At 30.6% G+C, this 57,671-nt stretch carries 65 protein-coding genes and 1 pseudogene (1 of these 66 running past the window's edge); 3 read left to right on the plus strand and 63 right to left on the minus strand.

Annotation, left to right across the window (positions count from 1 at the left end):
• Positions 1-1,188, plus strand: a pseudogene (locus GBO31_RS04485) (TonB-dependent receptor); the annotation flags it as partial.
• Positions 1,189-1,303: 115 nt separating this feature from the next.
• On the plus strand, positions 1,304-1,756 hold the full coding sequence (locus tag GBO31_RS04490; RefSeq protein WP_219007126.1) for a DUF1569 domain-containing protein: 453 nt from the start codon (positions 1,304-1,306) through the stop codon (positions 1,754-1,756).
• Between the two features lie 37 nt (positions 1,757-1,793).
• Here the strand turns inward: GBO31_RS04490 and GBO31_RS04495 are convergent, their stop codons facing one another.
• The 4 genes from GBO31_RS04495 to GBO31_RS04510 form a co-directional block, all read right to left on the minus strand.
• Positions 1,794-2,387: a hypothetical protein gene (locus GBO31_RS04495; protein ID WP_219007127.1), complete on the minus strand. Its 594-nt coding sequence runs from the start codon at positions 2,385-2,387 to the stop codon at positions 1,794-1,796.
• 44 nt (positions 2,388-2,431) lie between these two features.
• Positions 2,432-3,727 (minus strand): serine hydrolase domain-containing protein, encoded by a 1,296-nt coding sequence (locus tag GBO31_RS04500; protein WP_219007128.1) that lies wholly within the window; start codon positions 3,725-3,727, stop codon positions 2,432-2,434.
• 116 nt (positions 3,728-3,843) lie between these two features.
• Entirely contained in the window at positions 3,844-4,209 is a 366-nt protein-coding gene (locus tag GBO31_RS04505) for a hypothetical protein (RefSeq protein ID WP_219007129.1), read from the minus strand.
• A gap of 52 nt (positions 4,210-4,261) precedes the next feature.
• Complete coding sequence (locus GBO31_RS04510; RefSeq protein WP_219007130.1) at positions 4,262-5,059, minus strand: SH3 domain-containing protein; 798 nt, start codon at positions 5,057-5,059, stop codon at positions 4,262-4,264.
• Between the two features lie 276 nt (positions 5,060-5,335).
• Here GBO31_RS04510 and GBO31_RS04515 point away from each other — a divergent pair, with 276 nt between their 5' ends.
• The gene (locus GBO31_RS04515; protein WP_219007131.1) at positions 5,336-7,303 is read left to right on the plus strand and encodes a hypothetical protein; all 1,968 of its coding nucleotides are present in this window, start codon (positions 5,336-5,338) and stop codon (positions 7,301-7,303) included.
• Positions 7,304-7,371: 68 nt separating this feature from the next.
• On the opposite strand, the gene GBO31_RS04520 is transcribed toward GBO31_RS04515, so the two are convergent.
• The 59 genes from GBO31_RS04520 to GBO31_RS04810 all read right to left on the minus strand — a co-directional run.
• Positions 7,372-8,697, minus strand: coding sequence for a S41 family peptidase (locus tag GBO31_RS04520; protein ID WP_219007132.1), 1,326 nt, complete (start codon positions 8,695-8,697; stop codon positions 7,372-7,374).
• Between the two features lie 84 nt (positions 8,698-8,781).
• A complete protein-coding gene (locus GBO31_RS04525) occupies positions 8,782-9,618 on the minus strand; it encodes a GNAT family N-acetyltransferase (RefSeq protein WP_219007133.1) in 837 nt (278 codons plus the stop codon).
• Between the two features lie 2 nt (positions 9,619-9,620).
• Positions 9,621-10,598, minus strand: a complete 978-nt coding sequence (locus GBO31_RS04530) for a hypothetical protein (RefSeq protein WP_219007134.1) — start codon at positions 10,596-10,598, stop codon at positions 9,621-9,623.
• 52 nt (positions 10,599-10,650) lie between these two features.
• On the minus strand, positions 10,651-11,148 hold the full coding sequence (locus tag GBO31_RS04535) for a carboxypeptidase-like regulatory domain-containing protein (RefSeq protein ID WP_219007135.1): 498 nt from the start codon (positions 11,146-11,148) through the stop codon (positions 10,651-10,653).
• Positions 11,149-11,174: 26 nt separating this feature from the next.
• Entirely contained in the window at positions 11,175-11,636 is a 462-nt protein-coding gene (locus tag GBO31_RS04540; protein ID WP_219007136.1) for a DUF6265 family protein, read from the minus strand.
• Between the two features lie 26 nt (positions 11,637-11,662).
• Positions 11,663-12,052: an iron chaperone gene (locus tag GBO31_RS04545; protein WP_219007137.1), complete on the minus strand. Its 390-nt coding sequence runs from the start codon at positions 12,050-12,052 to the stop codon at positions 11,663-11,665.
• A 128-nt stretch (positions 12,053-12,180) separates the two neighbouring features.
• Positions 12,181-13,164, minus strand: a complete 984-nt coding sequence (locus GBO31_RS04550) for an aldo/keto reductase (protein ID WP_219007138.1) — start codon at positions 13,162-13,164, stop codon at positions 12,181-12,183.
• 25 nt (positions 13,165-13,189) lie between these two features.
• Positions 13,190-13,471 carry a hypothetical protein gene (locus tag GBO31_RS04555; RefSeq protein WP_219007139.1) on the minus strand — a complete coding sequence of 94 codons (282 nt, stop codon included), beginning with the start codon at positions 13,469-13,471 and terminating at the stop codon, positions 13,190-13,192.
• A gap of 58 nt (positions 13,472-13,529) precedes the next feature.
• Positions 13,530-13,895 (minus strand): DUF2200 domain-containing protein, encoded by a 366-nt coding sequence (locus GBO31_RS04560; RefSeq protein WP_219007140.1) that lies wholly within the window; start codon positions 13,893-13,895, stop codon positions 13,530-13,532.
• A 55-nt stretch (positions 13,896-13,950) separates the two neighbouring features.
• A complete protein-coding gene (locus GBO31_RS04565; protein ID WP_219007141.1) occupies positions 13,951-14,844 on the minus strand; it encodes an MBL fold metallo-hydrolase in 894 nt (297 codons plus the stop codon).
• An 88-nt stretch (positions 14,845-14,932) separates the two neighbouring features.
• Entirely contained in the window at positions 14,933-15,313 is a 381-nt protein-coding gene (locus GBO31_RS04570) for a VOC family protein (protein ID WP_219007142.1), read from the minus strand.
• A 51-nt stretch (positions 15,314-15,364) separates the two neighbouring features.
• Positions 15,365-15,760, minus strand: coding sequence for a VOC family protein (locus tag GBO31_RS04575; RefSeq protein WP_219007143.1), 396 nt, complete (start codon positions 15,758-15,760; stop codon positions 15,365-15,367).
• A gap of 31 nt (positions 15,761-15,791) precedes the next feature.
• Positions 15,792-16,196 carry a helix-turn-helix domain-containing protein gene (locus GBO31_RS04580; protein ID WP_219007144.1) on the minus strand — a complete coding sequence of 135 codons (405 nt, stop codon included), beginning with the start codon at positions 16,194-16,196 and terminating at the stop codon, positions 15,792-15,794.
• Between the two features lie 320 nt (positions 16,197-16,516).
• Positions 16,517-16,987, minus strand: coding sequence for a carboxymuconolactone decarboxylase family protein (locus GBO31_RS04585; protein WP_219007145.1), 471 nt, complete (start codon positions 16,985-16,987; stop codon positions 16,517-16,519).
• Positions 16,988-17,070: 83 nt separating this feature from the next.
• On the minus strand, positions 17,071-17,637 hold the full coding sequence (locus GBO31_RS04590; RefSeq protein WP_219007146.1) for a Crp/Fnr family transcriptional regulator: 567 nt from the start codon (positions 17,635-17,637) through the stop codon (positions 17,071-17,073).
• Between the two features lie 52 nt (positions 17,638-17,689).
• The gene (locus GBO31_RS04595) at positions 17,690-18,070 is read right to left on the minus strand and encodes a hypothetical protein (RefSeq protein ID WP_219007147.1); all 381 of its coding nucleotides are present in this window, start codon (positions 18,068-18,070) and stop codon (positions 17,690-17,692) included.
• A 66-nt stretch (positions 18,071-18,136) separates the two neighbouring features.
• Positions 18,137-18,700, minus strand: coding sequence for a Crp/Fnr family transcriptional regulator (locus tag GBO31_RS04600; protein WP_219007148.1), 564 nt, complete (start codon positions 18,698-18,700; stop codon positions 18,137-18,139).
• A 76-nt stretch (positions 18,701-18,776) separates the two neighbouring features.
• Positions 18,777-19,670 carry a TolB family protein gene (locus GBO31_RS04605; RefSeq protein ID WP_219007149.1) on the minus strand — a complete coding sequence of 298 codons (894 nt, stop codon included), beginning with the start codon at positions 19,668-19,670 and terminating at the stop codon, positions 18,777-18,779.
• A gap of 126 nt (positions 19,671-19,796) precedes the next feature.
• Positions 19,797-20,297, minus strand: a complete 501-nt coding sequence (locus tag GBO31_RS04610) for a GNAT family N-acetyltransferase (RefSeq protein WP_219007150.1) — start codon at positions 20,295-20,297, stop codon at positions 19,797-19,799.
• Positions 20,298-20,443: 146 nt separating this feature from the next.
• Positions 20,444-20,689: a hypothetical protein gene (locus GBO31_RS04615; RefSeq protein WP_219007151.1), complete on the minus strand. Its 246-nt coding sequence runs from the start codon at positions 20,687-20,689 to the stop codon at positions 20,444-20,446.
• A 32-nt stretch (positions 20,690-20,721) separates the two neighbouring features.
• Entirely contained in the window at positions 20,722-21,309 is a 588-nt protein-coding gene (locus GBO31_RS04620) for an O-methyltransferase (RefSeq protein WP_219007152.1), read from the minus strand.
• 66 nt (positions 21,310-21,375) lie between these two features.
• Positions 21,376-21,756, minus strand: a complete 381-nt coding sequence (locus tag GBO31_RS04625) for a VOC family protein (protein WP_219007279.1) — start codon at positions 21,754-21,756, stop codon at positions 21,376-21,378.
• 136 nt (positions 21,757-21,892) lie between these two features.
• Positions 21,893-22,705 carry an AraC family transcriptional regulator gene (locus GBO31_RS04630; RefSeq protein WP_219007153.1) on the minus strand — a complete coding sequence of 271 codons (813 nt, stop codon included), beginning with the start codon at positions 22,703-22,705 and terminating at the stop codon, positions 21,893-21,895.
• Positions 22,706-22,926: 221 nt separating this feature from the next.
• Positions 22,927-24,009, minus strand: coding sequence for a serine hydrolase domain-containing protein (locus tag GBO31_RS04635; protein WP_219007154.1), 1,083 nt, complete (start codon positions 24,007-24,009; stop codon positions 22,927-22,929).
• Positions 24,010-24,066: 57 nt separating this feature from the next.
• Positions 24,067-24,858: a LytTR family DNA-binding domain-containing protein gene (locus GBO31_RS04640; protein ID WP_219007155.1), complete on the minus strand. Its 792-nt coding sequence runs from the start codon at positions 24,856-24,858 to the stop codon at positions 24,067-24,069.
• A gap of 166 nt (positions 24,859-25,024) precedes the next feature.
• On the minus strand, positions 25,025-25,543 hold the full coding sequence (locus tag GBO31_RS04645) for a sigma-70 family RNA polymerase sigma factor (RefSeq protein ID WP_219007156.1): 519 nt from the start codon (positions 25,541-25,543) through the stop codon (positions 25,025-25,027).
• A gap of 307 nt (positions 25,544-25,850) precedes the next feature.
• Positions 25,851-26,246, minus strand: a complete 396-nt coding sequence (locus GBO31_RS04650; protein WP_219007157.1) for a DUF4345 domain-containing protein — start codon at positions 26,244-26,246, stop codon at positions 25,851-25,853.
• 1 nt (position 26,247) lies between these two features.
• Positions 26,248-26,589, minus strand: coding sequence for a hypothetical protein (locus tag GBO31_RS04655; RefSeq protein WP_246615766.1), 342 nt, complete (start codon positions 26,587-26,589; stop codon positions 26,248-26,250).
• A gap of 9 nt (positions 26,590-26,598) precedes the next feature.
• Positions 26,599-27,399: a class I SAM-dependent methyltransferase gene (locus tag GBO31_RS04660; protein WP_219007158.1), complete on the minus strand. Its 801-nt coding sequence runs from the start codon at positions 27,397-27,399 to the stop codon at positions 26,599-26,601.
• A gap of 172 nt (positions 27,400-27,571) precedes the next feature.
• On the minus strand, positions 27,572-28,747 hold the full coding sequence (locus tag GBO31_RS04665) for a serine hydrolase domain-containing protein (protein WP_219007159.1): 1,176 nt from the start codon (positions 28,745-28,747) through the stop codon (positions 27,572-27,574).
• A gap of 109 nt (positions 28,748-28,856) precedes the next feature.
• Complete coding sequence (locus tag GBO31_RS04670) at positions 28,857-29,180, minus strand: helix-turn-helix domain-containing protein (protein WP_219007160.1); 324 nt, start codon at positions 29,178-29,180, stop codon at positions 28,857-28,859.
• An 883-nt stretch (positions 29,181-30,063) separates the two neighbouring features.
• Positions 30,064-31,176 carry an ABC transporter substrate-binding protein gene (locus tag GBO31_RS04675; RefSeq protein WP_219007161.1) on the minus strand — a complete coding sequence of 371 codons (1,113 nt, stop codon included), beginning with the start codon at positions 31,174-31,176 and terminating at the stop codon, positions 30,064-30,066.
• 20 nt (positions 31,177-31,196) lie between these two features.
• Positions 31,197-31,685, minus strand: coding sequence for a luciferase family protein (locus GBO31_RS04680; protein ID WP_219007162.1), 489 nt, complete (start codon positions 31,683-31,685; stop codon positions 31,197-31,199).
• A 177-nt stretch (positions 31,686-31,862) separates the two neighbouring features.
• On the minus strand, positions 31,863-32,435 hold the full coding sequence (locus tag GBO31_RS04685) for a Crp/Fnr family transcriptional regulator (protein ID WP_219007163.1): 573 nt from the start codon (positions 32,433-32,435) through the stop codon (positions 31,863-31,865).
• Between the two features lie 50 nt (positions 32,436-32,485).
• Positions 32,486-33,976, minus strand: a complete 1,491-nt coding sequence (locus GBO31_RS04690; RefSeq protein ID WP_219007164.1) for a serine hydrolase domain-containing protein — start codon at positions 33,974-33,976, stop codon at positions 32,486-32,488.
• 46 nt (positions 33,977-34,022) lie between these two features.
• Entirely contained in the window at positions 34,023-34,724 is a 702-nt protein-coding gene (locus tag GBO31_RS04695; protein WP_219007165.1) for a DUF6090 family protein, read from the minus strand.
• 209 nt (positions 34,725-34,933) lie between these two features.
• Positions 34,934-35,593 (minus strand): hypothetical protein, encoded by a 660-nt coding sequence (locus GBO31_RS04700; RefSeq protein WP_219007166.1) that lies wholly within the window; start codon positions 35,591-35,593, stop codon positions 34,934-34,936.
• Between the two features lie 98 nt (positions 35,594-35,691).
• Complete coding sequence (bla, locus tag GBO31_RS04705; RefSeq protein WP_219007167.1) at positions 35,692-36,594, minus strand: class A beta-lactamase, subclass A2; 903 nt, start codon at positions 36,592-36,594, stop codon at positions 35,692-35,694.
• 14 nt (positions 36,595-36,608) lie between these two features.
• Complete coding sequence (locus GBO31_RS04710; RefSeq protein ID WP_219007168.1) at positions 36,609-37,502, minus strand: sugar phosphate isomerase/epimerase family protein; 894 nt, start codon at positions 37,500-37,502, stop codon at positions 36,609-36,611.
• 184 nt (positions 37,503-37,686) lie between these two features.
• Positions 37,687-38,367, minus strand: coding sequence for a HupE/UreJ family protein (locus tag GBO31_RS04715; protein ID WP_219007169.1), 681 nt, complete (start codon positions 38,365-38,367; stop codon positions 37,687-37,689).
• Positions 38,367-39,713: a DUF4198 domain-containing protein gene (locus tag GBO31_RS04720; protein WP_219007170.1), complete on the minus strand. Its 1,347-nt coding sequence runs from the start codon at positions 39,711-39,713 to the stop codon at positions 38,367-38,369. Before GBO31_RS04720 ends, GBO31_RS04715 begins: the two co-directional genes overlap by 1 nt.
• A 297-nt stretch (positions 39,714-40,010) precedes the next feature.
• Positions 40,011-40,628 carry a hypothetical protein gene (locus tag GBO31_RS04725; RefSeq protein WP_246615767.1) on the minus strand — a complete coding sequence of 206 codons (618 nt, stop codon included), beginning with the start codon at positions 40,626-40,628 and terminating at the stop codon, positions 40,011-40,013.
• An 85-nt stretch (positions 40,629-40,713) separates the two neighbouring features.
• Positions 40,714-42,273, minus strand: coding sequence for a PQQ-binding-like beta-propeller repeat protein (locus tag GBO31_RS04730; RefSeq protein ID WP_219007171.1), 1,560 nt, complete (start codon positions 42,271-42,273; stop codon positions 40,714-40,716).
• A 1,017-nt stretch (positions 42,274-43,290) separates the two neighbouring features.
• Positions 43,291-43,920, minus strand: coding sequence for a hypothetical protein (locus tag GBO31_RS04735; protein ID WP_219007172.1), 630 nt, complete (start codon positions 43,918-43,920; stop codon positions 43,291-43,293).
• 44 nt (positions 43,921-43,964) lie between these two features.
• On the minus strand, positions 43,965-44,495 hold the full coding sequence (locus GBO31_RS04740; protein WP_219007173.1) for a hypothetical protein: 531 nt from the start codon (positions 44,493-44,495) through the stop codon (positions 43,965-43,967).
• Positions 44,496-44,662: 167 nt separating this feature from the next.
• Entirely contained in the window at positions 44,663-45,802 is a 1,140-nt protein-coding gene (locus GBO31_RS04745; RefSeq protein WP_219007174.1) for an OmpA family protein, read from the minus strand.
• A gap of 52 nt (positions 45,803-45,854) precedes the next feature.
• Positions 45,855-46,907, minus strand: a complete 1,053-nt coding sequence (locus tag GBO31_RS04750) for a hypothetical protein (RefSeq protein WP_219007175.1) — start codon at positions 46,905-46,907, stop codon at positions 45,855-45,857.
• 165 nt (positions 46,908-47,072) lie between these two features.
• Positions 47,073-47,525: a DoxX family protein gene (locus tag GBO31_RS04755; protein WP_219007176.1), complete on the minus strand. Its 453-nt coding sequence runs from the start codon at positions 47,523-47,525 to the stop codon at positions 47,073-47,075.
• Between the two features lie 64 nt (positions 47,526-47,589).
• The gene (locus tag GBO31_RS04760) at positions 47,590-48,156 is read right to left on the minus strand and encodes a Crp/Fnr family transcriptional regulator (protein WP_219007177.1); all 567 of its coding nucleotides are present in this window, start codon (positions 48,154-48,156) and stop codon (positions 47,590-47,592) included.
• Positions 48,157-48,335: 179 nt separating this feature from the next.
• The gene (locus GBO31_RS04765) at positions 48,336-49,055 is read right to left on the minus strand and encodes a VOC family protein (RefSeq protein ID WP_219007178.1); all 720 of its coding nucleotides are present in this window, start codon (positions 49,053-49,055) and stop codon (positions 48,336-48,338) included.
• Positions 49,056-49,059: 4 nt separating this feature from the next.
• Positions 49,060-49,968 (minus strand): sterol desaturase family protein, encoded by a 909-nt coding sequence (locus GBO31_RS04770; RefSeq protein ID WP_219007179.1) that lies wholly within the window; start codon positions 49,966-49,968, stop codon positions 49,060-49,062.
• A 2-nt stretch (positions 49,969-49,970) separates the two neighbouring features.
• Complete coding sequence (locus GBO31_RS04775) at positions 49,971-50,528, minus strand: hypothetical protein (RefSeq protein WP_219007180.1); 558 nt, start codon at positions 50,526-50,528, stop codon at positions 49,971-49,973.
• Between the two features lie 294 nt (positions 50,529-50,822).
• Positions 50,823-51,380, minus strand: coding sequence for a Crp/Fnr family transcriptional regulator (locus GBO31_RS04780; protein WP_219007181.1), 558 nt, complete (start codon positions 51,378-51,380; stop codon positions 50,823-50,825).
• A gap of 18 nt (positions 51,381-51,398) precedes the next feature.
• Complete coding sequence (locus tag GBO31_RS04785) at positions 51,399-52,190, minus strand: nuclear transport factor 2 family protein (protein WP_219007182.1); 792 nt, start codon at positions 52,188-52,190, stop codon at positions 51,399-51,401.
• A 62-nt stretch (positions 52,191-52,252) separates the two neighbouring features.
• Complete coding sequence (locus tag GBO31_RS04790; protein WP_219007183.1) at positions 52,253-53,476, minus strand: serine hydrolase domain-containing protein; 1,224 nt, start codon at positions 53,474-53,476, stop codon at positions 52,253-52,255.
• A gap of 173 nt (positions 53,477-53,649) precedes the next feature.
• Positions 53,650-54,093, minus strand: coding sequence for a DinB family protein (locus tag GBO31_RS04795; protein ID WP_219007184.1), 444 nt, complete (start codon positions 54,091-54,093; stop codon positions 53,650-53,652).
• A 60-nt stretch (positions 54,094-54,153) separates the two neighbouring features.
• Positions 54,154-55,233 carry a glycoside hydrolase family 53 protein gene (locus GBO31_RS04800; RefSeq protein ID WP_219007185.1) on the minus strand — a complete coding sequence of 360 codons (1,080 nt, stop codon included), beginning with the start codon at positions 55,231-55,233 and terminating at the stop codon, positions 54,154-54,156.
• Positions 55,234-55,385: 152 nt separating this feature from the next.
• Positions 55,386-56,906, minus strand: coding sequence for a serine hydrolase domain-containing protein (locus tag GBO31_RS04805; protein ID WP_219007186.1), 1,521 nt, complete (start codon positions 56,904-56,906; stop codon positions 55,386-55,388).
• A 66-nt stretch (positions 56,907-56,972) separates the two neighbouring features.
• On the minus strand, positions 56,973-57,671 hold the 3' portion of the coding sequence (locus GBO31_RS04810) for a helix-turn-helix domain-containing protein (RefSeq protein WP_219007187.1). It continues 423 nt past the right edge of the window; the window shows 699 of its 1,122 coding nt (coding positions 424-1,122); its start codon lies beyond the right edge, outside the window; it ends in the stop codon at positions 56,973-56,975.

The following is a 57,671-nucleotide window of genomic DNA, read 5'->3' on the forward strand; positions in this document are numbered from 1 at the left end:
TATACAGAAGCAGATAATGCTGAAAATAGATTTACTTTTTCTACACTTTTCAATTCAAAACTTAGTAGTAGAAGTACCATTAGAACAGGAGTTTTAGTAGAAAATATAAGAGTAGAATCCTTATTACGTGATAGAACAGAACAACCGGATCTAGATAATGATGGTGATCCGGATATTTTTACATTTAGAGATATTGATGAAAACCTTACCATTTTCCAACCATTTATTCAAGGGCAGTTTAGGCTTACTGAAAAGCTCACATTAAATACAGGAGTGCATGGTCAGTATAGTTCATTAAATGAACAGTTTGTGTTAGAACCAAGAGCAGGACTTAATTATAAAATCTCACAAAGTCATCGTCTAAGTTTTGGATATGGTTTACATCACCAACCAGTATCATTACCACTTTTGTTTCTTAACGAAGAAGTAAACGGAGCTTTAGAACAAACGAATAGAGATTTAGATTTTGTTAGAAGTAACCATTATGTCTTGGGATATGACGTAAAGCTAGGAAGTAGTTGGAGAGCCAAATTAGAAGTATACTATCAAGATATTGATAATGCAGCGGTAGAGCCTTTTACATCTAGTTATTCTTCTTTGACGGAAGGAGCTGATTTTGGTTTTGATAATGATAGAGTTTCTCTTGTGAACGAAGGAACAGGATTTAATCAAGGAATTGAACTTACTGTTGAGCGATTTTTTAAGAATGGATATTATGGTCTGTTAACGACCTCATTATTTGAGAGCAAGTATGAAGGAAGCGATGGTATAGAAAGAAATACACCATTTAATAATGGATATGTAGTGAATTTATTAGCTGGAAAAGAATTCGCAATGGGAAAAACTAAAAAAGATGTATTGTTTTTTGACACAAGAGTTACTTTTTCTGGAGGAAGATATTTTACACCTGTTGATTTAGCAGCCTCGCAAGCAGCCGGTTTTGAGGTTTTACAAGAAGATTTAGCATTTAGCGAACAGAATGATGGTTATTTTCGTTGGGATGTTAAGTTTGGGTATAAAATCAACAGTAAGAAAAAGAAAACTTCTCATCAATTTTATGTGGATCTTCAGAACGTGACTGCTAATGAAAATCTTTTTGCTAGGCGGTATAATCGATTAACAAATAATGTTGATGAGGTGAATCAGATAGGTTTTTTCCCCGATTTTGGATATCGATTTGAATTTTAACATAAATAAACGAGATGAAACACAATGAGATGCATGAAATTTGCGTTTTGGGATATCTGTAACTTGGTTTTTATGGGAGATGACGAGGTAGCAGTTTGGACGTAAAAAAGGTTGCATGGAGAACCAATTACAAGATATAGCTTATTTGATTCAGTTTAGAGACCACTTTAATAGTAGCGTCTCTAAAGCACCTATTGCCTGGCATTTAGATCATATGCTCAAGGTAATTAATAAGATTAATACTATTCTGGGAAATTCTGATCCAACAGTATACGAGAATCGTTTTAATTTCTGGCGAACCATCTCTTTCACCTTTAGATATATACCTAGAGGAAAAGGAAAATCTCCTGCCTCTGTATTACCACCAAACGAAATAAAAACAGAAAGTATATTATCTCAACTTGAAGAAGCGAGAACAAACCTTTCCAATTTTGAAAGTTTGGATCAAAATGCAAATTTTATGCATCCCGTTTTTGGGCAACTCAATAAGAGTCAATCAAAATGTTTTTTGAAGATTCATACAAAACATCACTTGAAAATAATTCGTGATATTTTAGGGAAGGAGTAAATGTGGTTTTGCTCTTTTAAAATATGCTCAAAAATCTTTAGATATTTCTCCTTTCTATCTCAAGAGCTCGGCGATAAAAATCTCTAAATTTTTCTTTGGTATATAAAGCTTTCATTGTAGACAAAACATCAGGTAAGGATAAGCTACACCATTCCCATAGCATGGTGCTGAAGTTATAATGGAACATTTGTTTTCCAACTTCTTTTCTAATGGTTTCAATTTCAGTTTTACTAAAACCATTTTCCAGAAGTCTAGATTCAATTTGCTGCTTATTTTCTTCGGTTAGTTCTGTATCTAAATAAGGTTCCAAAATCCAATCCCAGTTCCAACTGTAAGGTGATAATGGAATGTTGTTGCGGTTTGCGAATGATGTTAGCGCTTCCTTTTTCTCTGCTGAAATAAAAACAATATCATCTTTTAGAATGATTCTGGCCATACCAAATTCTATACAAATCGATATAATTTCTTTGGCATCAATTTGTCTTTCAGGATATACTGAAGAGGGCTCAAAAGGATATTTAGAAATCCATATACCATGTTCGTTAATTTTAGACTCACCGATTCCAGAAAATAGGTGAGTAGGTATTATTTTTTTAGTACGCTTTTGAAATATGTTTTTTAAAAATTTCAATATACATTCGTTTTACTATATCTATAAAAATAAAAATTGCCCTCTCATTTTTTTAATAAATACTTCGCTACTGCATGATAGGCAGGTAATGAGGTTGGATCTATTTTAGCATTTTTTGCTTCTGGATGCGAAGCAAATCTAACTAATACCATTTCTGCTTTGGGATCTATATAGATTGTCTGACCATGTACTCCTCGTGCTGCAAAGGCATTATGTTCATTATGAGTAATCCACCACATATCTCGATAACTCCAATTGTTCAAAGTACTATAAGCAGATTTTTTAAAAGCTTCTTGGCTTCCTCCATTCATAATATTTTCAATAGTTTGAGAAGGAATGATTTGTTTATTATTAAAATACCCTTTGTTTCGTATCATTTCTCCGAACATCGCCATATCTCGTAAATTGGCACTAAAACCTCCACCAGCAAACGCAATTCCAGCTCCATCAACCTGAAAATAACCATCAACATGAGTACCAAGAGGTTTCCAAATTTTTTCTGATAATAACTGAGGAATACTTTGTTTAGTTACTCTAGAAATAATCCATCCCATAGCATCGGTATTAATCGTTTTATAACCAAATTCATTTCCATGATCACCACTTTTTTGTACGGTTTGTAGATATTCATAATAATTGGTTGGACCGTTGTAAGATTTTGGTTTTGGCAACGGATTACCAGCAGCCGAAAAAGACCAAACTTCAGCCTTAGGATCTGAATAATCTTCACTGTATTTCAAATTGGTGGTCATATCTAATATTTGCCGTATGGTAGCATCCCCAAATGCCGAATTTTTTAGTTCTGGAATATATTGACTTGCTTTTGTTTCTTCCTTTAATAACCCTTCAGTAACTAAGATTGCTCCTAGGGTACCAGTAAATGTTTTACTCACAGACATCGCTGCATGAACACCATCTTGTGCTAACTCTCCAAAATACTTTTCATATACAATAATACCTTTATGCAAGATGATAATTCCGTCAGTATAATTTTTATCAAGAGAAGCTTTCCAGCTTATCTTTTCATTACTACCTAATGGAGTAAATTCAACCGCATCTATAGAAGAATCTAATCGTATTTCGAACTCATACCGATCTGAAGTTGCAGAACGCACTTCAGTAGTGGGTAAAAATTCGCGCATATGACATACACTATATCGTAAGGCTGGGAATGTAAAAAAACTACCATCTGATGCAGAAACTACTTTTTCTTTGGTAGGAGGATATCCTTGCATCCATTTTAGTTTTTTAGGATCTGAATCTTCAGCGTTTAAATATTGCTGAGCATGTATTTGGTAACTTATAAGTATAAATAGCGTTAAAGAGAAAGCCTTTTTCATAAGATAATAGTTGGTTAATCTTGAAAATAAATTCCAAGGTGTGAGTGTAAACTTTTTTCTCTTAAAGATACTTAATTTACAGGGTTTTATGAAAAGGATTTTTGATCAGATAAATATCATTTAAATCTAAAATTGACGAAAGAATGTGCATTATCTTGGTTTAATTTTGTAAACCTTATTTCTATAAAATCTAACTCCCGATATTCTGGATATCTATTCAGGAAAAACTGCTTTACTTCAATTGCTTCTATTTCCAATTGGGAGTACAACTTATTTGAAAGATCATAATTATAAAAGCTAATTAAAAAGTAATTGCTTTCATCATCGTCATCAATTCCAAAATTAAAGCCGCATAAGATGTCTTCATGTTTAAATTCTTTTTGTAGCTCATCATTTATAGTTCCTATTTTTTGAATTCGCTCTTTAAAATTACAAGAGGTAAATACAATTAATAGGGATAGAAAAATATAAGTCTTTTTCATTTCAATAATTATGATATAAAATATTTAAAAGTATTAGTACTTATGCACGAATTTATTCATCTGTGTCTCTTATGTTTGGAAATATTTCTTTGCCATTCCATTCTAGGACTCTTCGAATCATTTTAGTTTCAGTCCATTCCGTTTCATACTCCTTTGTTTCGCCACTCTCTCGTTTATAAACAATTTTTCCTTTGATACCATTTTTTTCTTCTGGGAAAATATATTCTTCATCAAACCAATATAAATCGGCATCAGCGATTCGAGAGTAATCCATTGCTTTTACTAGCTTTATGCCATCATAGAATAAATAAATTCCACCACCATTTATACCACAAGCTTCTGCTAGATACTTGATTTCTAAAATACTTTTTACATTATCAAGACCTTTATTTCCTGATGCTTTTATAGAGAATTCCTCTGTCATAAGTTGTGATTCATTTTCCACATAATCACTACCATTTTTTATAATTCTGGTTTTTAGAAATACTCGTGAATCATCTTTTTTAAGTGCAATTAAGTAGGTGAGATTGTTAACTGTTTTTTTATCAAGAGAAATGAAGCTACCCAAAACATAACCAACTTTATTATTTGCTTTTACCTTATACCAAGGAGCATCCATACCATCAAACTCCATCGTTGTATTGGATTTTTCCAAGATTTCTACTTGCTCACCGATTTTCAGAAGTGATAGTACGTTAGAGTTTGTTGTAGGTTGATCTCTGAGCTTTACATCATTACCAAACATATATGCAATTTCTCCATTTTTGAATTCATAGTTTGTAGCGATGTATTTTGTCTCTTGACTAAATACAACTTGTAAAATAAAAAAAGCAAATAGTACTATTCTCATAATTTTAAGGTTTATGTGCACTTAATATTAGGTGTCAAAAAAGTATAAAATGTTACCCCGATATTTGTTTCTATAAAATTAAAAGTTAAAATGATAAGATCGACCCCTATATTCAGTGCTTTTTCTTTCCTTAATTATCCTAGTTTTCTAGAATCTCACAATATATCATGGGATTTATATATGTGTAGAAAGTTTAATCGCGGGAAAAATGCAACACTTGATTAAAATGATAGTTCATATATTTGATTCATAAATTCATCACATCAATCAAAAAACATGAAAAAACTCATTGCATTATGTACGCTACTTCTTATTTGTTTATTTGCTAATGGTCAAGAAATAAAGGAGGTTTCTCAAAATTGGAGCTCATTTAGTCAATCCGTTAAAGTTGAAACGGATTCTGTACGAAAATTTAAAGTCATTGCACATGTAAAGGTCGAAACAGAAGATCCTAAAGCTCAGGCTGGTGTTTGGGCTAGAGTTGATAATAAACCAGATCAAGGAAGAGGATTCTTTGATAATATGAGGAATCGTCCCATTAAATCAAATACTTGGAATTCGTATACAATTCAGGGAATACTTAATGATAAATCTGAAAAACTTGTTTTCGGCGGAATATTCTATAACAACGGAACATTTTTCTATGATAAATTCGAACTTTACATAGAAGATGATGAAGGAGTATTTCAACCTGTAGAGATCAAGAATCCTGGATTTGAAACTGAAATAACGGATCGCACAATTCCGGAATGGACACCTGGTATTGGAAGAAATGAAATAACTTTGGTACAAGAGTTCACTTTTACGTCTAGTAAGGATAGTGTAGATGGTACATATTCCTTGGCTATCGACGGGAAAGGAATTTCTAAAAATACTGGAAGTATAGAAGGTTTTTTTCCAAATATCGGAATTGTTATAACTATCGTTCTTATCATGCTTCTGATCATACCTTTGCTAACCTATGCATCTTCTACAGATGATGAGAAATGGTCGCTATGGTCCCGTATTGGATTTAGATTTTCATTTATCTATTTCCTACTCCTTATTTTTTTCCAAAATAACGGGGCGTACCCTTTCTTCTATTATTTAGCGCAAAAACCAGTGGAACTTATGGAGAAGTTTGTGCCTTGGTTGGGAGAACACATCCTGGGAATTCCATTTAAAATCAAAACCGGTCCTAATGGAAGTGGTGATACTAGCTTCGATTATTTAGTGGTGTTTTTCATTTTTCTTATTGCCATAGTAGGTACCTTAATCTGGTCTGCTATTGACAGAAAACGTACTAATTACAAGACTTTATATTATTGGTTAACAACAGCACTACGTTATTACGTAGGGCTTATGCTAATTAGTTATGGATTGGTGAAAGTTATTCAATTACAATTTTCTGCACCAAGTTTTTACAGACTTTTAGAGACATATGGAGAATCCTCACCAATGGGTCTTGCATGGACTTTTTTAGGTTTTTCTAAAGGGTATAACTTGTTTATGGGAATTGCTGAGGTACTAGCAGGACTATTACTCTTTAGACGTACTACAACTTTTGGCGCTATTATCACATTAATGACTGCTATGAATGTGATGGCAGTAAATTACTTCTTTGATGTGCCAGTTAAAATATTGTCTACGCATTTAGTGATTATGACTTTGTTTATACTATCTAGGGATTTAAGAAAAGTGATGGAATTTTTGGTTACCAATAAGCAAGTTGAAAAACTAACCATTATCCAACAACCAACATTACACAAAGGAGTTCGTATCGGCCTCAATGTTACAAAAGGGTTGATAGTAGCATATGCTCTTGGTTATGGATTTTATAGTACATTGGCTCAAAAAGAATCATATGGTTTAAATAAACCTAAACCACCGTTATATGGAGTCTATGAAGTAACGAACTATGTAGTTAATGGAGATACCCTAACAAATTATAAGAGTGACAAGCGCTGGAAAAATATACGATTTGAAAGAGAGGGTAGTGTTCAGATAGAAAAAATGAATAAACAAAGGGCTAATTTTTCAATTGAAATCGATTCTACAGCTAATGGAAAGATTAAATTTATTCCTTCTTCAGGAGGTTCGGATTCTTTTGATTTTCGTTATACAAAAACAGAAACCACTTTAGATTTTAATTTTATCCATAAAAACGATACCATTTCAGGGCAAACTACAAAAATGGGAGAAGATAAGTTTTTACTGGTCAATAGAGGTTTTCACTGGATAAGTGAGCGACCTTATAATCGATAGGTATTTTTATCTAATAAAATTATATTGATATTTCGAAATTCATAAGATCATGCTGTTATATGGAAAAGCTATTTCTTACTGTTTAAGTATTGAATAGCTTTTTCTAAAACAGGATCTTTGTTTTCTATATAATCAGAAAGCATTTTTTCTACTTTAATATCCGGTTGAATTCCAAATCCTACAAATTCTCTTCCATCAGGATAGGTATCTTTCTTGGTACATACTCTTGCTATTCCACCATTGGGTAAATCAAAGAATAAAGGCTGCCCCGTACTTCCATTGGTAGGTGCTCCAATTTTAATCATATGTTTTTGCTTGTCAGCATAGATTAAAAAATCTTCAGCAGCAGAAGCAGTTCGATGACCGATTAATATGGCTGTAGGTACCACGATTCTGCTAGTTTTAAGTAGATTTCTATCACCTATTCCTAGTGTATCTGGTTTATAAGGGAAATCATGATAATAGGTATCTTGCTTCCAGGCTTTCAGCGTAGGAATGTGTAAGCGACTTTGTGTTTTTGATCCATAAAAAATAGTGTCATTGGTTAAGTGGTGTAAGATGACTTTTCCTATTCTGGAGTGTCCACCACCATTTTTTCTTAAATCAATGATCAACTTTTTTGCTTTTTTAAGCTCTGGTATTTTTTCAACAAAACTTGAAGAAATCTCCCATTTCATAAAGGAGTTCAACGAAACATGAGCAATATCGTTCTCTAGCCATTTTATGCTTAATAATTCTTTCTTTTCAACAGGAGGATATACTTCCTTTTCTTTTGTTTTTGAAGTATATACAGTGAGTGATTTTTGAGAACCATCAGGAAGTTTTAATTTCAAATCATACTTAGTACCTGCGTAGCCTTCAAGCATTTTAAATACTCCCAGATCTTGTCTTACATAGTCTGTAGAAGAAGAAATATAAGGAATCACACAATCCTTAATGTACTCTTGAGTATTGATTCCATTTACTGAAATGATTTCTGTTCCAATAGGAATTTCATCTTTCTTACTTAGATTGACTCTTGTGATGATAGCCTTGTCTTCAATGTTTTTAAGAAATAATCGATAAGAACCAAAACTTCCATTAAAAACGCTATCCTGAATTTTTTCAGGGAACCAAACATTGGTATGTCCATCTTTTAAATACGCACAAAACTTTTGCAAAAGACGATAATATTCATAATCATTTTTTGTCTCCTGAACTTGTATGATGTATTCTTTATATAATGTATCCCACTCAGCTTGATTAATTTTATTAAAGTAGATATAATTGTAATTTATTTCTTGCCAAAATTTAGAAAGCCCAAAAATTTTCTCCTCTTTAGATAACTCATTCGGAATTTGTCCAAAAGTTATATTTGGAAGAATCATAAATAAAGAAATTATTACTGTTTTCATTTGCAAGAGTTTATCAGTTTTATATAAAACGCTTTCAAAGTAAAGATCTTACTCACTAATGTATTTAAATAAACTTTTGAACAATCAGATTTTCTCCATTTCTAGTTGTTCGAGATCATTTTTGAGACCTATACTTTCGAAAAAACTATTTGTGTTTTTAGCGTTCTTATCTACATTAATTATCAAAAAACTATCTCCGTAGGTTTCTTTCAATTTTGAAATTAATGTACATGCTATTTTTTTATTTCTGTGATCTTTGCTTACAGCTATTTGATGTGTTCTATTGCTAGTTGTGTTATGAATAACATAGCCAACCAATTTATTATCTAGATAGGCACCTAAGGATATTGTATTCTCTTTTATGGTATCGAGCACGTTCTTTGAATTTTGCCAGGTGGGTTTAATATCCCAAAAAGACTCCATAAGTTTCCAGTTATATTCCTGAAACTCCTTGATCTCTATAGTATTGTTAATTTCTAATTTCTCTACCTTTCCTTTATAGCATACAAGGTTTCTTTTTGTTATAAATCCTGATTTTTCATAAGATGTGATAGCTTGCTTATTTTTAGAAATAACTTCAAGAACTACCTTTTCAATTCCCCTTTTTGCCAAAATAGGTTCAACAAAACGATACATTTGTTTGGTGAGTCCAGCACCTCTTTTTTCGGGAATCACTCCAGTACCACCATTATAGGCCACCTTTTTTTTGTTTACAATATCAAAACCATGCAAAATAAAGGCTACTAGTTTATCATTATCAAAAACACCAACGGATAGCTGAAGATCTGTTTTGTCAGCAAACATTTTTAATGTTAACTGTTCTTCGGTTAATTGAAATGGAATAAAATAGTCTGAAAAAGACTCGTTAAAAACCGTTAGTATTCTTTCTGTTGTTACTCCTTCTAAAGTTTTGATTTCCATTTCTATTCCTTTTCGATCGTAATTTTACCTTCTACCCAATCTGGTAAATAAAAATTTATTCCTGTTTTATGTGAAATATCGATTAATTTATTTCTCAATTCCACAGAACGTAATCCAATTGCTTTTCTGGTTTTATTTATTTGGGAAATGTTAGCGGTATTAGGTGGATTAAGATATCCATAAAGAGATTCGCCCTCATCCGTTATAATAACTTCTTTCCAATCTTCAATCAATGCAATTTCATAAGGTGAAATATAACCTTCATCTAGTGCCTGGAACAATTTTGGGCGTATATATGGATATAAGGTGTCATTTCTTACATAGTTAGGTTCGATAGAATTGTGATGACTTAAAATTGTGGATCCCCAAAAGTTATTACCAATAAGAAACTCACCAGGATAACCTTTGGTATGTATAATTTTGAATAAATCTTTTAATTGTACTTCACTATGTTTTGGGAAGTTTTTTAGTATATATGCTTCCTGTTTTTCCTCATCTTCAATAAGATAGGCTTTGAGTGCCATTTTTTGATCTTTTTCAATCATGAGTTTTACCTTATTCATCACAATTGTATCTATTCTATTTAGGTAAACACTCCTAAGATCATCGTACTGTTTTTCTATATTCCGCCAATCTGCATCGGTTAGATGTTGTTGGATAACCTTTTGACTTTTAATATTTTCTAATTCCCATCCATTGGCAATACCTTTCTTGATATATGTTAATCCTTTTTCTTTTTTATTAGTTATTAATAACAGCTGGGAAGCAATTTGATAATCTCGAAGAAAACAAAAATCATAAGTTGTAAATATTTTTTCATATTGCTTTAGAGCATCTTCATAGTTTTCATTGCCAATGTATTCTTCAGCAGTGATGATGGCCTGATGATAATCTTTGTAACTAACTTTACTTTTTGTATCGTTACTACAGGAAGTAAAAAGAGCAATTAAGCCAAGAAATGTAAAAAATCGAATCTTCATTTTTTCCTTTTAAAAGACACTAATTTAATATAGTGAACATGATGTTGTTGACTTAAAAGTTGATTAGTTCAACAGTTTTTGTTTCATTTTCATTGATAGTAATTTTTTTCATGATTCCGCCTCCTGTTTTATCCCATAACATAAAGGCAATTAAATAATAGTCACCAGAAGGAAGGTTGCGATATTCAAATTCACCATTTTGATTACACATCGTCTTTTTAGTATCGTGATAAGCTTCTGGATCAGGAGTAAATTTAGGAATACCATCTTCTACAAAAACAGCTCCTGAACTCGTATTGCTATATATATTATTTAGCCTTTCTTCTGTATAGCTACATGAAGGCATTAATTCTATTCGGAATTCTTCTCCAAAACGGACTTCTCCTTGCTTAGATTTAAATTTAGCAGTACCCTTAATTTTCCCTTTTCCTGAATTCTTAAACCATTTAACTTCTTCATAATCAAACTTGTTTTTTATCGTTATGATCTTTTCCTGTCCGTAAGAGTAAGAAATGGCAATTAAAGCAACTAATAATGATTTGTATTTCATATACTATGGTGTATCTTTTATTGAAGCTAATTTTTCTTTTTGAAATCGAAGGTTATCTCCATTTCTCCTCCTGAAATTTTTGCTTGTAGTTTTTTTCCATTTTTTAGATATTCAATCTTTTTAGGGAACTCATTTTCTGGATTTTCGCTTACAAATTTTCCACTTTCTATTTCTGTAAGCTTAAATTTGGTAGGTTCGTTTTCACCTTCTCCAGTAATATTAAGACTCCAATAATCATTTTCTTTAACCAACCTCACGTTTTCCTGCCAGATCGTGTCATTCTCTTTTAAGGTATAGCTAAACCCAATGTACTCATTTTCTACATGTTGTTTCCAACTTTCATATGTTGTGTGATTTTCTTTGTCATTTAACCGTACCCAATCGCCCAAAATCCATTCAAAGCTAGAAGCTGATGTTGAGGTGTCATTTTTACAGGAAATAGCTAGTATCATAAATACTAGAAGAAGTATTTTAGTTGTTGTTTTCATAATTAAGTAGTTAAGATATCAAATCACTATTTTAAGCCTTTTGAAATTTCTTCTTTTCTAAATAATACCATTTGTTTAATCAATTCAATGGGTAGTGGTCGATTAAACGGAAATTTAACAGTGCCTTTTCCCAACTCAAAATTTTTTAATTCGTCTGTAAAATGTTCGATAGTATTTTGATAAGGGTAGAAGCTGACAAATTTGGAATAGGCAACTATCATTAATTGTTGTTTTGGATTGGTATCCGGGACAAGCGTAAATGATGGAACTTTGTAATCTTGTAGTTCAACAGCCTCTGGAACAGTTTCATTGATAAGACGTCGAAGTTCTTTTAAAATTATTTGTGCTTTTTCAGATTGACTGTTGATATAATCATCAATAGTCTTAAAAATAGGCATGCCTCCTTTTTTTCCCATTGTAGTTAAAATTTATAGATTCACTTCCCAAAGATGTTTAACACTTTCTGTATGATATTGACAGCGTTTTCCAAATACAAATTCCAAGGAGTTACTAAGGTACTAAATATGGCGACAATATTTGTAATCTAATAAACACCTCTAATATGATCATGCACATTTTCGCGATAGTATGTTTCCAGATCGTTCATAAGTGTATTTGATAGTGAGGGGAGAAGACTTGCTTTAGCATTACCAGAAACATGTTTTGATGAACTTGCACCTGGAATGATGGTAGTGACTTCTTTGTGATCTAGAATCCATCGAAGCGAAAACTCTACCATGGATAAATCATCAGGACAAAATGTTTTTAATTCRTTAGCTAATTTCACACCTGTTTCAAATGGGAGACCGGCAAAAGTTTCCCCTACATTAAACGCTTCACCGTCTTTATTAAAATTTCGGTGATCATTTTCATGAAACTGTGTATTCTCACTAAATTTACCAGTAAGCAGACCGCTTGCTAGAGGTAATCGAACTATAATTCCAACGCCTTTCTCATAAGCTTGAGGCAATAATTCTTTAGTTAATTTTTGTCTGAAAATATTAAAAATTACCTGCAGTGATTGCATGCCTTCTTGTTCTAGGCAAATAAGTCCTTGCTCTACACTTTCTACACTTGCGCCAAAATGAGCAATTTTTCCTTCTCCTTTCAGCATGCGCAACCAATCAAAAATGGCTCCTTTTTGTAATTCTTCAATTGGAATACAGTGCAATTGTAATAGGTCAATACAATCTATATTTAAACGTTCTCTAGAAGCATCAACATGTTTTCTAAGTGCTTCTTCAGTATAGTTATCAGGAAAAACTTCGGATCTTCTTCCGAATTTCGTGGCTACTCTAACCTTTGCTTTTGTTGTTTTTAGAAACTCTCCAATCAATTTCTCGCTTTTGCCATCTCCATATACATCCGCAGTATCGAAAAAATCAATTCCATTGTTTATCGCTTCTTCAAGAATTTCAAATGCTTGCTTTTTTTCAATTCCATTACCCCAATTTCCTCCAATTTGCCAACAGCCTAATCCAACTTCACTGATGTCAAAACCGTTATCTCCTAAATGTCTTTTTTTCAATTTTTTTGAGTATTAAATTTTAGTTTCATTTGATGAAAAGCCCCATTACACCTTCTTTTGTTATAGGATCTACCAATCCTTTTTCTAGCCCGGATTTTCTATCATCATTTTTATGAATTTCCAGTGTTTTATCTGTATCAAACTTTAAAATTAAAACTTCTGTATTTAATTCTGTATTAAAATAAACCCAATTACTTTGAATGTTAGACCAAGGTTTCCCAAAATAGGTGATTGAAAACCCTTTATTCAATAGATAATAGCAAATTTCTTTAATCTTAATCGATTCTAGAGATGCGATGTTTTCCATTTTGAATGGCTTTTTTGTCTAAAAGTATGATGAGTAGAATAACCTAGTATTTTGGATTTTATCCTTGTCGTAGAATCTTTTCCATCTTTCGACCTTTAGCCAATTCATCAATTAATTTATCCAAATATCTTGCTTGTTTGGTCAATGGAGTTTCAATTTCTTCTATTCTATAACCGCAAATTACTCCTTTGATTAGATGCGCATTTGGATGTAATTGTGCCTTTGCAAAAAAATCTTGAAACGTTACTTTTTCATCGATCAATTCTTGTATTTTTTTATCATCAAAACCGGTTAGCCATTCTATAACTTGATGTAGCTCTTCCTTGGTTCTACCTTTCTTTTCAACTTTAGTTACATAATGAGGATACACGGATGCAAAAGTTAAATTTGCCACACGTGCATCGTGTTCTGGAGTTGTAGCCATAATTTTAAATGAAAATTTTTAGTTCTTATAAAGATATTAAAAAAGGAACATCTTATTAATCCGAGTTCATTGTCCCATTTATAGGGGTAGTTCTTAAAATATCTCTTTTGATCTCGCCAGGATACACTAGAAAAACTGGAATTTGAATTTTATACTCCTTAATCAATTTTAGAACAGCACTGTCAATTTCTTCTTTAGAATATCGACTTGAGAAATGATTAAGAATTAACGTGCCTATATTTATTTCTTTGACCATTTGCAGAACTTCATCAATTCTACTGTGTTTATTTCCTTTGGATTCAACTTGAGAATCTCCTTCGTTTTTCAGAAATGTAGATTCATGAATTAATATTTCTGAACCATCCCATTTCGAATAGTCGTCAACAGGCGTATCTCCGGAAAAAGATAAAATGTTAGTCTCTATCTTTTCTGTTATAAATTCTCTTCCGTGGATGTTTACAATATCTTTTATTTCTGAGCTTGATTTTGATTGAAATTCAGTTTTTAATTTATGCTTGACTTCATATACTTTATAACCAAAACTTTTATGAACACCTTGCGGAGCCTTTATATGTTTATTGCGCAAGGCTTCAACGAGAATATTGTTTTTTATTTCTACTCTTGAGCTATCTTCAATACCAACCCAAGAAGATGAAGTTACGTGCGGATCGAATTTTTTAAGAAAACTACTCATTGCTGGGAATGAACCAGAATCTTTTGGATAGTGAATTCTTGGGAAACCATCTCTAGCATTTAATTGTACAAACTGTGGTAATCCATTTAGATGATCTCTGTCAGGATGTGTAATGAATACATTTTTAATTTTTCGAGACTTCTGAAGCAAGCCTGCAGAGAGTCCATCTCCTGCATCAATTAATAAATTCAGTTCTTCTACATTAATCCATGTAGAAAATAACGCTGTCGAATATGATGTGATATTATATTTCACTATTGTACTTTATCGCTTTTATAAATCTTTTAGAAAATAAGCTAATGTTTCTAATGATAGCTAAAGGTAATTAACCCAAATATTTTTATTAGATATCATTATTAACTTCTATCCAATATCCATTAGGATCTTGAAAATACACTTGCTTGATTCCATCGTTTCGAACATAATCTTTGTTAGGTGTGTTGCGCCAATCGGAATACTCAATTTTTAATTTATCTAAATGTGTAATAAAAGAATCTAAATCAGGAGTAGACAAGGCAAAATGCACTGCTTTAGTAGTTTTAATCTCCTCATCTGGTCGAGGAATTAGATGTAACTGTTTTCCATTACTAATAGCTAACCACCTAGTTTTTGAATTTGATGCTGTGTTCTCAATTTCCTWTAAATAAAGCGTTTCTTGATAAAATGTAACCGACTCATCTACGTCTTTAACTGAAAGTGCAATATGATTGAATACAAATAGCATATATGATGATTTATAATTAAAGCACAATATATGTTAATCCGGTTTATTATTCTAAAGGGTTTCTACAATTTGAATGTTATTACCACAGGTATCATTAAAAACGGCAAATTTTACAGTTCCCATTTCCGTGGGCTTTACACTAAAATCAACATCGAGTTTTGTAAGTCTTTCGTATTCTTCCTCAACACTATCTACATCAAATTGAGTATATGGGAAACCAGCTTCCATCAAAGCATCTTGGAAAACTTTACATGGTTCAAAATGGTTAGGTGCAGGTTCTAGTAATAGTTCTGGCCCATCTTGCCATTCAGGAGAAACAAGAGTAATCCATCTATTTCCTCCTTCTAACGGGGCATCTTTTTTTATCAAGAAACCTAACTTTTCTGTATAAAATTTTAAGGCTTTTTCTTGATCTCTTACAGGAATACTAATTAATGTTACTTTCATCTTTTCAATATTTTAGTTTAGTTTCCAAAGTTTAAAAGTCTGTATGTAAATTACTTCTCGAAACTTGCTCTTTTTGAAATTTACTAGGAGATTTTCCTGTTTTTGTTTTAAATAATTTACTGAAAGACCCTAAACTTTCAAAACCCACAGCAAAACACGTTTCTGTAACGGTCATTCCGTTTTTTAAATTTTCTTTGGATTTTTCAATACGTTTATCAATTAGATATTGTCTTGGTGTCAGTCCATAATATCTTTTGAAAAGTCTTTGTAAATGATATTTTGAAGTGAATTTTATATGAGATAAAAAGTCTAGGTTTAAGTCTTGATCAAAATTAGTATCTATGAAATGACGGGTTTCTATAACAGTCTGAATCTGCTTATCATTAGAATAACAGCTGTTTTTTACCTGATTTACTTTTTTTTCGTAGAATGTCATTTCTAATTAGTTCGGGATTTATAGTAATGCTATATCTATAATTATAGTATCTAAGGAAACCCTGATATTCTAATTATAGACTTACTATTAGCTTATACTTCTACAATATCGAAAATAAATTTAAAAAAAGAAATTGAGTCAATACATGTTTCAACATGCTTTATATAGGTTTCTGTTGTTTTGAATATAATTTTCTAGAAATGATGGACTTTCATAAATACAATAGCGATTTAGTTGAATGTCTAAACCGCTATTCTAATATTAATCCCCTATGGGGTTTACGCTTCTAAAAATTGAATCAAGAACGTTTTACAATACTTTTAATTCTGGACTTGCTCATGTTGTGGAATTTTAAAATTACCAGGTGTAAACTTGAATGTTTTCATTAATCTAGTCCATGTATTAATTTGTGATATAGCTAGTGTTAGATAGCTTATTTCTTCCTTAGAAAAGAAGTTTGTTAAGGTATCAAATATTTCATCTGGAATTGGAGCTCTCTGAAGTTCGGTCAGTGTCTCTGTAAATTTTAATACTGCTCTTTCTTTATCAGTAAAATAAGGTGTTTCTTCCCAGACACATAAGGATGCTAATCTTAGTTCGGTTTCTCCTTCATGTTTTAATAATTTATGATGCATATCTACACAATAAGCACATCCGTTTTTTTGACTTACAAGTAGTCTTAGGAGTTCTAGTAACTTTGTATCTAGTGTTGATGTATTGATAAAATCTTCTATTCCCATTAAATGATCAAACATTCCTTTAGGAAGATCTTGATAACGTATTCTTTCCATTATTTTGTCTTTTGAGATTATTAATGAAACAAATTTAGTGTCCGAAAAATCGAATCTCATTAAGATATCTTAAGAAAGGAATTTTAAAGTGATTTTCTCAACTCACTTAGGTATTCTGGAGTTATATCAAGATAAGAGGCAATCATATATTGAGGAACTCTTTGTACAAAATTCGGAATAGATTCAACCAATGCTAAATATCGATCTTTACTAGAAGTTTTCATGTAAAAAAAACCTTTGCGCTGCTCGGCAATTAGCCAGTTTTCATAAATCAATCTAAAAAGCCTTTCAATTTTTGGGATTTTATTAAAAGCTAGATCAAGATCCTGTTTTTTGATTCGTAAAACGGTAGTTTTTTCCAAAGTTTGAATTTGGATTAATGATGGTTCTTGCTTTTTAAAGCTTTCCAGATTTGTAACCCACCAATTTTCGATCCCAAATTGCACAATACGTTCTGTACCTGAGTCATCTATATAGAAGCTTTTTACTAGACCTTCAATAATGAAATGATGATGTGTACAAATACTACCTGATTGTTGGATATATTCATGTTTTTGAAAAGTCTTTTCTTCTAAAAATGAATAAAAAAAATCAAATTCTGCATCTTCTAAAGCTACATAACGATCTATATATTTTCGTAAAGCATCCATTCTTCAAAGTTAGGTGAAGAAGTAATATAAAAAGTAATATAGCCAAGATTTTTTATACCATGTTGGTCTTTGTTTTATTGAGTTGAACCATTTGATTTATTCCCATGAATAAAACTATTAATGCAATAATACCAATGATCATTATCCCTGTTTTAGAAAGTTCAAAAGGATTGAATACCATCAGAATAATGCTTCCTAAAACCCAAACGTAATCTTGGATAATAATCCAGATAATAGCCTTTCTTCTTTGTTTTTTAATTTCATACCAGATGGTCGCTGAAAAATAGATTAATATCGAACCAGTAATCCAAAACACTGTGTTGTTAGTGGTGCCAAATAATGTAGCTATTTGTTTATTTAATAGAATTAGTATGATACCAGAAGTAATCGAGAATAGCGCATTAGTTTGTAAAGCTTTTTGTAGTTGATTCATTTTGTTTGAAATTTTATTACCGTAAATTTCTATAAACAATATAGAATCTCTCTTGACAAATGTTAATTAATGTATTCTTCGCAACCTACTTAGAGATTCTGGTGCGATTCCGATCATAGAAGCTATATATTGTAAAGGAACATGCTTAAAAAGTTCAGGTTCTTCGCTAATTAATTGATCATAACGTTGTTTGGCTGTAGTATGTAATTGAGAAAACATCTTATTCTCTAATAGTGCAAAAGAATTAGCTAATAAAATATTGTCAAATTCTAACCACTTAGGATTGGTTTTAGTTAGTTTAAAATGATCTTCTCTATTGATAACAAAAAGAGTGCAGTCTGTAATTGCTTGTATATTCCAATGATTAGTTGTCTCAAAAACGAAACTGCTTAAGGATGTTATGAACTTACCTTCACTGCCGATCCATAATGTGATTTCCTTTCCATCTGCGATATCATACATTCTCATATAACCGGAATCGATAAATGCCATTTTCCGACAAATTTTTCCAGCCTCGAGTAAAAACTCTCCTTTGCTTATTTTTAAGGGTTCAAAAGCTGAAAGAATAGCATCCATTGAATCTTTATCGATAGAAATTTGACTTGAAATACAGTTTTTTAATTTTTCCATTTATTTTGATGAATTCCAAATACGAATTAGATTAAAATTTCTTATAGATGTTCTAAAGTAGGAGAGAACTAACAAATTATTGAAGACTTTTTAATATATCAGTACTTACCCATCTTAATTTCCCATTGTTTGAAAAGAATATAAATTTTCCATCGGCAGAAAGTGAAGGAGCAAAATCTTGATTAGTTACATTAATTTTATCTCCTAAATTTTGCGGTTCACTCCAATTATCATCTTTGTTTTTATAACTAAAATATAGACTACTATTGCCTTTTTCATTTATTGAGAAGATAATGAAGTCTTCATTAGGAGAAATATATGGGTCAAATTCATATTTTTCAGTACTTATTGGTCTTCCAGCATTTTGTGGTGCTGAGAACTGATTATTATCTAATACTTTAGTTGTGTAGATGTCGAAGGAACCTTCACCACCTTTTCTGTTTGATGAGAAAAAGGCATTGCCATTATCTGAAATAGAGAAGAAGTACTCATCAAAATCATCTGAGTTAATAGGCTTTGGCAATGGTTTTGGTTTTGCCCATTGATCATCTTTTTTATCTGCATACCAAATATTATAATCTAGTTTTTTATCTGTGGTATGTGTTGGTCTTTTTGAAATAAAATACATTCTATTTCCATCTTTGGATAAAAATGGATCAGCGTCATTATAATTAGGATCAGAAAAGGAGGCAATGTTTGGTTTGCTCCATTTTTCATTTTGCTTTTTTGAAAAGAAAATGTTTTCGCTTGAGGTAATGGTAGTGAAATAAATTTCATCACATTTTTTAATCTCAACATTGAATTTGAAACTACCATTCAGATCTAATATTTCAGGATTAAAATCTTGTGGAATAGCTTTCGGTTTTGATAAATTATAATAATCACATTGATCTTCTTGCGCAGTGATTGTATGGCAAACTAAAATATAAGCGAAAACGAAAATGAGCTTTTTAAAAATAGATGAGATCATGATGAATTAAAGTGTTTTATTGATGATGAACTACGAATTTAAACAAAAAACGGTTGGAGTATAGACTCTAACCGTTTTTGTTATTATATGTTTAAAGAACGGGTACTTTAATTTCGGTTACAATTTTTAAGTTAGATTAGCTAATCTATTCTTTTTTAATTCATAAACCATGCAAGATGCGTCGTTAAATTTTCTTTCTTCTAAAAATTCAAATCCTAATCTTTTATAAAACCGTTGTGCTTTGATATTAGATTTTAATGGGTCAATCAAAATGCTATCAATAGATTGGTCACTAAAACATTTTTCAATGGCAATTTCCATCATTTTTGTTCCATATCCTTTGTTTAGATTTTTTTCTTCTCCAATCCATATATCAATGGCTTTTTTATGAGGGCCAACATCTCCCCAATAATGAGTTTCTTCTAAAAAAGGATCAATGATTTGAATAAAACCAATTGGTATCCCATCAAGTTCCGCAACGAATTGTTCTCTCCACTCAGGATTTCTGTTTAGTTCAAATTCCCAGTTCCATTCATCATCCGGATCACAATCTATTACGTGCTGTTTCGTGTCCCAATATTGTAATAGATCAAGATCATGAATGGTAGCTGTTCTTAATTTTATCATTTGGATACATTGGTTATTGCTAACTTCTTAGTTATAATTTATTGGGCAAATGGATAATGATTACTGGCTATAACCGAAAGATAATGAATTCTTATGAAGCGTTTAGTTTTAAGGAATGATTAGTGTATGCTTTTTATGTAAGAGACTTATTCTATTTGAGTTGCCCACATAATCACATCGCGAAAGTCGATTTTTGCACTTTTGGTTAATTCAATAACTTCTTTTAAATCACCTTTAGCTAACTTTAGAACTGATAGTCGAGTATTTTTTAAATTATATTCAGATTCAGCCATAACGTGATGTAAGCCAATTGAAGACAGTTCACTGATTACTAATTCGGTTTCTTCAACGTTAAAATCTCTATGTATAATATCCAGTATTGCTTTATCCATTTTTTACGTATTACAATATTTGATGAGATACTCTATTTGATTAACTTTTTTGTAGCTATAATAATTCCTGTTGACCAGTTCATTTTAGTTAAGCTTACATCCTCACGACTTTCTAAATACTCGATTAATTTAAGAGCTTTTTCTTGATGTCCTTCTGGCCAATTGGGTTGTGGTGTCATATCATCTATAACATAAAAACCACCAATAGTAACCAATTCCATGATTTCATCAATCTCGCTGTACTTTCCTGGCCATGCATCTGCAAAAATCAGGTCAAACTTATCTCCATTATAATTTTTAATCCATTCAGTTCCATCTGCACAAATAATTTCGATTTGTGGATTCTGTCCAAAGAAACCCTTTGCTATTTCAATTAGTTTAGGATCATTATCAACAGATATCAATTTGGAACCATCATCCATTCCATCTATCATCCAGGATAAAGATAGTCCTATTCCAGTGCCTAATTCAAGCAAGTTAGCATTTGGTTTAGAACTGATCAATGTTTTTAGTAAAGTTCCAATATATACATCAGATGGCATTGTAAAACCAATTTCAGTACATTTAGATTCGATTTCTGCATAAATTTTTGGTTTGTCAAGAATATGTAAATCATTCATTTTTTTAACTTATTGGTAAACTCTTTATTATTTCTACTATTGAAATATAATATAACCTCTAATTGTTTACTCTTCTGGCTGTGTATAAGTTACGATGTCTATCCCTATTCCATTTGGGTCAATGATTGCAAAATGCCTATCTCCCCAAGGTTCATCTACAATGTCAATTTCCATAGAAACTCCTTTGTCCTTAAGAGTTTTGTACATTTTATCTACTTCTTCAACTTCTATGGTTATATACATTCCTTTACCATTAAATTTGGATTGAAAAATAGGCTTTTGGCTAGGATGGTTTGGTTGTAAAAAACTAATTTCAGCCGACTTATCGGGAGTATGTAATAGAAGATAGAAGTCATTTTCAAAACTCACACCAAAGTCTAGTATGTTAGTATAAAATTCTTTTGTTTCAGCTAGTTTTTCTGTAATAATTCCTGCGTTTAATTTCATTTTAAGATGCGTTTGAGCATTTGTTCCACTAAGGATCAGTGAAAATGCGATTACTAATAAGATTCTCATTTTAATATTTTATAGCAGCAAATTTAGAAGAGGAGGTTTATAAGAAATTGTAAAAATTGGACAACATCTACTGAAAGGCTTTAGAAGGAGTTACACCATAGAAGTGCTTAAAACTTTTAATGAAATGAGCTTGATCAAAAAAACCAACATCATAGTAAAGTTTATTTTCTTTAAGACTTTGTGCAGAAGGTTTTGCGCTTAAAATGTATTGAAAACGTACAACATTGCTAAAGGTTTTGGCTGTTGTTCCTATATGAAAATTAAAAATCCTGCGAAGTTGTCTAGAGCTTAGCCCTGTATTTAGTTCTTCTTCAGTATTCAGGAAACCATTTTTTTCAAAGATGAGATTTAATGCATTGAAAAAACGTTTATCCAAGTCAAAATTTTGTTGTGTTACTAAGTAAGTTAATTTCTCATTTAAATGGAAGACTATTTTTTCAAAAGATTGTGATGGTTTTATAGTAGAAGAAATCCATGATGAAMGTGCTGGTAAAATTTGTCTTAATTCTATGGATTTATTACTTAAAGTTTTTGCGTTTACAGCAAATAAAAGAGGAAAGGCAGTAGGTAAGAAACGTATTCCTATGTAATCAAAGGATCTACCAATTGGAAATTCGGTATACTTTCTACAAAACCCCATTACAAAATTTTCTGAAGATTGATTATGATTGAAAAAAATGTCAATACATCCATCAGAAACCACTCTGTAGATAAATGGTTGATTGATTTTGTTTATTGTTTTCAGTTGCCAAAAGCAATAAACAAAATTCTGGATTTCTTTACTGGGTTGAACTTCTAGATATATAATAGCATCATTTCCAGTCTTTACAGTTGGCTGAATAGGTTTGTAATAGTTTTTTATAGGTGTCAGTTCTTTCAAAATTATAGTATTCTACATTATAAATAAGAGAGGTAAACTTCGAATAGCTTGGATTAGTTTTTTATTCTAAATATCCGATTTTCTGTAATACCTCACCTTTTTTAATACTAATTTCCTTCAATTATGATTATTTACGGTTCACTTATAATATTATAGATATATAGCAATAATAAGTGTTTTTGATTTCCTACTAAACTTATAAAAAAATAAAATACATAATATCATTTAGCTGCATTTAATGCAAGATTTAGTAATTGATTAGCAATAGGGTCTATCTTGCTTTGAGCTCTTGAAGTATTGGAAAGAATAACACTAACTGTCTTTTTACTAGGTACTATAAACAGAAAAGAAGTACATCCTATTTGTGCTCCAGGATGACCGATAATAGCACCTTCATTTGGTTTTTGACTATATAAAAACCATCCAAATCCGTAGGCGTTATTTTCTTTTTCCAAGCTATGATGTTCTCTCATGATCGTAAACGTACGTTCTTGTACAAAAATGTTATTGAGTACTGCATTTCCAAACTTTAACATATCACCGACAGTTGTGTAAAAACCTCCAGCGGGTATACGATTGCTTACATTGTTTTCTTTAGCAAGTTTTGCCTTACCTTTTCCTTTATTACGATTATATAATTGAGATTTATTAGCATAAGATTTTTTAAACTTTTCGACACCAGTATTCGTCATTTGTGCTTTATCCCAAATGTTTTTTTGCATGTAGTTTTCAAAAGATAATCCAGAAACATTTTCTATAATAACTCCTAATACAGTATACCCATAAGTTGTATAGCTATATTGAGTACCAGGTTCAAAAAGTAAGTCTCTATTTTTAAATATATCAAGAGCTCGACTAAGTGAAGTATATTCTTTAGTAGTATTAGATTCTGATGCGTTTTTGTAACCAGAGATCCCAGAAGTATGAGATAATAAATGTCGCGTTGTAATTTGAGTTGTTTTTTGCTTAGGATACTCTGGGATATACGTTTGAATAGGAACATCCAAATCTAATTTACCTTGTTCGACTAATTGCATTATTGCTAGTGCAGTCATTGGTTTTGCTATGGAGCCCATTCTCACCCTGGTGTCTAGATCAAACTTTATATTATCCTTTTTATTAGCATAACCTGAAGCAGCTTGGTCTATTATTTTTTCATTTACAGAGTATCCTGCAGATACACCCATTACTTGATTTTTTGATACAATGGTTTCTAATAATGATTTTACATCATCTTTTTCGGTTTGAGAAATTCCAAAATGCGAAAGCATTAGGAAGAAGAATACAATACAATAGTTTTTCATTTTTTGAATTTTTATGGAATCCAAAAATATAAATGGAATAGGTCAAAAAGGTTGATTTTAAACGCTTAGGGAGGAATGATTCGTTTTTAGGGGTGAATGATTCATAGCTCTTACATCATTTATATATTTTTTAGACACAGGTATTTCTTTGTAGGTTACTAGTATCGTATTTGAATTTTTCCATTCTTTAAAATGAATAGGATTTATAAGATGAGATCGGTGTGTTTTTAACAATTGTGGWAGTTGCGAATGAACGGTTTTTAAAGTTGTCCGTAATAACTTAGTGGAAAGTTCATTGTTTAATATATAAGAAACCTCTACATAATTATCAGCACTAGAAATACAAATTAAATCTTCTAATGTTAATTTTAGAATATCCAGTCTGTTTTCACCCTTTAAAATGATAGAATCAGGTTCTTTTTGAGTGTGTTTTTTGTTTAAATACCACCTAGATATTAAAAGAATCGGTAATAAAACTAGAAAAATCGGAGTATAGACTTCAAGTGAAAATTTGGTAAATGAGTATTCACCATTTACCAATTCTGTTTTATAGTATAAGAAACTTCCAGTCAGTACTAATATGTTAAATACAAGAATTAGAATAATTTCTAAATAAATAGACCAAGTATTCCATTTATGATACACCCAATTCTGTATGGGGATTAGGATTAAATAGCTTAGTAAAGATATAAATCCATAGAAGGGTAATATTTCTAAACGAATTAAAAAAGGCAGCTCTGCTATATCGAAAGGAGCAATGAGAACCAAAAAAGAGATAAGCCAAAGAGACATAATAAGTCCTACAACAGCATGATGTTTATATGAAGTATTTAATTTTAGGGAATTCAATATACCTTGAGACTTACAAATAGTAAACTAAAATTACAAATCTTTAGATAAAGATACTGAAAAAGAAATCATGGTCTTTGAGAAAAGATATTGAAGATAACTTCACTTCGTTATTAGTTGAAATAACAAGATGTCATTTTTAAATGTATTTAGGAGCTATGAGATATTAGCATATCGAACAGTCAGATTCTCCAATCAACTTTCCTTGTTTATCAAACTCGTATTTGCAGCAATCTTTGAATCTATTTTTTAGTATGTCTTTAGCTCTTTTAATTCTTACTTTCGTGTTTTCTAGGCTTATTTCTAATGTTTTTGCAACATCTTTTTGTTTGTATCCTTTGATATAAATCATCTCGATAACTTCTTTGTAGATTTCTGGTAGGTCATCTATAAATTTATCAAAACAGCATACAAATTGAGCTTCTTGTAAAGAAATTTCTTCACTATTATTTACTTTACTTCTATAGCTGGATTCCGCATTGAAGTAATTCGTTATTTCGTTACGGGCAATTTGAAAAACCCAGGCTTTTACTTTTTTATCTTCTTTAAGGGTAGAAATGTTTTTATGAATTTTCAAGAAGGTATTTTGAAACACATCGTTTGCTACATTGGTAGACTTCACTTTTTTAAGGATAAAAAAGTAAAGCTCATCATTAAAATTGTTCCAAATTTCTATGGTCTTCATATTCCTAAAATTATATAGGCTGGTATCTGAACCAACCTATATTTTTATTTAGCAACAGTCGCAATTATTGCATTCACATTTCGAGCAAGCGCAACTATTTTTTAGACAATTATTGCAATCGCAGTTGGGGCAAGAACAGTCAATACATTTACAGTTATTCATAATATCAAATTTAATAATTCAATAAGGAGACTAACAAGTATTAAAAAAGATACATTTTTTTTAATTTTTTTCTTGCTATCTAGTTCTAACTACTGAAATAAAGATAGATACTATTTTTATTTTATCATCTGTAATCAACTAGTTTTTACAAAGAATTCGATTTTGAGTTATATTTTTTTAATTGATAAATAGATAAAAATCCTATCATGATTTCAGCTATAACCCCAAAAATATAGCCATCAGTTGGTATCCCATCTACTATCATACTTAAAACTCGTCCAATCCCTAAGGTTAGCATAAACAAGATATTCAGTTCGGTAGCTTTTTTCCAAAATGTAGTTTTCCAAATTCCTAAAATACATACCCATGAAATTCCTAAATACAAACACATATTTGCTTTTAGCATATTTGAAAGATCAATGGTATGGACTTGAATATCCAGTTGTTTTGTGAGAAGTGATGGCGTACCATAGATAATTGCTGTTGGAATTACAATAATCAAAGAAATCATAAGATGGAAGTTCTTATAAATCCAATTCATTTTAAACAGTTTCTATATATTCTGATTTTCCGCCAGATAAATCTCCATTAAGCCAATTCCAGTTAAACGTTAATTTCAGTTTTCCATGTGGTGTTTTTGAGATTATTCCTTTGGATTCTCCTGCTTTTAGTTCTCCTTCAGTGGTGATGCATTGATATAGAAGTTCAATTTCTGAATCACTAGTTTGCTTACCGACAATGCTTCCTTTTTGTATAGATCCACCCATATAACTTCCCGTAATTATGGATCCATCTTGGAAGTAATGAAAAATGGTTTCATTCGATGATATTCCACTTTTATTTTCAGTGGTTACGAATTTTTTATCGTTTAAATTCAACTTCATATGTTTTGATTAGTGATTGTGAATGCTTGGTTTTTGAGCAATTATATATAGGTAGTCTCCTAAATCATTTTTATAGGATTTTATTATTTCCGAAATCTTACCACTGTCGATATCTTCTCTTAGACTTTTTAACCCTTGTTCGACCTCAGTTTTATTTGCTAAAGAGGAGAAAGATGAAATACCTTGTCTTATTTGTGGATCGAAGTATAATTCAGGATTTTGTTTACCACAATAAAGAAATTTATCTTCTAAATCAGGTTGAATAAAATATTTGTCAAATTCTTTGATTTCAAAGCCACTTTTTATCATTGCAGTTGTTTCACTTTCTAAACTTGGCATCTGAAAGATAGAATCAACTAACATTTTTGGGAAATAATGATTTAGCCAATACCCTTTCATTTGTTTTGGAGTAGAGGTGAAGATGACGATTTTTCCATTAGGTTGCAATACGTTATACAATTCTGAAAATCCAGTGTTTAGATCTTTCCAATGATGTATGGTCAGAGAACCTATAATTCCGTTAACATAATCATTCGGTAAACCTGTATTCTCTGCAGTACCAATTCTCCAATCTATTTCTGGATTCTTCAGCTTTGCTTTTTCTAACATTAGTTTAGATGGATCAATACCTATAAAATCAAATCCTTTTTTTTGAAACTCATTGGTATAATTACCAGTTCCGCAACCAATATCTAAGTATAAACCTTTTTCCTGTGGTTGCAGATGTGCTAAGAGCTTAACCGTTAAAAATGGATCCGCTTTTCTAGTTGCATTGTAGTCAATACCTATTTGATTATATTTTGCTTCCATCTTTTTATATATGCTTTTGAGTGATAATAAACCATAACTGAAAGATAGAAAAATGTAATGAATTTGGGTGATGTATTCAGTTTGAATTTAGTAGCTGTGTTTTTGTTTTTTAGATTTTTAAATTCTATAATGACTATGCTAAAGACAAATACATAAGACAGCCATTTTATAACTACTTTTTAAGATCATTATAGATGTAATAGGTTAAATCACTTAGTTTTTGATTTACCTTCATAGAAGATTGGTTGGTAAAAATTGAAATTCCTATTTTCTTTTCTGGAAAGATTGTCAATACGCTCTTTGCTCTAGAAATTCCACCGTCATGTCTAAAATGCAAATCATGATGTTGATTACTGATAATCCACCAGTAATATCCTATCCAATAATCAGTATCGATTTCGAAGATCTTTTTGTGAGATTCTCTAACAATCTCCTGATTCTTAAATTGATAATGAATATATTTTAACATGTCTGAGGTTGTAGATTTTAGTGCTCCTTCAGCACCCCAAAGTGTTTTGGAAAGGTTAGATTGGGGCATAGGCTTATCTAATAAATATCCATTTGCTAATCTATGTTGTTTATTACTTGGTACATGAAAATGAGTGTCATTCATTTTTGCTTTTGAAATAATTTCATCCATTACGAGCTCTTGAAAAGGCTTGTTGTATACCAATTCTAAAATATATCCCATTAAATTGGTTCCTGAATTTGAATATTTAAATAATTTTCCAGGTTCTTCAGTCATTTTATATGTAGATAATTGATTTAAGAATTTGGGTTTGGTTTGTTTGTCTTCAAGATTTGTATACGCTTTATTAAATTCAATTTCGTTAAGATCCGTTCGGATTTCACTCATCCCTAAAATTCCACTTGGCAATCCACTTGTATGTGTTAATAAGTGTTTTATTTTGATGGGTATTCCATGATACTCTAAATTAGGATACGGTTTTGGTAGATATTTTCTTATATCATCTTCCAGATTCAATTTCCCTTCTAAAACAGCTTGTGCAGCCAAAGTACCTGTAAATGTTTTTGTGATAGAAGCTATTTCATATATAGTCTTATTTGTTGGAATGTCTCTTTTTCCTTTTGTTAGTTCACCATAATTAAAATTAAAAGAAACATTGTCTATATAAAGTCCAATAGATAATGAATTTATTAAAGGATCTTTTAAAGTTTCTTTGGCGTTTTTGTCTATGATTTGCTTTATTTCTTTATGGATAGCATCACTATAAATTTCAACGGATTTATTATTATGAACGATTACTTTTCTTTCTTTTTTTTCTTGAGATATACAACTTGAATAGAGACATAAAATTGATAGGGTCGTTAAAAATGATTTTTTCATATTGTTCTGATTTTAATACAAGAACAAATCAAAACATATGGTTCTTAAAAAAGGTTCGACTTCATGTAATCGAACCTTTTTTAATTAAATTATGAAGTCATCCAAGAAATTAATGATTCTTTTTATATTCAGATGGAGTCATACCAGTTTTCTTTTTAAAGGCTGTATAAAAAGATGATTTAGAATTAAATCCTACATCATACATAATTTGTTGAATGGTCAAATTTTCTCCTTTGGAATTGGCCAACATTTTCTCAGCTTTTTTAATTCTATAATGATTTACAAAATCAAAAAAATGTTGATCTAGATTTAGATTAATTAGAATTGAGACTTCACGACTTGGCATTTCTAATCGGTTAGCAAGATCTTGTAATGTTAAGGATGCATCTAGATAAGGCTCTTTATCGTTCATAAACGCTAATATTTTATTCATGTTTTTATCAACGTTTTTCTTTAGATGTTCACTAGTATTATTCTTTATTAATAGGTGATTAGAATTGATATTTCGGAATAAATGTGGTTGATACATACTTTTTAAAACTATCCATGTTAAAAAGCCAACTAAAGCTAGTGTAAGAACTAATCTTAAAATATTTAAGGTTTCGATATCGGTTCCAACTAATTTATAGATCTGTTTAAAAAATGAGAAGCAGAAGATAATACCTAACAGTATAAATAATTGATAAAGCCATTTGAAGTTAAAGACGGATTTATTCGAATAATTTTCAAATAACAATCTTTTATATGTTCTTAATTCTAGTAATATTAGAATTAAATAAAAAAGAGAAACCGATAAACCGAAAGCAATTGATAATTTACCTTCGATAAGGTGATTCAAGTTTTCAACTAGAAAGTTTTTTGTTTTTGTATTTGCAAAATAAAACCTTGGAGAAAATATTAATATTTGGATAACAAATGGAATTATATGTAATAGATGTTTAGGTTTCAATTCAAAATCTGAATATATAGAAGATACAACATATAAAAACAACAAGGGGCTTGTGAAAAAGGCGATATGATCGCGAAGCATTTCTAAAACAGGCGGCAGAATAATATATTTTGAATAGAAGAAAACACTAATATGGATAGCAAAAACTAAAAAATACATTCCTAAAAATGTATTTGCTTTTTTATTGGAAGTTTTAACTGTGAATAAAAATAATGCCAATAAAAGGGAAATAAATAGTATGCATATTGTTGTTACGGCTAAAATCGAAAAATCCATCACAAATTAAATTAACACAAATATAGAAGAATAAAAAAAGCATAAACTGATAGCGTTCATGCTTTTAATTTTTTCGGGTAATTTTATAAATCTATTCTGGTTTTTTACTGTAATCAATATCTATTGGAGTAGGGCCTTTAACTGGTCCAATGAGATGTAACATTTGCATTCGGAATCTTTCTACGATGTCGCGTTTTAATAACCAACGATGAAAATCTGCTGGTGAAGTATTATGATGATGAACAGACTTATTTCCGGCAGGAGCATTTACATCTCTTCTTACGGGAAATTGAAGCCACTTTGTTTGAAATTCTTCAGAGAGCATCCAATTTAAATAAAGTTTAGCTGCAGCTTTGTGTTTAGCTTGTGTTGGAATTCCGGCGGCTTGAAACCAAGTCAAAAAGTAGTCTTTTTCTGGAAATTGAAATCGTGTATTCATACCAGGAATGGGTTCAAATGCCCAGAATGTTGTAAAACTCGCTCCATACCAACCATTGTTTATAGCAACATAGGGCATAGCAGTACCACGAACCCATACAGGTTTCGTAGCGACTAACTTTTCTAAATATTCCCAACCATACATTTCTTTTAGATTCCAAAATTGGTAAAGCACTGCATCGTCATCATGAGGGTATGTCAAAATAACTTTCCCTTTTAGATCAGGATCTAGATAATCCATTGCGTCTCTTGGAGCTTTTTCAGCAGGAATTATATCCGTATTAACATAATTACTAAAGGTAACTCCATAAAGACCAGTCCAATGTCCATGAGGATCTTTGTAATCAGGAAAAACTTTGTCCCAGTTTTTTGGTTTGTATGAATCTAAAAAACCTTGTTCTGTATAGTAAGTAAATCTATGTAAGGTTTGAAATTGTATGACATCTGGGATATTCTTTTGACCTCCAGTAGCTCTAGCATTGTCATAACGAGGCGCGTGATTTATACTTACATCTACAGAATGGGTAACTTTTAACTTTGGGAAACGTTTTTTAAACATATCCAAGTAGTAATCAATTTGATCAGATTTATCTCCACCAGCACGAAGAATGAATTCTCCTCCTTCTTCCAGAGCAGCTTTATATAATTCATCTAAAGTTCTTGTTTCGATCTCTACATATGCTGAACCTTTAGTGTTTTGTGCAAATGAGTTCCAAGAAAATGCAGCGATAACTATAACAATAATACTATTCTTTATGAGTTTCATTTTATTTTTATTTAGAGTGATTATTTAATTTTTCCTAAGGCAAAGTCGTAAGAACGTTTTACAATAAATTTGGCAACTTCTAGTTCATTTTGATTTCGAGGAGCGTACATCATAATTATATTTGGTGGCAGGTATCCTCTTTTTATCAATGGATGCCATTCTCCCCAACCATTGATAATAATTAATTCAGCATCTTTTTCAGAAACTCCTAAATGCATGCTATAGTCAGGATGCGGATGAAAATGCGCAAATTCAGATCCAACCATAAAAGCATTACAGTTTTTACATTTATGGTCTTCCTTCATATACATGGCGATTGATCCAGGAACAGAAATAGCACTTGGTTTTTGTTCAATATGGTTTAATGTAAAAGCCCAATCTTTTAACTCTTTAACAAAAGAGAGATCTTCAGGTTGTTGACTTAATTGCATATGAGGGTTTGTATCCGTTGTTTTCGGTCGAACACCATCTCTTACAGGAAGGTTTCCTAGGGTTATGTGAGTATCCATTTTTCTTTTTGTTTGATTTTTAACTATTTGCGACAAGGAAAAAATGAATATGAAGAGAAGAACAATTGTTCGAAAAGGCAGTTTTTTAATAGTCTTCATAGCATTTTACTTCATCCTAATTTCTAGAGACAAAGTTCAATCGTCAGACGGATAAAAAACTTAAGATAGTTTAAGAAATTACTTTCTTATCTTATTTCGTAACATGCTTAAAAATTCGGGTGTTATTCCAAGATAACTAGCCATGTGTTTTTGTGAAATTCTTTGGGCTAAATTTGGATACTTCTTTAGGAAAAATGAATAGCGCTCTTCTGCAGTGAAGGAAAGGTTTTGTAAGATTCTGTTTTCATGAGAAAACATAGTATTCCTGAATAAAACTCTTGTATACATAGCAAACTCAGGAATTTCTTTGACTAAATAATCCCAATTCCCTTTGCTTATTGATAGTGTAGTTGTGGGTTCTAATGCTTGTATATTAAATGAAGCAGGTGTTTCTTTGATAAAACTTTGTAAATCTCCAAACCACCAGTTTTCCATAGCAAAAGTAATATTATGTTCTACACCATTTAGATCGTATACATACGTTCTAGTACAACCTTTTACTATAAAATATACTTCTTTAGTGTATTGATTTATATTTAGTAGGTGCTCCTTTTTTGAAAACTCCTTTAATGTCAACTTATTCAATATAATTGATAGTTTTTGGTCAGAAATTGACACTATACTTTTGATATGATTTGTAATTTCTTGCATTTAATTTATCCTGGACAACTTCGAATTAAAGGTAATGATTGATATTCTAATTATCTTTTATTTATTTCTTGAATCTTTTGAATCATCCTTTGAGCATTGTCATTTTGGGGATTCAATTCTAAGGATTTTTTATAGTTTATCAAGGATAATTCGTATTGGTTATTTGTAAGATAACCTTCACCAAGGCTGTCAAAAGCATCTGCGGAGTTTGGAAATTCCAAAATCAACAATTGAAAAACTTCTATTGCTTTTTCAATTTCGTTTTTCTCCAGTAATTCATAACCCAAGTCATTTAGCAGAGAGAAATCTTCAAAATTATATGCTGAACCATTGTTTTCTTTCAATTCTTGGTACTTTTTTACCCAATTTTCAGGTTTTTTATTGATGTTATTTCTTATTAGGTAATAGGCATTTTTTTTAGGATGACTGATAAGATCATTAATTAGTAGAGAAGCTATTGTATTTATTAAGTCATTTGCATTATCACCATTGTAGTTAAATGAAACCGTAAATCCACTATTAATTTTAGGCAATAAAATCAACCAGTTAACATTTCCGCCTGTTCCACCATTATGCATTAATAAGTCTTCTCCTTGAACCATCCAAAAATATCCGTATTGATCCTCTTCTTCCTCATCATAAAATAAAGGCTTTCTCATTTCTTTAAGAATGGGATCACTATTTTCTAGTAGAAATTTAATATACCTTAGCATGTCAGGTACTGTTGATTTTAAACCTCCACCAGCACCAGTTAATGGCGTTTGTAATGGTTTTACTAATTGATTATTATTTGTATATCCATTTAGAAGATGTTTTTGGTCATGATCGCTTATTTGCATAGAAGTACGACTCATTTGTGCTTCATCTAGGATCTGTTCTTTTAAAAGTTGAGCATATGATTTTTCATAAATATTTTCAAGGATCATTCCTAATATTTCAGGTGCTACAAAACCAGAATAATCATATTTTTTTCCAGGCTTAATTTTCAATTCATATGTTGCTAAGTCTTTAATAAAGTCTTTTTTGCTATACCCAGAAATTGTTTTTCTTTCATTTTCTGTGATATCAATTGAAAACATTTTAGCCAAAGTTTTAGAAAAATGTTCTCGTTGAATTCCTGTAGTATGAGTCAATATATCTTTAATGAGAATTGGGCGATCATCAAATTTTAAGTTGTTATAAGAACCATCCAAGTATATTCTGATATCATCATCTAAATTTAATTTTCCTTCTAAGACAGCTTGTGCGGTTATATATGCAGTAAATGTTTTGGTTACAGATGCTATTTCAAAAATTGAATTATCATTTGCCTTATTATTTTTGCCTTTATCTATTTCTCCATAATAGTTCGTATAGGTTTCTCCATTTTTATAAATTCCAATTGAAATAGAATTAATCTCGGGATTTTCTAAAATTAATTTTGCGCTATTACTCATCGAGTATTCAATGGGATCTAAAACCTGTTCAGAAAGGTTATTCGAGTTTGTTTTACAACTAAATAGTAAGATAGAAATACTAGAGATTACTAAAAATTTGTGCATACTGTATTTTTGATTGATTTTGATTGATTTTGATTCAGTTTGGTTTTTATCCTTTTATATATCGTATTTCGTTATTAATTTTTGTGATAAGTTTTTCAGCAAAGTCCTTTTGTTCGCGATACCAAGCAATTTGCTTTTCGATTAAGTATACTTTATAGCGAACTGAATTTTCAAATTTATTGATGTAATTAGGATTTAGTGGAGCATTTGTATTGAATTCAAAAATTAAATTACTAAAATCATCTTTGTTATATTTATGTATAGATTCATCGATTCCCTTTGCCATATATTCTGCAGTTCGATAATAAAGAAAAATATCTTCAACGAGGTAATTGCTTCTCAATAATCCTATTTGGCCTGATGATACTAGATTGTCGATAGTTGTTCTATTGGAAGTAAATTTATATCCTATTATTAAAAAATTGAGATCCTCAATGGGGTTCTTTACAGTATTAATAAAACCAGATACATCTTTTTCAACTTCATTTAGTTTTGTAATAAGTATACTGTCCTCTTTGATAATGGATTCATAAAGTCTTTTATCGTAACCTAAATTGGTTGTAAGTCTAGTAAGATTTAATATTTCTTTTTTTTCATCTTGATACCTGCCATTCCAATTATTTATCTGAACAGCAATCAATATTCCAATTACTACTAGCAAAATCTCTCCAATGGCATATTTTGTATACTTTTTGAATTTCCCTTCTGAAAGTAAATTTTGTCGAATCTTTCTAAAGAATTTTATCATCTGTTATGAATTGTCATAAATGTGGTATAAACTTCGGTAGACCTAAAAACTATAAATTTTCAAGTTGGTAATTTGTCAAAGTTTATAGGTTCTTTTTATCTTTTGTAAAATACTAAATTTAATATATAGAGTGTTGTTCCATCATAAATGATCTTTCAATGTAACCAAAATACTTCATCATCTTATAGAATGTTTTAGCGAATAACATTTTAATATTCATATGTTAATTTATCTTTAATTTTTAGCAATTCTGTTTCTTTTTCTGGAAACAAAACAAAGAGGTTCTCTAGTAACTCTTTAGTATCATGGCAATTTTTGAATTCATTTTCGCATAGAAAACTATATGATCTAACAAGCCTATAATTGATATCATAGTTTTTTGCGAAAATTTCTTTCGCTTGTTTATAATAAAAGATAGAATTACTCCATTTCCCTTTTTCGAACCATTCATCTCCCTTACCTATGAGTATTAAGAAATCCTTTTCTTTTTCCTTGAATTTTAAAGTTTGTATATACTCTTTATCAATAGTGTTTTCTTGAATAAGATTAAAGGTGAAATAAGTCATAAAACTTGTTATAACGACAGCTATACAAATAAGTATTGCGTTTTCTTTTCGTTTTTGCTTTTTTATCTTTTTTCTTATTTGCTCTAATTCTTCTTTTGAAGCTTTTTTTACATTTAATTTTCCTTTGGAAGTTTTTAAGGAATCTTTTTTAATATTAAGGAAAGTGCGTTCTTTTTTGAATAGTTTTTTAGACCTAAGTAACTTTTTATTGTTACTTAAGCTTGTAATCATTCCTTGAATACTTCCTCCTCCTCCTAACATTTTAAACAGACTAACAAATTGCATGTATTCAATGGAATACATTTCTATTTATAGGTATTCTTAAAATGAAATTTGTTACAAGAGTATTATGAAAAACTTGTTAGGAGGCTACAATTTGGTCATTATTTCCATCTTTATAACTACTTATCAATAAAGTAGTCCCAGGCGGCTTTAGATATATCGGATATTATTTTCTCGTTTGTTTCTGAATCTTCAGATGATTCGGATACAAAAACACTTATGGTATAATATGCTCCATTGGGTAAGAAAACAATTCCGATGTCATTTGCAGCTGCCGTTATGCCGGTTTTTTTATGTTTACCTGACCAGCCAGTTTTGTGAGCAACTTTTGTATTTTTAGGTAATTGCCCTCTAAGTCTTTTTTTACCAGTTTTGGTGCCTTCCATTACCTTCCATATAAAATCATAACTTTCTTTGGAAAGTAAACTATTTTTGTTTTCGTAAAATGTTGCTAGTATTTTATTAGCTTCCTTGGGTGTTGTCCAATTTAGAAATTGTTGGTCCCAATCGTTTTGCATGGTTTCTTCATTTATTTTAACAGCAAAATCCTTAAAACCTAGACTCGCAAAATAATCTTCTACAACCTCTGGTTTTCCTAAAAGTCTCAGTAAAACATCACAACCAACATTGTCACTTAAGGCAACAGTGTATTCTATGATTTCGGCGATTGTTAATACTACACCGTTAGGATACTTTTTTCGTATTGGACTCCATAATCCAGGTAATAATTCACTTTTTTTAATATCAATTTTCTGATTTAGAGAAAGATTCCCTTTATCTACCTCCGATAAAATTGTGAGCGCAATAGGAAACTTGAATACACTTTGCATTGGATAATGCTTTTGACCATTTACACTTAAAGAATCCTTTGCATTAATACCGTCAATTGCTATTCCTACAACAGCTTTTTTGGTGTCTAAAATACTCTCAATTTTCTGTCGTAATTTTTCAATTTCTTGTGCATATCCTTTTGAGAAAACTATTAAAAAGAACAAGAATAAGGTTAATATTTTTCTGTGCATGGTTTTGTTTATTATTATGATAATTTACTTCTTAGATGTTTTTTAAAATAATTTGCACTGTCGATAGCACTTTTCATTGAATCAACTGCAAAATTACCACCTTGTTCTATATAAAAATAATCAAGTCCTGACTTCTTTGGGTCAGGTAATTCTTCTATATAATTAATCGAACCATTCCCTAATTCAGTATAATCTCGGGTTTGTTTATCCATATCCTTTATATGCCACATTACGATTCTGCCTTTTTGCTTCTCTACAATTTCCTTCGGTTTTAAATCTGAGGAGTGCATCACCCAATACATATCTAATTGAAGTTTTACAAGTTCAGGATCCGTTTCATTTAGTATAATCTGATATCCACTAGTTCCGTTATGTTTTTCAAATTCATAACCGTGATTATGATAAGCAAAACCAAGTCCAGATTTATTCACCTGTTCACCAATTCTGTTCAGTTTCGATGCTAATATTTTAAAATTTTCTATTGTTCGTAGAGATGGATCTAACCATGGCCAAGTAATGTATTTACTATTTAATTCTTTTGCTGCTATAATGCATTTGTCAACAAACTTTTCCAGTACGGCATCCGGTTTATTAAAGTAATCTGAAAAACCATAATGTCCACTTGAGACCGTTAGATCTAAATCATTTAATATCATTTTAAATTCTTGTGGACTAAACCCATAAATTTTATTTTTATCAGGATCATACCCATAGATTTCAAAATCTTCATATCCAACAGATTTCAATTCTTTTAGCGTATCTATTGGAGCTATTGCCATTCTATCTCTAATGGAAAACAATTGATATCCTAATTTATAGTGAAAGGAACTATCCAGGTTAAAACAAGAATTTGTCATCAAGGATAAGCTTCCAATCGCACTGGTTGTTATAAAATTTCTTCGATTCATATTCTTGTTTCGTTTTTTATTAGGAATTACTGATAGCTATCTGAACGTAATTGCCTTGAGTAGTTGTATTAGTGAGTTTTATGTTACATTTTAAGTTGACGCTGATATCCACTTATGACCTGTCAATTTGTTCGATAGAGTTTTAGTATTTTTTACGTGCCTAAAATATCTATTGAAATTAATATCAGTGAGCATTAAAGTAACCATATATTTGATAAACAAATAAACCTATTCCTGCTAATACTAAATACCAATTTACTGCCTTATAAAATGCAGGAAACTGCTTATGTTTCCTTGAGAGCGTTATTATAAAAACAATTGGTATTAATGCCAATACTTGTCCCGCTTCCACACCTAGGTTAAAACACAATATTTTTGCCAGAAATTGTTCTTGTCCGATATCAAAGGATTGCAATCGCGTGGAAAGCCCAAAACCGTGAATCAATCCAAATAAACCTACCATAAGTAGTAAATTAGGAGATTTTAGCTTTAATTTTTCAAAACCACTTAAATTTTCAAAGCCTTTATATAAAACGCTTAAAGCTATAATTGCATCTACAAGATGTTCATTTGCTGTGATTCCTAAATAGGTAGCACCAATTAGGGTTATACAATGTCCTATTGTAAATACAGTGATAAATTTGAGGATATCTTTAAAGTTTTGTAGATAAAATATAACTCCAGCAAGAAAAAGCAAGTGATCATAGCCTGTTAGCATATGTGTTGCTCCWACTTGAATATAAGCCCACAAACCACCGTTACGAAGAAGTTCTTGATCTGCATTCGTAACATCATGGGCGAATGCCAAAACGGGAACGCAAAACAATAGAAGTGATATCGTTTGTTTTGAATTTAGAAACTTCATTAGGCTCTTTTTCTAAAAATTAAAAATAACAGACCTATGATTAAAATACTACCAAGTATAAACATCCAAGTAGGTACTTCTTCTTCATGATTATGATCATCATGCATATGAGTACTCTCATCATGTTTGTGACTCACCTCGAATGTGAGTGTAGCCCATTTAGATTTATGGGTTAATTCATCACTATCCGTAATATTTACCATGTGGATGGTTCGTAAATAGTAGATACCATCTTCAGGTAGATCCACGAGAACGATTCCTTGATCGTTTGTTTTTAATTGTTGGCCACTAGCGTGTGTGTGAACTTGCTCTTTTTCTGTTTCTGTATTTGATGTATGTATATGACCATGTTTCTTACCATCATTTTCATGCTTGTGAGTGTGTTTTTTTTCATCACCTTCATGATTATGTTCCTTTTCGGTATGTGTAGGCGATTTACCTGTCTTTGATTTGTGACTATGACTATGCCTTTTTGTATCCTCATTATGGCTGTGAGAATGTTTTTTTTCATCGTGCTCATGACTATGTTCTTTTTTAGTATGAGTATGCTTTTCTTCGGGTTTTGATTTATGAGTATGGCTATTGCTATGGCTATGATCCATACGGTCATTTTTAAGTTCATGGGAGTGTTCCTTTTCATGAGGTCCATGACTATGACTCTTTTGATGATTATGCGCATTTTTAATATAATCGGCATAAACAAGTTGATTGGAAAGAGGTTTACCATCTAACAACAACTTTATTGCTATCTTATCACCGCTATATTTTTCGTAAGGATTTGCTTGTGGAACAAATTCAATAGGGTAGCCTAATATCGTTTTCCAATCCTCAGTTTTAATATCACCTACTTGATAGATAGCTTTTACATGTTTTTGATAACTTTCAACTGCATTTTGATCTAACAAATTATTGTTCGTGCGGTATTCTAACATATCTAAAACACCATCATGCTTTAGATAGTTATTAAATTTATCAGCAGTGAGTTCAATATTTCTCGCTTTGGTTGAAACACCAGCTACGTATGTCCCTGGTTCTCCCGTGTCGAATGTCAACTTTGTTATAGTACTGTCTTGATCTTTCCATTGATCAGCTTTAATTGCGACTCTTTTTCCTTTTGCGATAATTGATGCATCCTGTATGCGATCTCTAGTGATAATATTTTCACTTTTTTCAAAAGTTCCATTGTAGAGACTTAAGGTCGCCTGTTGATTTGGCTGTAAGAAATAGCCGTCAAATTTTATATATAAATTATGACTACATAATAGAATGAAAGCTGATACAAGTAAAATGGGGTTACAAAATTGATTATTGATTTTCTTGGTAAGTACTTTTATCTTTTGTTTCATACTTAACTGAAGGAGGTTTGTTAGTTAATGCACTTAAAATGAGAATGCAAGAAGCATAAAGTAGAATATAAGTGCAGTGTTTAATAGCTACTAAACCAAATATAGATATTTTGTTTGTATCATTTTTTGTAGATCCCTGGTTTTATATGGAAGGATTTAAAGTTTAACACAACCCTAACAAATCATTTTAAATACTCTACTTTTTTTGAACAGTTTATGATTCCATTTCACCATCGAGAGTACACCATTCGAGGAATTCAAAATTCAACAAATAAAATTATGATTTTTGTTTCTTTTTCATATTTCGCTTATCAATTTTTCAAATATTTCAAAATGATGTTCTTCAGTTCTCATTTCGATTTTGAGTCTGTTATTTAGATGACTAATTTTATAAATTTCTCCGTTAAGGAACAGGGTTTTTAATATTTCAGTCAATTTTGAAATCAGTTTCGGTTTTTGATTTTTTACTTCAATGATATATTTGTCAGATAAGTCGAAATCCCATATAGATTTATTAATGATTTTTTTTATGAAATCTATTCCTGTCTTTTTTCTGATTATAAACTCATAATTAGGTGTTACGAGCCTTTCAGTTTCCCATTCTGCGAGAACTAATAAACATTGTTTTTTCGATGAAATTAGTAAGTTTCCAGTTGAGGTAAATGTTGATTTTTTATATTTTAAAATCCAGTTTTTTGGCGAATATATTTTTCCAAAAACCAAATAAGACCAAGCATTATAATTACCTTTTACTTTTCCATTTTTGGTTGATATATAACTTTCAAAATCGGAACAGAATTTCTCATTTTTCTTAAAAAAAGGTGAACTCATTTCATCCGGTGATGCTTTTGGTTTTATTTTCATATGTAGATTACCATTTAATTGAACATAATAGCGTTCTACTATATGTGTCAAGATATGGCCAAATGTTACTTTGTTTTTGAATTTTGGCTAGGTTGATTATTAAATTACAAGTATCTTATTTAGAGATAGTGTGGTATTATAATGATTTCTTTAAATCGATTATTTGAACCTTATTGTCATTTACTTCAATAATAAAATTATCAATTATGAATGATTTTGATGACATATTCAACTCCGAAGTAATACTGTTATTCTTATCAATTAAATAGGTTTTAGCTCCTCTAGATAAAAGCCTTTTATCTTCATAATATCCATTATCTATTAATATCTGATTAATATCTAAACGTGTTCCTTTTGTCAGATCTATATTATTAATTGATAGTACGTATCTTTTAGAGCTTAAAAGATATGATCTTGTTTTATCTGTATTCTCAAAACTAATTTTTTCATTCAAATCCTTTAAGATTAGAATTTTATCTTCTTCGAAAAACTTCAACATACCATTTTGATCAGAATTGAATTTAATACTTTTCGTGATGCTTCCTGTGTTTTTATCAACTAGAAAAAGTTTACTATCACTTAATAATATTAAGTTACCCTCAATAATTTTATAATCCGTAATTATGCTTTTTTTACCTTCTAATGTAAATGTCTTTTGATAAAGTTTTTTTCCTGTTGATTTGTTATAGGCAGCAAGGAAAGGTTTTCCAAAACGTAGAGCACGTGTTCCTGTATTAGCAAGTCCAAAATTTAATAGGAATAAAGTTTCATTTTCAATAAAAATGTGAGATCTACTAGAAGTATTTTTATCAAAAGAACTTTTCCAAATGATTTCTCCTGTTTCCCCGTTAATTTTAGCTACTTGCTCTTCTGAAGAAAGATAGAAATCAGAATCTTCGATTAACATATTTGATACTAAATTTTTAACAAGATTAGGTCCACTGGAGGCTACAAAAGTACCAGTAAATATAGCAGCTATACCAGCAATAGTATTTGCAATAACAGGAGCAGTATAGTCTTTTTTTCCTGTTACTGTGTTATAATCCCAACCCTTTCCAGTTCTGAGGTTTATTTTGTGAAGTCCATTTGAAGAAATTATTATGGTAGAATCATTTAGATGAATGATTTCATTCCAACCAAATTCATTAGGTATTTTTCGTTGCCATTTTAAATCCCCATTTTTTAAATCTATAGCTCTTAGTTCATCTTTACTAACTCCAGAAGCTTTTATTCTATAGCCAAGAGCTAGATTTTTCTGATCAATTAAAGAATATATATAATTCTTTGTTTTTAATGTTTCTTTACCATTATCGGGATCAATCTTGATTGTTTTATTTTGCTTCGAAATCAATAAGGTTTGATTTTTTTGTTTCAAAGTACTTCGGTTATAAGAAAACTTTTTAGACCATAGCAAGTTATTGTTGTAAATATCGTATTTCATTAATTGGCCAATATTATTGAGTCTTTTACCATTCTTGCTTACACCACGAGTTTGTACGGTGATAGTACTGGTAATTGTGTCTAAGTAAAAATTTTCAATTCTTTCAGGAAATTCATACGCCGTTCCTATGATATCAGAATTATGAATTTTATTAACACCCATTTTAGAAGTAGTAACTTCTACTGTAGTTGGAGTATTTTGTGCGAAAGAAATTACTATTTTGAATAGAACGAGGGTAGAAATATTTTTTTTCATAGTTGTGTTATGAGTTTTAATATGTCGGTTGTTTTTATATAATTCGAGTTTGAATTGGAAATTGGTATACTAGTTTTTGAGATGTTAAGCTTGAATCTCTCTTTGATAGTTAAATAGTAGAATCTGACATTACTATTGAAAGAGTAGGGATTAAGTTCTATATTTTAATTTGTACTACATTGAATTTCAATAGAAGTTATTAGAAGAAATATTAGTTTGTTATTCATTAGTTGATCTTTTAGTTCTTCCAAACTTAATTTGAAGCAGTAATATGTGAAAGTCAAATTGAGTGAACTATACTTTTGGTTGAGGAAATGAGCTTTTTATTTTAAGTCCCAATAAATTTTACAAAATCTTGTATAGCGTGTTATTCTCTTTATAGTTTTTGTTCAGTATGAGCATCATAATACTTAAGAATAGTAGGGGAGGAAGTCCGAAGATAATAAATGTAAATGGGACTATATTATCAATTTTATAATAGAGGTTATAGTAATATTTTGATATATTACCCATATATATCAACATGTTATTTGTTATATATATGATGCTAGTTATGATTATAAATGAAGGTATTACTTTCCCAATAATAACCAGTAAATTTTTATAGGATAGCYTTTTATTCTTTTTTTGAAGAAGCTTTTGACTATACTGAAAAAAATTAGTTGCTTTAACATTAAAAATTTGGCTATTTCTTGAAGAAAATAAAAATAGTAGAACTAATATAATCGCTACTATCATTTCAAAACAATAAAAGAAAAGCTTACTATTTATATTAAATATTTGAACAATAAGATTGAATTCGTTTTCAAGATTTGTTTGGCCAAGCAGTGCAAAATGTGTGGAAAATAAATCAGCAACTCTAAAAATAATAATAAGGATTGCTATAATTATATTTTTTCTCAAAACGTTATTAAATATTAATGCTACTCAAACTTTAAGAAACGTTTTCATTATGATTTTGTTATAGTAAGATTGGCAAAATTATTTTATAAAAGTTCACTTATTCAGTTCAGTTTTCTACTTTTCAAGTCTATGTTTAATGATTTCTACTAACTCATCTTTGGTCATGAAAGTGTTCAAGTAGTCTTCTAAACTTCCTTCGTTGGAAATCTCGTAGAAAAACACTTCGTGATCTGTTCCGAAAAGTGTAGGATTTTCTGGATTGGGATCAGAAAGCGATATGTAAATATTGTCTGGATAGCCAYAATCATAGAACAAATGGATAAAATCGGGTTTAGGATCATTCGTAATTTTTGTGATTTCTTCTAAATTAGTCATTTCCTCATCCATAAAATCAACGTTCCATTCTTCAAAATCAGGGCTTCCTTCTTTAAAAGGTGTAAATGGTTTTCCTACCCAAAATGTCTGCCCATAACCTTCATCTGTATTACAAAAATACTTATTAAGAATCATGTTATAAAAAGCATTTTTATCGGTTTCAAACATGGTCATATTTTCATCGATAAACTCACCGATTCCATAAATAGGTTCTTCATCTTCTGCTTTGGACCAAGGCGTGTCGGTTGGTTTTTGATAAAGAACTGTATCGAAAGTAATTGAAAGTATATCATCTAATAAGGATGTTCCTTTTACATTTTCCACATTTCCTCCAAGTTGCTTTATCCGATCTAATATTGCTTGTTTCATTAATTAACTTTTGTTTTCACTATTGGAGTATGTTTATAATTTAATCAAGATTTTTTGAGTTGAACAGTATCTTGTATTTTCTTTTTCTGTTTAGAAGAGATCCAAAAGTGAGTTTTAGAGTTATCAGTATTGACTAGATGATCTTTATCATAATATTGTCCTACAACAGAAGCATGTTCATGGCGCCAGTACTGGCCAGTCGTATCCGTTAGAATAATTGACCCATCTTTCAGGTTTTGTATATACTTATCTCCTGTGAAAGTACTAGATTGTTGTTTTAGACCGTGTTTATTTATATATGCAGTGCGGTCAAGAGTACTCCAATTATTCCCAAAAGAATCTACTCTCTGATAGGCTCCATCGAGAGTTGTTCCTTTCTTTTTCATGAATTGAGTAGTACCTAGTTTTACTTGTGGACTATTATCTGCCATTTTTTGCATTTTTAGCTGTGCGATGGCCTCTACACGATTGTCTTTAAACTGAAAAGTTGATTTATTACTACTCATTTTTTGAGAAGCAACTCCGGTCATTTTTCGACTTTCATTTCGTTGTATTTTGTTTGTATGAGTGTTCATGTTTATTTCTTTTCAGTTTTGATCTTACTTTTTTTATCAAACCTTTTTTTAAATAGGTATTAGATATATAGTTTCAGACAGTTACTTTCGATGTAATACTAAGGTAGTAAATCTTCAATTAATTACTTTAATAGTACAACATTAATAGTCAATACGTTTTGTGGTTGTTATTTAGCTTTGTTTATTTTAAATTCAACTCTTCTGTTTTTACTTCTTGCTTCTTCAGTTTCATTGGTATCTATTGGTTTTGAACTTCCAAATCCAATGGAGCGTATTCTTTCTTCATTCAATCCTAATTCAATTAGATAGTCAGAAACACTTTGAGCTCTTTTTTCAGAAAGTTTTTTGTTAGCAGTCTCGTTTCCAATATTGTCTGTATGTCCAGAAATAATAATCTGTAAATCGTTGTTTTTAGTTAAAAAATCATACACAGTTGAGATTTCTAATTTTGCATGCTGATTTAATTTGAAATCATTGAAATCAAAGATTACTTTTTTGAAAATATAATCTTTATTAATTTCAATTGGAGATTCTTTTTTTTCTGTTTGCGATATTCTACTATTATTCTCATTTATAGCTTCAAGACTTAACATATCTAAGTAGTAGTAGGAAAGAATTTGTTTTCGTATTTTCATTTTCTTTTTAGAGACTTTTAGTTTATCTGCTTCAAAGTGTTTGGAGAAATCTCCAATGATTAAAAATTCTTCATTTCCTGAGGCTATAAATTCTGTTGAAATTTGTTGCCATACTATTTTGTTGTCATAAAATTTTTCTGATTGTATCTTATGAAAAGAATAGTTTTTAACTCCGATTTTATTTATGAATTTTTCAGAGAGCACTTCTAAACAACTACTCTTTATTTCTTGATCTGTAAGCAAAAAATCAAAACGATTAACGGCATAGTTGGATTCGTCTGCGAGATTTATATAAAAAGACATTTTGTATTTCTTTCCTTTGATTAGTTTTTCAGCAAGTCTACCTTGGATATATTCGTGAGATCGTGCTCTTTGTAGACCAAAACCAATATAGTTTTTTCCAAATTTCGCTTCTTGAAAACCTTGAAAGTTTTGAGGAACTCCTGTTTTGCCATCTGAGCACGAATTAAAAAAATCAGTGGTTCCAGATGTAGGTATTGACCAATGGGAAATTTTGTTTCCGAACTCTCCAATATGATGAATGCAAGTATCAGTCTGTTCGAAACTTGGATTCAGAATTAAATTTTGACATAAAACATTAGTTGATGTCAATATGAGTAATACTTTGATATAATTCACAAAGTTTTTATTATTGAAAACTACCGTCTTCATATGGTTTGATTTTCTAAAGAATACTTACTATGCTATTCTTTAGAGACTTGCGTTATTTGTAACTATCTTGATAATCAATTTTTACATCGTTCAAATAGTTCAATATTATGTTTCGGTTTTTTTTATCTTTTAAACCTTCTTTTAGTGTTGAGTAGTAGGTGTTGATAAATAGTAATTCATTATCTGAAAGGTAGTACGTTAGCGTTTGATATTTATTGATTTTACTCTTTTTATAGTCTCCAATAAATTTAAACGTATTCTCATTCCAATTGTACTGAACGAATGTCGAATCATTTACAATTTTTGAAGTACTTGCATTAGGGGCATATAATTCTTGATGATATACCATCTTCAGAGTCAGAGGTTTTGTGTTTGTTACATAAGTTTTTAACCAATAACTGCGTTTGCTTCCCCAACCGTTTAGATTACCATTCTCAAGTTCATTTAATACAGGAATCAGTTTGTCTTCATAAAACTTGTAGAAGTAATAATTAAACTGCCATATTCCTGTTCCCGAGCCGAAGTTTTCCTTGTAATAGATAATCGTTTTACCATCGTTGTCTATAAAGTGTTTAAGTTCAAGTCCGTAACGATGATAAATATCGTGTTTTGAAATTATTTTGTTTTTTTTGATGAAATATAAAAGAGAACTCCGAGTCAGATAGGGATTCCCTAAACAGATTGCATATTCATCAAAGTTGCTTTCTTTTTTGTCAAACGAATAAAACGCAATAGGAATTTTTCCATCCGACACGTAATCATTATCGACTTTAATTTTACCAAAAATTCTTTTGGCAGTTATAATGTCAATTGTTTTGAAATCTTCTTCTTCTTGAACTAGCTGTTTTAATGTGGTTAAGTCTATTGGAGAAATTATTTTGTTCATCTGTACTCGATTTTTAAATGTAGAATCAGCTACTGATGTTACCTTTTCAGAGAATAGAGTAGGAGATAAATTTCCAATACTGTCTAAGAACGATTCAAGCTGTTGATCCGTATGACTTCTTTCTTTCTTAGTAACTAAGGGTGTATTTGTATTTAGGCTTTGTCCATTACCATAGCTGGATACAAGTATAATTAACAGTAAGTAAAAAATTGGTTTCATTTTCTTTAAATGATATTTCTTGAGTACATAGTAATTGGCTCATTTTAGTATCAGTCGACATCTTGTTTTGTATAATTTTTACAATAAAGACAAAAGTGATTTCTAGTGGGTAAATCTAGTTGGAATTAATTAAATAGGTTATTGTTTATTGAATTTCCAATGAGATTACATTCTGATTGTACAAATATAAGTCCAAATAATAAAAAGAATTTGTAAAGGAATTCTGAACCACAAATATGAAAGTCCATTTCCATCAAATGTTCCTTTTTGATAATTAATATGATTGATTGCTCCATAAATATTCGCTGGTAGCATCAGCAGAAGAAAAATAATTAGCGTCCACCCAGAAATATAGGTAAATCTTGGAATCACTAGCCCTATTGCCATTAGGATTTCAAATACTCCTGTTAGGTAGACAAAACTTTCTTTGAACGGTATAAATTTGGGTATCATCATTGACATTCCTTGAGTAAATATAAAATGTCCAATTGCCGTAAAGCTTAACATTATTGACATTGCGATTCTTGCTGCTAAGGCAAAATCATATTCCTTGTAGACAATTTTTGTAACTAAAACTGCAATGATAAAGCTTGATAAAAGTACTCCTAATGGTTTCATATTGACTTTTTTTAATTCATTTACAAAGTTTGTAAATGATTTTAGAGTAGACAATGAACCCAAGTTAAGTAATTCGCTTGCGTATTCTACTTAAAGCTTGTGGAGTAACACCAATATAAGAGGCAATATATTTTAAAGGGATTTGTCTTAATAGTTTTGGTCTTTCTGAGAATAAGTCTAAATATCTTTCCTCTGCTGTTTTACTCAATAAGGAGAGTTCTCTTTTTGATTTTATGAGAAACATGTTTTCAGCCATTTTTCTCCCAATAATATTTCCACTGCTAGTTTTCTTGTAAACTTTTTCTAAGTCTTCATAAGAAATTTTCCATAAAATGGTATCTGTTAACGTTTCAATTTGGTATTCAGAAGGGGTTTGTGTTAAAAATGAATCATAGCCAGTAACAAATTCATTTTCGAATAGAAAACCAAAAGTTAAATCCGCTTCTTCATCTGGAATATAAAACCGAACTATTCCTTTTGTTATAAAAGCTAAATGGTTCTCAATCTCTCCAATTTTAAGAAGAACTGAATGTTTTTTGAGTTCTACTTGTTGCAATTTCGAAGAGAAAAACTGCCAATCAGAATCATTCATCGGAGATATCTTTTCAATAAAATTTCTGATTTCATTCATATGAACAATGTTTGTTATTTTCTGGAGGATAATTATTGATTTATAACAGAAACATTCTATCAAGACATTATAAACTAATCTATTAATACCTTTTTAAAATTAGGAATTAGAATTCGTTTAAACAATGGAGGGATACTTTTTTATGTGTGTTGTAGACTTTACATGCTTTTAAAAAATCGTTACACTGTTTTTATGTAAAAAAATGCTTCATTAGAATTATCTGTAACCAATAAACGATTATGTTCCTCACTGATAATACCGCCATTTTTTTCTAGTATCATTTTTTTAGCGGTAGTTACATCTTTAACTCCAAAAGTGCATACCCAATATTCATATTTGCCTTTATATTGGTTTTGAATTTCTAAAACATCGGCAACATGATTTCCTTCTTTATTTAAAACCTTGTATGAGTCACTTTGTTGTTGTACTAGTTTCCAGTTAAAAATGCCTTGATAAAAAGGAATAATTTTTTGTACATCTGAAACATGAAGCTCATTCCAAACAAGAGTGTTTTCTGTACTTTGCGTTCTGGTATTTTTGAGATTATTACCTTCATAGATGGTGAAACCTGCTCCTTGAGGATCTCTGATTAAAGCAACTTTCCCAAATCCATTCATTTCATATGACATTTCGATGATTCCTCCAAGTTGTTGAGCGCTATTGATGGTGTCTTTTACATTAGCTACTTTGATATAAGTCATCCAAAAATGTGGCATGCGCATTTGTTTGAATTTTTCGGGAGTTTCGTATAATCCAGAAACTTCATTATTACCAAGAAAGGCCATATAATAATCATTTTCTTTATAGTACTTCCAACCAAAAATATGCTCATAAAAGGGAATAGTATCAATAGGAGAATAGGTAGACAAATCTGCAAAGAAAGGAGTGTTGTTTTTCATAATTTCAGGGCTCATTTATAACATTATCATTACTATTTGCTGGCAACCAATCAGGAGGTTTGATAAAAACCAGTACTTTGTTTTTTAACCCTTTTACTTTTTTTAGTTTTATAAATAAGCGAGCAATACCATGAAGAAATACTTTTATCGGATTTGTACTATGTACAGGTTCTGAAATTCCATAACGAACTTTTTCAACTTCAGGTTCAAAAGTACCAAGCATCCTATCCCAAATGATTAAAATACCCGCATAGTTTTTATCCCAATATTTTCGATTTGAACCATGGTGCACACGATGATGAGAAGGTGTATTGAAAATGAATTCTACCGGTTTGGTAAGTTTACCAATAATTTCGGTATGTAATATGGTCTGAAATACTTGAACAAAAACTTCTGATAACAATACCAGAATGGGATCAAATCCAAGCATTACAATAGGTAAAGAAAATATTATCGGCATGATCGCATCTAGTGGCCCAAACCTATAAGCTACAGACATGTTAAAATGAGGTGAACTATGATGAACAGTATGTGTTGCCCAACCAATACCAGTTCTATGCATCATCCTATGTTCCCAGTAATAAGCAAAATCTGCTAGTAGGATGCAAGCTATTATTGTTATCCAATTGAGTTCTAGATGTGGTAGACTAAAGTTGTTATAAATCCAAAAATAGACTTTAGTTATTGCTAGAAGGCCTAGAATTATTTCTATTAAAAAGAATGCTCCAAAGGTTATAATATTAGCTATGCTATCAAAAATTAAATCTTTATTTAACCTTTTTAAATATGCATATCTAATTAACTCTAATAGAAAAAATGGAACGATAATATATAATAGGCTTAAGTCATTAAAGATATAAAACCAGTAATTTACATCTACCCAATCAAGTTTTTTTGATAAGAATTCAATCATAATTATTTTCTTTTCCAGATTTCCACATCGCCATAACCATAATAGTCATAGCTTAATTTAAAAGTATTTTTATCTATCATATCAATTTGGCAATCAACTTGATACTGCTGCCCTTCATATTCAACAGTATAACTGCCTTTGCCTTTAACACCATTAAACTTTTTAATAATTAAAGTTTTGATACCGTCAGCTTTTTCGGCATATCCATTTTCGTCTTGATACTCATATGTATACGCATTAAAAACCGTTCCTTCTTTTTTTAGATGATATATAATACTTCCTTTAAAATCCTCATTATTGTAGGTAACCTTCCATTTTCCAACTATGTCATCGATTTTGGAAATGTTGTTTGTGTTTTTCTCAGGGAGACTTCCTTCAAAAAGTGTTTGTTCTTTATGATCACTTTTTTCGGAAATCACCTGTTCTTGATCTGCATCGGTCAATGATTCATGATTATAAATTGAATTGTCTTTTTGAGATGCATAGCTTGTTAAATGTGCAATACCAGTAATAAAAATGATGACAGCTAAACTTCTAAATACTAATGTTGAATATTTCATGTGTTTAATATTTTTTACAAAAATGAGAAGGTTTGACATCATTTTTTTTTGACCTATGTCAAAATTTTCGAATAGTTTAAAATTAAATGAATAGTGAGAACCAAATGATAATTATAATGTACTAAAATTTTGAAGATTCATATTAGAAGACTTCTAGATACAATGGATATGTATGAATATACCAAATCTTCTTAATTGTATCAAAGTGATCAAACCATTTTCAATCAAAGTGGATTGACAAAGCCATAACAATGGGTATAGAAATAGTTTTCCATAATTTTATTTTAGGAAATACTATTTTCTTATTCTACTTAAGGTCTCTTGTGAAATCCCTAAGAAAGATGCAATGTAACCAAGTTTAACGCGTAATTCAATATTCGGSAAATAGGTGAGTAGTACATCGTACTTTTCTTTTGCAACAAGAAAAGACCAACCTTTAGAAAATTCGTCTATAAATGTTAGCATCTCTTCAGCAAGTAGTCTGGCAAAATTTCCAAAAGCAGGAAAGTCGGCTATTAATTTTTGATAGTTTTTATAGCTGATTCGATATAACACACAGTTTTCTAAACATTCAATTTCTTCGAAGCTTTGTTTTTGACCATAAAAGCTGTGCCAAGATGTTATGAATTGATTTTCTGAGTAAAACCAAGATGATATTTGTTTACCATCATGATAATAGTAGTTGTGTAAAACACCTTTTTGTACAAAGTATAGATAACTAGCTTTACTTCCTTGACTTAAGATTTTTTCACCTTTTTTAGCTTTCTTTTCTTCAAAATCTGTTAGGATTCTTTTTCGTAATTCTGGACTTAAAAAACATCTACTGCTGATTTCTTGAAGTAAATTTTGCATGTCGAGTTTATTATGTTCTTATTTCCTTTTGCCTTTTTCAAGGAGTTTTCCTCCTTCATATATATTCATGTCAATAATTGTCGATTCATTTTTTTGAAATTCATAAACCACATTTTCGTAGTTTAGATAAAAAGTGTTTTCTGTTTCAGGGAATAATTTTTTCGACCATATAGATTTCCCATTTTTGATATCTGTAACTCGAAGAAATTTACCCTCTATTTTGATGTTAACGATACGATCGGAAAAGATATAATCTCCTACATATCGATCTAAAATATCCTCCGATAATTCGGTTTCCGCAAGTGGTTGATGGTCGTAACTTATTACGCGAGTAAGTTTCCACTTTTTGTTAATCATTTTCCATACTGCGGTAAGTTTTCCTGAACCAATTACTTTTTCTGTTCCATCTGGTATCTGTAAATAGAACTTATGATCACAAAATTCTAATGCACCAAAATTCTGCATCGGATATACTTTTAAAGATCCCTTGATTAATTCTCTTCTTAGGGGTTGTCGGGATCGTTGTTCTTCTCCACAAAATACAGTCATATCTTTTATCTCATCATCTTTTGAGGCTGTATATCCTGCGACATCATGAAAAAACTCAAAATCCTCAGATAAAAAGGATGCATAAGTTTCTAAATCACATAAATTTTGAGCTGCAAAATACAAGCTGTCCATTTTGGCAATTGTTTTGTATAGGTTGCTTGTCCGTTCAACAGCTTTATATTTTGGTATTGTATTTTCTTTTTTCTGACTCCATGAAATTAATGTCATTAGGAAAATAAATGTGCAAATCTGTTTTTTCATATTTTCAACAATTGATCTTATTAACGTTTAGGAGCATATGATATAAATGGTTGTTTTAATTCCTAATCAAGTAATAAAGAAACATTCCATAAATCAAAATCACTACTATAATATTGGAGTGAATTACCACAGTGAACAATGACAGTTTCTTTATTAGGATTTATATAAATATTCTGTCCGAGATTTCCGTTTGCATAGAAATGAAAAGTGCCGTCTTTGTTTACATGACCCCACCATTGGTAATTATAATAAATTCTTTTATCACTCCTTCCGAACCATTTTGGATAAATATCTCGAGGAATTGATTTGTTTTCTTGGGTAGATTCTTGTACCCAGTTTTTTGAGATAATCTGATTACCATACCAATCTCCTTCATGAAGCATAAGTTGACCGAAACGCGCATAATCAATTGCTCTGGCAATCAAACGACTTGGCATATACTCAAAACCAGATTTTTTACTATCTAAAGAGAAGAGTGCATCGTATTCCATTATTTTTGACCATAACTTTTGCTCAAGATAATCGGATACAGTGAGATTAGTAGCTCTTTCAATAATCAATCCTAAATAACTGGTATTATAATTTGAATATTGAAAATCTTTTCCTGGTTCAGATGAAACCTCTACATCTTCAAGTAATAATTTTCGAACATTAGGATGGTAATATCCTACTGCTTCATCATGCCAAGGAGCGTGAATGTTTGTAAAGGGGATAAGATCTGTATTATATTCAAGCCCAGAGCGCATTTCAAGTAAATTTTTGATGGATATCTTTTGAAAGCGTTGATCACGTTTCAAAAGTTCAGGGATATAATTTGTGATAGGGTCCTCCACACTTTGGATGAGTCCATCATCAATGGCAGAACCAATTAAAAAAGAAATAAACGATTTTGCCATGGATTGAGAATGGAAATAGGAATCCCTGTTAAAACCATTGAAATATTTTTCATAAATAATTATATCTTTTTGTATGACAATAAGAGCGGTAGTTTGAGACTCGATAGCCCATTCTTCAAAACTTTTAAATCCAGTATTGGTTACCAGATCATCAAATAATGATTCCACATATTCCTCTTTAAACTGAGAGACAAATTTTTTAGTGTTTTTTGCTTCCCTAATCTTACGATTTTCAAAGTTTTTATAATCATAAACATCCGCTACATTCATTGTTATCAATCTATAAACGTAGGTTGGAGAAAATTTGATGGATAAAACAATTAAGGTAATCCCCAAAACTATAAAAGGTATATAAGCTATCGTTCTAAAAATACGTTTCTTAATTTTCATAAATGATATTGGCTACAGCATTTAATATTGTATTCCAATATTACAAAATGTTACCTTATTTTTTGATTTTACTGACTAAAATGATAGAAAGATCTGTGCATCGTTTGTTTCCCTCTTTGAATTTCTTTTATCATTTAGCTGCTATGAAACATATACTTTATTATCAACAGCTTTTATTTCATTATTTGTTTTAGATGATGTTCTAGATGATCCACATAATCTATCATTAAAAATCTTAGGTCAGCGAAACTATTTTTGTCCAGTTCGATTTTAAAATTCAATGTTTGTTCTGTTTGAACCTTTATGATGTTCAGAATTCTAATATTGATTGAATTCCAAAGTTTTACAATCTCTTCGGTATCTGAATTTTGATAGTCATTTGCCTTTACTAATTCATCTTGATTGTATTTTCTTATTGGATAAGGTTTGTTCTCAAATTGAATTTCCGTAAATCTCTGGAGATTGTTAATTGCAGAGTCAATTAAATGCCCCAAAATTTCTTTCTTTGACCACTTTTCAGTAGATTCTTTTTGGCTTAATTCCAATTCAGATGATTGGAGTATATATTCCGATCCTTTTCTTAGTAATTGTTCAAGTTTATTGGTTGTTTCGGTCATTTTTTAAATTATTGCTGACGTCTAGTTATATTTTAGTCGTATAACGTATCCCATAGTTTTTTATTCAATTTTAAATGCCCTCATAACAGGTAAAGCTTTATTATCAAAGTCAAATAATGCTTGATTTTCCCAAGGGGAAGCCTCTGTAGATTGATTTCCTTTCCAAGCGATTAATTCAGCTCCCCAATAACAAAAACCTATTCCGTTTTCTAATTCTTTTGTCAATGTTTTTATTTGTGTTATAAAATTTCTTTGACCTTCGGTAGTTGCTGGATATTCTGGCAGGATTAGTTGTTCGTCTAGTCCTACGATATTATTTGTCCAATCATTCCATTCAAGCGTAAAAGGATATGCTGTTTCAGCAATAACGATTTTTTTATCATAAGAACTGCTCAAATCCTGCATTGCAGTTGTAAGAGTGTTTAATGACTTTCCATGCCAGATGGGATAATAGGATAAACCAATAATATCATAGTCTAAAATACTTACTTGATCATAAAACCAATCAGCACCTTCAATGCCAGCAAAATGCAAGATGATTTCAGTATCATTAGAATTTGTTCTTACTGCGGCAATTGCCGTATCCATTAGCTCTTTAAATTGCTGAAAATTATCTGAAATATGACCATATGAGTGAAGAAAACCGTGATTTATTTCATTACCAATCTGTATATAATCAGGTTGTAATTCGGTAATAACTTGTTCTGTATAGTTATATACTATCTCTTTTAATTGTGAAAAATTAGTTCCTTCCCATTGTTTAGGTATTTCCTGATGAGCAGGGTCTGCCCAAGTATCCGAATAATGAAGCGTCAACCAAACTTTGAAACCATTGGTTTTTAATGTTTTGGAAAACTGTTTTACTTCATTAAATCCGGAGTGCTCATTACTTGGATTTACCCAAAGCCTTACTCTAATTGTATTTATTCCATTATCTTTTAGTATTGTTAAGAAATCGTTTTGATTTCCTTTCAAATCATAGAAGGTAGGATTTGAATTTGATATTTCTGGATAGCTTGAAATGTCAACAGCAGAAATGAATGTAGAACTTTCATCTTCAGAAGTTGGTACATTTACCTCCTCTTTATTACAAGAAATAAGAACCAAAAAAGCAATTAGTATTTGTAATGTTCTATTCATTTTTTAGATCACTGTAAAAAGTATTTTGTATGATTTCGTTGTATGTTCCCGTAACTAAATTAGTAAATACTAATCAAATTGAAAATTTAAAGGACTTTCTTAACTAAGTTACAACTACGTAAACAAGTATATATTGATGTGTCATCATACTCTTATTCCTTTTGGAACTTTATGTAATAAGGATATGCGTAATACTCTCTTTCTGAAGCAGCCAAGGCAACTACAATCCCAGATAAAATGTTCCCTTCTTTTATTAACTTTAAAGAAAGAAATTGACTGAATTCATGTCTTATATCTTCTGAAGGTAGATCACCTGGATACATACCCAAAAAGGAATTCTTATTTACCAGTCCCATTGCTAAAAATGTTTTATTGGGTATAGGATTATTTTGAGTAAAATAGGATTGATAGGTATAGTCTAAATAATCCATTATAATGTCTCCATTATCCTTAAACGTTAGGGTACAAGGGATACTTAGAGCATCTATTTTTATGTCACCTTTCCATTTTCCGAAATAAGATGGGTTAGAAGTATAACTGGTATAATCTGCTACAGGATTAATAGGTGCGGGATGATATTCAGGAAGCACAATTTTACTTAACATATTTGTGATTTTTTGACAAAAAGTTGGGTTATACACGTTTTGTATAACAGCAATGGCGATATCTTCATCTGGAATCAGTTTTAGCATTGAGCTTACTCCCATCATTCCACCTTCATGCCAAACAATGTTATAATTATGATCATTAGGTTTTATATTCCAACCAAAGCCATAAAATGATTCATCATAATTAGGGTATAGAACATTCTTATTTTTATAATTACGCATTAAGAGACGTTCGTTTGCGCTTAATATATTATGATCATTATTGTCTATGTGAAACATACCAAAAGAAATTAGATCATGAATACTGGAGTATACATCTCCAGCTCCTTTGGTATTGGTTTTTATTTCTGGTAATACATTTAGATTGGCATCATACTTTTTTGCTATCTGAATGTTGTTTTTATTTGATTGATGAACAAATGTGTTTTTTAAACGAAGTGGATTGAATAGTTCTTTTTCCACAAAGCTTGAAAAAGTAGTGCCACTTTGTACTTCTATTATGTAATCGAGTAAACCATAACCTAAATTCGAATATTCATATACCTGTCCTGCAGGATGAAACAAACTTCCGTATTTTTTGAATGCATTTTGAAAACTGTCTGATTTTGTAGATTCATCTCCATAATGTAACTGAAAATAGGTGCCCAATCCAGAAGTATGATTTAGTAAGTCTATCACTTTGACTTCTGAACTGATTCCATCAACTTCTTTAAATTTTAGGTCAGCCATATATTTCTCTGCAGGTGCATGAATATCAATCTTTTTTTGGTGCTGTAATAGCATCATACCAGTTGCAGTGAAAACTTTAGATACCGAAGCTAATTGATAAGAAGTAGTAACCGTAGCTTTTATTTTATGTTCCATATCAGAATAGCCAAACGCCTTCTCATAAATGATTTTGCCATTTTTTGAAACAGCTACTACTATAGAAGGAATCTCCTTAGTATTGAGTGCTGTCTGGATTTCCTTTTCAACTGGGCTAAAATCGAAATTGTTTGCGCTTTGACTAAAGCTAATGTTACAGAAAAGAATAAATAATAATAAGATTAGGTGAAAGGTTTTCATAATTTGATTTTTGAACAAACTTCGAGGAAAAAGAAGTCCAAATCGTCCAAAAACCCATTTCTGGACTTATTTATTAGCGTGTAAATTGGAAAAATAATCCTTTGGAGTCTTTTGAGTGTGTTTTTTAAAAACAGCATTAAAAGAAGATTTTGAAGCAAATCCACTATCATAGGCATGCGCCAGAAAAGTAAACTCTTTATTTTTATCCATTTCAATTCTTTTTATGAATTCTTCTACCCGATACCTATTAATGAATTCATGAAAATTTACTTTGAAATATTGATTGATTGTTCTGGATAAGAGATCTTTTTGAATTCCTGTTTTTTCTGAAAGCATTTTTAAGCTTAAATCTTGACTCAAGTAATACTTTTCTTCTGCCATTTTTTCTTTTAGATTTTCGGCAATTTGTTTGTGTTCAGATATAGTTTGTTTCGGTACTTTCTGCTGAGGTTTTAGCATTAGATTAAATCCAATTGCTTCGCTTGTAGAATTCACGTATCCTTTAAAGCCAATCCATAAGGCCATTATAGATAAAATGATATACATAGGATAGTAGTAAATGTCACTATATTTTCCTGAGAAAAGCAGCATGTCAGTGAGGCGAATCATAAACCATACAAACCAAAAAATAACAAAACTAACTATTGGTAGGTATATCCATTGCAATGATATATTCTTCGTGTAAGAAAAGCTATCGTAGATCCATTTTTTATATTTAGCTAGCACGTAAACTGATAAACACATAAAAAAAGTGGAATACATAAC

This window comes from Aquimarina litoralis (assembly GCF_019295435.1).
In the GTDB taxonomy this organism is placed as follows: Bacteria; Bacteroidota; Bacteroidia; order Flavobacteriales; family Flavobacteriaceae; genus Aquimarina; species Aquimarina litoralis_A.

What these genes read in the sequence shown, in the direction of transcription:
- GBO31_RS04490 (WP_219007126.1), top strand. Translation starts at nt 1,304, where the DNA reads ATGGAGAACCAATTACAAGATATAGCTTATTTGATTCAGTTTAGAGAC.
- GBO31_RS04500 (WP_219007128.1), bottom strand. Translation starts at nt 3,727, where the DNA reads ATGAAAAAGGCTTTCTCTTTAACGCTATTTATACTTATAAGTTACCAA.
- GBO31_RS04505 (WP_219007129.1), bottom strand. Translation starts at nt 4,209, where the DNA reads ATGAAAAAGACTTATATTTTTCTATCCCTATTAATTGTATTTACCTCT.
- GBO31_RS04510 (WP_219007130.1), bottom strand. Translation starts at nt 5,059, where the DNA reads ATGAGAATAGTACTATTTGCTTTTTTTATTTTACAAGTTGTATTTAGT.
- GBO31_RS04515 (WP_219007131.1), top strand. Translation starts at nt 5,336, where the DNA reads ATGAAAAAACTCATTGCATTATGTACGCTACTTCTTATTTGTTTATTT.
- GBO31_RS04520 (WP_219007132.1), bottom strand. Translation starts at nt 8,697, where the DNA reads ATGAAAACAGTAATAATTTCTTTATTTATGATTCTTCCAAATATAACT.
- GBO31_RS04525 (WP_219007133.1), bottom strand. Translation starts at nt 9,618, where the DNA reads ATGGAAATCAAAACTTTAGAAGGAGTAACAACAGAAAGAATACTAACG.
- GBO31_RS04530 (WP_219007134.1), bottom strand. Translation starts at nt 10,598, where the DNA reads ATGAAGATTCGATTTTTTACATTTCTTGGCTTAATTGCTCTTTTTACT.
- GBO31_RS04535 (WP_219007135.1), bottom strand. Translation starts at nt 11,148, where the DNA reads ATGAAATACAAATCATTATTAGTTGCTTTAATTGCCATTTCTTACTCT.
- GBO31_RS04540 (WP_219007136.1), bottom strand. Translation starts at nt 11,636, where the DNA reads ATGAAAACAACAACTAAAATACTTCTTCTAGTATTTATGATACTAGCT.
- GBO31_RS04545 (WP_219007137.1), bottom strand. Translation starts at nt 12,052, where the DNA reads ATGGGAAAAAAAGGAGGCATGCCTATTTTTAAGACTATTGATGATTAT.
- GBO31_RS04555 (WP_219007139.1), bottom strand. Translation starts at nt 13,471, where the DNA reads ATGGAAAACATCGCATCTCTAGAATCGATTAAGATTAAAGAAATTTGC.
- GBO31_RS04560 (WP_219007140.1), bottom strand. Translation starts at nt 13,895, where the DNA reads ATGGCTACAACTCCAGAACACGATGCACGTGTGGCAAATTTAACTTTT.
- GBO31_RS04575 (WP_219007143.1), bottom strand. Translation starts at nt 15,760, where the DNA reads ATGAAAGTAACATTAATTAGTATTCCTGTAAGAGATCAAGAAAAAGCC.
- GBO31_RS04580 (WP_219007144.1), bottom strand. Translation starts at nt 16,196, where the DNA reads ATGACATTCTACGAAAAAAAAGTAAATCAGGTAAAAAACAGCTGTTAT.
- GBO31_RS04585 (WP_219007145.1), bottom strand. Translation starts at nt 16,987, where the DNA reads ATGGAAAGAATACGTTATCAAGATCTTCCTAAAGGAATGTTTGATCAT.
- GBO31_RS04590 (WP_219007146.1), bottom strand. Translation starts at nt 17,637, where the DNA reads ATGGATGCTTTACGAAAATATATAGATCGTTATGTAGCTTTAGAAGAT.
- GBO31_RS04595 (WP_219007147.1), bottom strand. Translation starts at nt 18,070, where the DNA reads ATGAATCAACTACAAAAAGCTTTACAAACTAATGCGCTATTCTCGATT.
- GBO31_RS04600 (WP_219007148.1), bottom strand. Translation starts at nt 18,700, where the DNA reads ATGGAAAAATTAAAAAACTGTATTTCAAGTCAAATTTCTATCGATAAA.
- GBO31_RS04605 (WP_219007149.1), bottom strand. Translation starts at nt 19,670, where the DNA reads ATGATCTCATCTATTTTTAAAAAGCTCATTTTCGTTTTCGCTTATATT.
- GBO31_RS04610 (WP_219007150.1), bottom strand. Translation starts at nt 20,297, where the DNA reads ATGATAAAATTAAGAACAGCTACCATTCATGATCTTGATCTATTACAA.
- GBO31_RS04615 (WP_219007151.1), bottom strand. Translation starts at nt 20,689, where the DNA reads ATGGATAAAGCAATACTGGATATTATACATAGAGATTTTAACGTTGAA.
- GBO31_RS04620 (WP_219007152.1), bottom strand. Translation starts at nt 21,309, where the DNA reads ATGAATGATTTACATATTCTTGACAAACCAAAAATTTATGCAGAAATC.
- GBO31_RS04625 (WP_219007279.1), bottom strand. Translation starts at nt 21,756, where the DNA reads ATGAAATTAAACGCAGGAATTATTACAGAAAAACTAGCTGAAACAAAA.
- GBO31_RS04635 (WP_219007154.1), bottom strand. Translation starts at nt 24,009, where the DNA reads ATGAAAAACTATTGTATTGTATTCTTCTTCCTAATGCTTTCGCATTTT.
- GBO31_RS04645 (WP_219007156.1), bottom strand. Translation starts at nt 25,543, where the DNA reads ATGAAGACCATAGAAATTTGGAACAATTTTAATGATGAGCTTTACTTT.
- GBO31_RS04650 (WP_219007157.1), bottom strand. Translation starts at nt 26,246, where the DNA reads ATGAATTGGATTTATAAGAACTTCCATCTTATGATTTCTTTGATTATT.
- GBO31_RS04655 (WP_246615766.1), bottom strand. Translation starts at nt 26,589, where the DNA reads ATGAAGTTGAATTTAAACGATAAAAAATTCGTAACCACTGAAAATAAA.
- GBO31_RS04660 (WP_219007158.1), bottom strand. Translation starts at nt 27,399, where the DNA reads ATGGAAGCAAAATATAATCAAATAGGTATTGACTACAATGCAACTAGA.
- GBO31_RS04665 (WP_219007159.1), bottom strand. Translation starts at nt 28,747, where the DNA reads ATGAAAAAATCATTTTTAACGACCCTATCAATTTTATGTCTCTATTCA.
- GBO31_RS04670 (WP_219007160.1), bottom strand. Translation starts at nt 29,180, where the DNA reads ATGAATAAAATATTAGCGTTTATGAACGATAAAGAGCCTTATCTAGAT.
- GBO31_RS04675 (WP_219007161.1), bottom strand. Translation starts at nt 31,176, where the DNA reads ATGAAACTCATAAAGAATAGTATTATTGTTATAGTTATCGCTGCATTT.
- GBO31_RS04680 (WP_219007162.1), bottom strand. Translation starts at nt 31,685, where the DNA reads ATGGATACTCACATAACCCTAGGAAACCTTCCTGTAAGAGATGGTGTT.
- GBO31_RS04685 (WP_219007163.1), bottom strand. Translation starts at nt 32,435, where the DNA reads ATGCAAGAAATTACAAATCATATCAAAAGTATAGTGTCAATTTCTGAC.
- GBO31_RS04690 (WP_219007164.1), bottom strand. Translation starts at nt 33,976, where the DNA reads ATGCACAAATTTTTAGTAATCTCTAGTATTTCTATCTTACTATTTAGT.
- GBO31_RS04695 (WP_219007165.1), bottom strand. Translation starts at nt 34,724, where the DNA reads ATGATAAAATTCTTTAGAAAGATTCGACAAAATTTACTTTCAGAAGGG.
- GBO31_RS04700 (WP_219007166.1), bottom strand. Translation starts at nt 35,593, where the DNA reads ATGTATTCCATTGAATACATGCAATTTGTTAGTCTGTTTAAAATGTTA.
- bla (WP_219007167.1), bottom strand. Translation starts at nt 36,594, where the DNA reads ATGCACAGAAAAATATTAACCTTATTCTTGTTCTTTTTAATAGTTTTC.
- GBO31_RS04710 (WP_219007168.1), bottom strand. Translation starts at nt 37,502, where the DNA reads ATGAATCGAAGAAATTTTATAACAACCAGTGCGATTGGAAGCTTATCC.
- GBO31_RS04720 (WP_219007170.1), bottom strand. Translation starts at nt 39,713, where the DNA reads ATGAAACAAAAGATAAAAGTACTTACCAAGAAAATCAATAATCAATTT.
- GBO31_RS04730 (WP_219007171.1), bottom strand. Translation starts at nt 42,273, where the DNA reads ATGAAAAAAAATATTTCTACCCTCGTTCTATTCAAAATAGTAATTTCT.
- GBO31_RS04740 (WP_219007173.1), bottom strand. Translation starts at nt 44,495, where the DNA reads ATGAACACTCATACAAACAAAATACAACGAAATGAAAGTCGAAAAATG.
- GBO31_RS04745 (WP_219007174.1), bottom strand. Translation starts at nt 45,802, where the DNA reads ATGAAGACGGTAGTTTTCAATAATAAAAACTTTGTGAATTATATCAAA.
- GBO31_RS04750 (WP_219007175.1), bottom strand. Translation starts at nt 46,907, where the DNA reads ATGAAACCAATTTTTTACTTACTGTTAATTATACTTGTATCCAGCTAT.
- GBO31_RS04755 (WP_219007176.1), bottom strand. Translation starts at nt 47,525, where the DNA reads ATGAAACCATTAGGAGTACTTTTATCAAGCTTTATCATTGCAGTTTTA.
- GBO31_RS04760 (WP_219007177.1), bottom strand. Translation starts at nt 48,156, where the DNA reads ATGAATGAAATCAGAAATTTTATTGAAAAGATATCTCCGATGAATGAT.
- GBO31_RS04765 (WP_219007178.1), bottom strand. Translation starts at nt 49,055, where the DNA reads ATGAAAAACAACACTCCTTTCTTTGCAGATTTGTCTACCTATTCTCCT.
- GBO31_RS04770 (WP_219007179.1), bottom strand. Translation starts at nt 49,968, where the DNA reads ATGATTGAATTCTTATCAAAAAAACTTGATTGGGTAGATGTAAATTAC.
- GBO31_RS04775 (WP_219007180.1), bottom strand. Translation starts at nt 50,528, where the DNA reads ATGAAATATTCAACATTAGTATTTAGAAGTTTAGCTGTCATCATTTTT.
- GBO31_RS04785 (WP_219007182.1), bottom strand. Translation starts at nt 52,190, where the DNA reads ATGAAAAAACAGATTTGCACATTTATTTTCCTAATGACATTAATTTCA.
- GBO31_RS04790 (WP_219007183.1), bottom strand. Translation starts at nt 53,476, where the DNA reads ATGAAAATTAAGAAACGTATTTTTAGAACGATAGCTTATATACCTTTT.
- GBO31_RS04795 (WP_219007184.1), bottom strand. Translation starts at nt 54,093, where the DNA reads ATGACCGAAACAACCAATAAACTTGAACAATTACTAAGAAAAGGATCG.
- GBO31_RS04800 (WP_219007185.1), bottom strand. Translation starts at nt 55,233, where the DNA reads ATGAATAGAACATTACAAATACTAATTGCTTTTTTGGTTCTTATTTCT.
- GBO31_RS04805 (WP_219007186.1), bottom strand. Translation starts at nt 56,906, where the DNA reads ATGAAAACCTTTCACCTAATCTTATTATTATTTATTCTTTTCTGTAAC.